We start from the raw sequence: 57,671 nt of genomic DNA on the forward strand, positions 1-57,671 counted from the left end.
TAACGACGCGGCAAACGCCGCCTATGCCTTTGTCTGGGGCAAGGTCTGCGACTGGTATCTGGAACTATCCAAACCTTTGCTGCAGGACGCGGAAAATACTGATTTCGCTGAAGAAACCCGCGAAACCATGGCCTGGGTGCTGGATCAGTGCATGATCCTGCTTCACCCTGTGATGCCATTCATTACAGAAGAGCTCTGGTCGGCGACGGGCGCGCGCGACGGCATGCTGGTTCACGCCGAATGGCCTGACTATACGGCGGCAGATCTTGTTGATGCGGAGGCAGACCGCGAAATGAACTGGGTTGTCTCTCTCATCGAGGCGATCCGCTCTGCGCGCGCTCAGATGCATGTGCCGGCGGGTCTTTATGTCCCTCTGATTGTTACAGAAATTGACGCAGCTGGTCAGGCCGCATGGGACCGGAACGAGGTGATGATCAAACGTCTGGCGCGCGTTGAGGCATTGGAGACCGCGTCTGACTTCCCGAAAGGCACAGTATCGCTGGCCGTTCCCGGTGCCTCCTTTGGCCTGCCGCTTGCAGATATCATTGATATTGCAGAGGAAAAGGCGCGGCTTGAGAAGTCTCTGGGCAAGCTGGCCAAGGAGTTGGGTGGCCTGCGCGGGCGCCTGAACAACCCGAAGTTTGCAGCATCAGCCCCGGCGGAAGTTGTAGAAGAGACTCGCGCCAATCTGGCGTTGCGCGAGGAAGAAGAAGCGCAGCTCAACGAAGCACTCGCGCGCCTGGCCGAACTGGGATAAACTGCCTGCATGCGCAGCTTTCGATCACTTGTTGAAAAGCAGATCGCCAGGACTCGCGCGGCTGGCGGTCTGAGCGGCCTGCAAGGAGAAGGAGCGCCCCTGCCTGACCGTCCCGTTGAGACGGGCGAGCAGGCAGCGCTGTCGACAGGCATGCGCATAATGGCGGAAGCCGGCGTGCTGCCGGAAGAATTCGCACTGAAAAAGCAATTGGATGCGGCCCGCAAATCTTATGCATCATGCACACAGGACGCAGAACGCAGCAAACTGATGCGTCAGATTGCCGACCTTGAACTCAGGTACGGGATAGCCCGCGAAGCCCGGCAAAAATTTATGTCCTGAAAGGCTTTAGTAGATTTGCAAACAGTCCGCCCAACATTTGCAAATGACGTTTTCCTTATTTGAATACTGGCGCCCGCTTGGCAAACCGGGCTGAAATCACCTCCATCTGCTCAGGCGTCCCCAGCAAACCTGCCTGTGCTTCAGCCTCGGCGACAAGAACCGCTTGGGGTGGATTGTCAGCAGCAAAGGCCATCAGCTTTTTCGCCGTGCGGACGGCTGCCGGGCTCTGCCCCGCAATGCGTTCCGCCAAAGCGCTGGCATCAGCCAGTGGATCATCGGCCAGACTGGTGACCAGCCCCCATTCCTCGGCCTGAACTGCGTCGATTTCTTCGGCGGTGTAAACCAGGCGGCGCATCACATCGTCCCGCACGAGCTTTGGCAACAGAACCATCCCGCCCATGTCCGGCACGATACCCCATTTCATTTCCATAACCGCCAGCCTTGTGTCAGGGGCTGCAATGCGAATGTCGGCCCCAAGTGCCAGCTGCATACCCGCTCCGAAAACCACGCCTTCGAGCGCGGCAATGACTGGAATGTCCAGCCGGTGCCAGGCCATCACAACTTCCTGCCATTGATTGGTTGTGCCATTGCCGTGCGTGCGAGGGACAATCAGCCCTTTGATATCCTGCCCGATCATGCCGCCCAGGCTGCTCAGATCAAGCCCGGCACAGAAGGATCCGCCTTCCCCGCTCAGAACCACGACGCGGGCGTCAGATGCGGCAACCTTTGCAGCGGCAGCTATAATGCCGTCTATCATCTCCTGATCCATTGCATTTTTCTTGTCTGACCGTGTCAGAACAACCTGCGCAATGTGATCACTTATGCTTACCCGGACGCGTGCCATCTCTGTCTCCCTCGCTTTGAGAGCAGTTGACAGAAGCCTGTCGCTTTTTGCCAGCAAAACGTCGGGGCACAAGAGAGGCTTGCCCAAACCCGGTTGCTCGTTTTAATAGAACCAATGACCTACTTTCGCCTTACCCCGCTTGCCGATGCCTTGCCTGATACCGTGCCTTTTGTCGGCCCTGAAACGCAGGAGCGCGCCCGGGGCAACCTTTTCGATGCGCGGCTCGGGGCGAATGAAAACGTCTTTGGCCCCTCTCCCGCCGCGATCCGCGCGATGGCCGAGACCCCGCTGTGGATGTACGGCGATCCGGAAAACCACGATCTGCGCCACGCACTGGCCCAGCACTATACGATTCCAGCCGATACGATCATGGTTGGCGAGGGCATAGACGGTCTGCTGGGGTATCTGGTGCGCCTTATGGTCGGACCAGGCGACTCGGTCGTCACCTCGGACGGTGCATATCCGACGTTCAACTATCATGTCGCGGGCTTTGGCGGGACGCTGCACAAAGTGCCCTATAGAAAAGATCACGAAGATCCGGTGGCGCTGTTCAAAAAGGCGCAGGAAACCAAAGCAAAGCTGGTCTACATTTCCAATCCGGACAACCCGATGGGCAGCTTTCTGAAAGGCGATGACCTGCTTGCAGCGATGGAGCATCTGCCCGAAGGCACGCTTCTGGTTCTGGACGAGGCCTATATTGAATGTGCGCCGGATACCGCAGAGCTCGCCCTGCCGTGGGACGACCCTCGCGTCGTGAGACTGCGCACTTTTTCAAAGGCTTATGGTCTGGCGGGTGCCCGCGTTGGTTATGCAATCGGCGCCCCGGAACTGATCGCCGCCTTCAACCGTGTGCGCAATCATTTTGGTATGAACCGTGCTTCCCAGGAAGGCGCGCTGGCCGCCCTGCAGGATCAGACCTGGCTCCGGTCCGTGCTGGCCCGGATCGTGGCGTCCCGCTTTCGTATTATGGAGACCGCCCGAAACTGCGGTCTTAAACCGCTCCCATCGGCCGCCAATTTTGTCTGCATCGACTGCGGTCATGACGGCGCGTTTGCCGCAAAAGTGCTGGAACACATGGTCACAGATGGCGTTTTCGTACGCATGCCTTTTGTCGCGCCGCAGAACCGGTGCATCCGTGTCAGCTGTGCGACGCCTGCGCAGATCGACATCCTCGCCGACGCCCTGCCGCGCGCGCTGCGGTTTGCAGAAAGTAGCTGACGCAGGCGCGGAACCGATTATACTCGCCGGGGTAAACAGGTGACGAGGCGTCGATGCGCGACCAGACCCCCGGACGGGCTCCGAATTTCACAGGTGCATGCATCGTGATGTTTGGCGTGAACCTTGGCTGGATATTGCTGCTCTTCTTTGCGCTCTACGGGCTCGCTGCTGCCGTATTCATCTGTCTGGCCGTCAATCACTGGATGAACTGGCTGGAGACACGTCGGCGCCTTGCGGAGCGCCGGTACGATACCATCAGACCAGACACAGGATCATCCGGCGGCAATCACTGTTGAGGCGGCTTCCGGTGCGCCCGCGCCGTGCGGAATGCCCAGTGCCTTGAAACCTGCATCCATGCCCCCCAGCATCCCCATGATCATCTGACCGTTGACATGCCCCATATGGCCCAGCCGGAAGAACCCGTGCCAGGCCGGATCGCCCGGAGGTGCCATGCCAAGGCCGATGCCAAGGGTCAGGCCCAGGTTCTGCTCGGTCCAGTCTCGAAGCGCCGTGGCCTGCGGGCTTTCCAGCCTCAAAGAGGTGACCGCATGGCTCCTGTGTGCGGGGTCCGGCACGTTCATCTCAAGCAGCCCGCCCTGCCCCCAGGCATCGCACGCCGCCCAGATCGCACGGGCCAGGACCGTGTGGCGATGCCAGACCGCCTCCATCCCTTCCTGCATCAGCATGTCGAGTGCCACGCGCAGGCCATAGAGATGGTGTGTCGGTGCGGTACCATTCCAGTATTGCCAGAACCCATCCGGGTCAGCGCGCGGTGTCCAGTCCCAGTAGCGGCTGACCCTGGGCATTTTCGCTCGAACGGCGGCCGCACGTTCGTTGAAAAAGACAAAGGCCATGCCAGGGGGCACCATCAGTCCTTTCTGGCAGCCGGCCACCATCACATCAGCGCCCCAGGCGTCCATCTCAAACTTATCGCAGGCGAGCGAGGCGATACAATCCACCATCAGGAGCGCCGGGTGATTGCAGTCGTCCAGAGCTGCGCGGATCTGCGCGATATCGCACCGCAGAGACGTTGACGTGTCCACATGCACGGCCAGGACGGCTCTGATGCGGTGTTCGGTATCTGCCCGAAGCGCTTCAGCAATTTTTTCCGGTGGCAGCGGTGACCGGTTCGGAGCGCTGATGGTCTGCGCCTGCGCGCCCAACCCTTCGGCCATGTCGGCCCAGCCCTCCGAGAAATGGCCGGTCCCGGGCACGAGGACAAGCTCACCCGGTGCGATGACATTGGACAGCGCTGCCTCCCAAGCGGCATGTCCGTTGCCAATATACAGTGCAACGTTCCCCTTTGTGCGGGCCACGTTTTTAAGATCTGTGACAATACCAGGCAGCATTTCCGGCAACTGACCTGCGTAGATGTTGGGTGATGGCCGGTGCATCGCCTGTAAAACGGCCTCCGGAATGACCGACGGGCCTGGTATGGCCAGGTATCCGCGTCCCGATGCTGAAGCCGGTATTTGTGGCATAGTTGCTGTCCTTTTTCACCTGCGCTTACACTAGCCCTGGAGCGGGCAGCGTCAATCACCGGTTTCAGGCAGCGATGGTCAAAATCCGCGGGTGTCCGGACGGTGCGTACGGAGTCATATGTCCAAAGGGCATCAGCGCCGGTAGCGCCGGGCCAGAGCAGAGATATCCGCGCCGGTAAAATAGCGGACCAGTGTCCACAGATTTCGCGCGCCACGATGCACCCAGCCCTGAGACGCATACCGTTCTGCCGAGGTTTGTGCGACGGCATCGATCGGGGTGAGACGTCCCCGGAGCGCCCGCGCGAGGGCAACATCCTCCATCAGCGGCTGATCAGGGTATCCGCCCACCGACTGATAAAGCGGTTGCGGGATCAGCAGACCCTGATCGCCATAAGGCAACCCCATATGGCTGCGCAGATTGGCCCAGCCAGCCACAATTCGCCCGGCCATGCCACCATTGGCAAAGGCCAGCCGGAACCAGCCGGCGTTGTCCGTTTCGAGATGTCGTATCGCCGGACCGACCCATCCGGCCTCCAGAACAGTGTCCGCATGCAGCACCAGCAGCCATGAACCGTCAGCGGCCGCACAGCCGCGCGCCATCTGACCGCCGCGCGACGGCGGGCCGGTTACAATCTCGGCCCCCCAGGCGCGCGCAACCGCGACAGTGGCATCAGACGATCCACCGTCACTGATGATCAGTTCGCGGATCAGACCAGCTTCCAACCCGGGCATCAGCGCAGCAAGGCAATTGCCCAGATGCGGCTCAGCATTCAGAGTCGGCACAATTACCGATATCGGTGCACGCATGCGATCCCGCCCCTTCCGTTTGGCGCTGCCCGGTTTATATGACAGACAACAGGCAAATAGGAGCCCCCCATGTCCAATCGTCGCATCCTTCAACTCACAGGCGAAGATGTTCTGGATTTTCTGCAGGGGCTGATCACCAACGACATCTCTGGGTTGAAAACCGGGCTGGTCTATGCAGCCATGCTGACCCCGCAGGGCAAATATCTGTCTGATTTCTTTGTGGTCCCGCATGCTGACGGGGTTCTGATCGACGTTGATTCCGCCCAGGGCGATATGCTGACGCAGCGCCTCAACATGTACCGGCTGCGTGCCGATGTCAGCATCGCGGAGGCACCGCTGCATCTGCACAGGGGAACCGGTGAGGCACCGCAGGACGGCTTTGCCGACCCGCGTCACACCGCCCTTGGCTGGCGCGCCTACAGGCCTGCGCCACAGACGGACGACACGACCGATTGGACAGCTTTGCGGGTTGCGCACATGATACCCCAGAGCGGTGTCGAACTGACACAGGATACATTCATTCTGGAAGTGGGGTTTGAGCGTCTGTCCGGCGTCGATTTCCGTAAAGGATGCTATGTGGGCCAGGAGGTGACCGCCCGGATGAAGCATAAAACAGAACTGCGCAAAGGTCTGGCCCGGGTCAGCGTCGAAGGTCCGGCAGAGACTGGCTGCGAAATTACAGCCAGTGGCAAAACGGCCGGTACACTGCTCAGCCGCAGCGGGGACCGTGCGATTGCCTATCTGCGCTATGATCGCGCGCAAGGGGACATGCAGGCGGGCGAGGCCGTGGTACGCAGACTTGATGGCTGACAAAAACGCCCCGCGCATTTCTGCCGGGGCGTTTCATCAAAAAACTGCAGCGATCAGGCCCTTTCGGAGTATTCCATCGTTTCAGTGTTCACGACGATATCCTCGTCCTGCCCGATGAATGGCGGCACCATGACCTTGACGCCATTGTCCAGGATCGCGGGCTTGAAGGAATTGGCCGCAGTCTGGCCTTTGACGACCGGCTCGGTCTCGACAATCTTGCAGGTTACCTTTTGCGGCAGCGTCGCGTTCAGCGCTTCCTCTTCATAAAACTCCACCACGATGGTCATGCCGTCCTGCAGAAACGGGCGGCGCTCGCCCAGCAGATCCGCGGACAGTTGCACCTGCTCATAGGTTTCGGTGTCCATCACGATCAGCATTCCGTCATCCTCATACAGGAATTGCTGATCTTTCTGCTCAAGGCGGACGCGCTCGACTTTGTCGGCGCTGCGAAAACGTTCGTTCAGTTTGGAACCATTGCGCAGGTTACGGAGTTCCACCTGTGCAAAAGCACCACCTTTACCGGGTTTGACATGATCGACTTTCACAGCCGCCCAGAGACCACCGTTATGCTCCAGAACATTTCCGGGGCGGATCTCGTTGCCATTGATTTTTGCCATGTGACCTATCCGTGTCAAAAGGTTGATGAAAAGTTGATGAACCCTATATCTGGGAGGAGAATGGGTGACAAGACAACGATATCTCGTGCTGCACGTGCAGAAAGCTATGCAAATTGTGCATATAAGGCATGCAGTTATGGGGTATCCGAATCGGCCAAAACCCGTCATAACGGGCGTCACGCCGAAAAGACAAGAGCAAGAATAATGGAAAGGACGACGGATGAAAGACTTCGTTGACGGCACGGCCTTTAACAACGAGCAAGGCAACCGTGCACGTAAACTTTTTGCAGCTGTGGTACTGGCTGCGCTTGACGACGCAATCGCGGACGACAAGAAATATGGCAATGGCCCCGAGCAGATTGCCCGCTGGGCACGCTCGCGCGATGGCCGCGAGGTCCTGAGCTGTGCCGGGATCGACCCAAACGAACGCGTCGTTATGGGCCTTATGGAATTTGTGGGCAAAGGTGTTCGGACGTCCGTCGCCCTGTCCCGGGAAGAATCAGAGCGCCGCAACGCGGCACAGCAGGCAGAAGCCGCCTGATATCCTTCTGAATTTTATCAAGAGAAACGCGCCTGCATTGCAGGCGCGTTTTTTTTTGCCCTTATGCAATGTTAAAGACAAAGAGCCATTGCCGCACGACCCAAAGTTCGGCAGCGAGCAAAACCAGCACAAACACTGACAATCCGCGTCCGATCCCCCGGCGCCACAGCACGAACGCAGCCGTGACAGCGGCGAAGGCCTCAATGGGGGCCACAAGAGCAGCGCCCTGCGCCCGGTCCCAGTAACTCAGCGGGCTCTCAAATATCCAGCCTGTCAGTGGCCAGAAATGCGCGCGGCCATCATCGTGGTGCAACGGAAAATCCAGACACAGATGCAGCAACGCCGCCCCGGTCAGCGCAACAGCCCAGGGCGTTCTGCGCCACAGTGCAAGGGCGAGCAAAAGGCCCCAGACGACAAATGAGTTGTCGACCGCGAAAACTGTCTGCCAGGCATCCGAAAAATACAGCTCGTTAAAGACGCGCTGCGATGGAATAGCAAAGACATACATCGCTCCACCCGCCAGCAGATAAAGCGACAGATCCGGCAGGAGCGCGCCAATGAAAGCAGCCGCAACAATCCATCGGTCTCCGCTGCGGGCCATTGCTGCCGCCCCAAGCAACAGATGTGCCGGTGTATTCATCTTTGCTCCTTTTCTTTGGAGTGATCATGCTTCAGTTTGCGCGCGGAAAGAAGGGGCATTGCATGCGCGGTAAAGCAATCATGATACAGGGCACCGGTACGAATACCGGCAAGTCCATGCTCGTTGCCGGACTGGCCCGTGCTTTTGCAAATCGTGGCCTGCAGGTACGCCCGTTCAAGCCACAGAACATGTCCAACAATGCTGCCGTGACACCGGACGGCGGGGAGATCGGGCGGGCCCAGGCGCTGCAGGCGCTCGCCGCGCGGGTTCCTCCGCATGTTGATATGAACCCCATCCTGCTCAAGCCGCAGACCAGCACCGGCGCGCAGGTGATCATTCAGGGCCAGGTGGCAGGCACACAAGAGGCGCGGGAGTTTGGCCGCAACCGAGACGCTCTGATGCCCCGCGTTCTCGAAAGCTTTGAGCGCATGCGCGCAGAAGCCGATCTGGTGCTGGTGGAAGGCGCTGGCAGCCCGGCAGAGACCAATCTGCGTGCGCGGGACATCGCAAACATGGGGTTTGCGCGCGCCGCTGATGTGCCTGTGATCCTGGCGGGGGACATCGACAGGGGTGGCGTTATTGCGCAGATTGTCGGCACCAAAACAGTTCTTGAACCTGCCGACAACGCGATGATTGCAGGGTTTGCCGTAAACAAATTCCGGGGTGATGTCACACTGTTCGATGAGGGGCGCGATGATATTGCCGCGCGTACCGGCTGGCCCTGTCTCGGGGTGGTTCCCTGGTTTGACGGAGCCGGTAAACTGCCCGCCGAAGATGTGATGGACCTGCCTGCACGTGCGGCCTCAGGGGGGCGTGGTCTGAAAGTTGTGGTGCCCCGCCTGCCCCGCATCTCAAATTTTGACGATCTGGACCCGCTGGCAGCGGAACCGGGCATTGAGCTTTGTATCGCCGGGCCTGGCAATCCTTTGCCTCTCGACGCTGACGTCATTCTGCTGACCGGCAGCAAGGCAACCCTCGCAGATCTGGCGGCCCTGCGTGCCGAAGGCTGGGATCAGGATATCCTGTCGCATGTGCGCTACGGCGGTCAGGTACTCGGTCTGTGCGGCGGTTATCAGATCCTGGGCCGTCAGATTTCCGACCCCGGGGGGATAGAAGGCCCCCCTGCCTCTGCACCTGGACTTGGGCTTCTGGATGTGGAAACTGTTCTGGTGCCTGTCAAGGAACTCGCGTTGCGCGAGGGTGTCAGCACAGGCGACAACATCCCGCTGACGGGCTACGAAATTCACATGGGCCGGACAACTGGTCCGGATTGCGCCCGGGGCTGGCTGGATTTTGGCAAAGGGCCTGAAGGCGCTGTTTCCGCGGACGGCCTGGTCAGGGGCTGTTACCAGCATGGAATTTTCTCATCCGATGCTTTCCGGGCGTCCTGGATGAAAGGGTTTGGTCAGCAGTCGCAGGCCAGTTACGCAGCCGGTGTCGAAGAGACACTGGACGCGCTTGCAACGCATCTGGAGCAATGCATGGATCTGGATCTTCTCTGGCGTCTGGCGCGCTGACCCTCAGCTCTGGTCGAGATCCCGGGTCGCAAGTGCGCGCATGACTTCACGTCGCACCAGTTTGCGCACATTCCGGGTAATGCGCTCACCCAGATCGCCCTGCAGTTCCCGCCGGACAATGTTCGCAACAAGCTCGGTCAACGCAGCCTCATCGAGGATGTGTTCTTCGGGCCGTGGCACCGGATCAGCATCCGCGTCCGGCTGAACGCCGGCTCCGGCCTCAGCACGCACCGTCGCGACGGGCTCAAGCGGCTCACCATCTTCGCCGATCGGGGCGCCGGTGCCATCCAGGTCAACCGTATTCTGCAGCGAAATCGCAGGCGCACGCGTTCCCGAATAGGCATCCCGGCCGTCACCATCCGGTTCCCACTGGTCAGAGCGGGCTGCAATAGCCGTTTCCAGGGCCGCTACCTTGTCTGCAAGGCTGCCGCCACGGGCGGCGTCCCCGTTTGTTGCAGAGTGGTCACCGCTGCGGGCAGGCATCGTTTCAGATACGCCATCATCAACAGGCCCGTCCTGGCGGACAGCATCCTCTGGCATCAGGGTCAGAACCGCTCTCGAGGCCGGGGCGGCTGGGGCGTCAGACGTCTCACCGGTTTGACTGGCGACGCGCTGTTGCGGCGACAGAACAAGCCGGTCAGCCTCATCGGCATCCCGATCAGGCGTACCCGCGCGCTTGTTGTCGCTTACGAGACGACGGATGGAGGACAACACGTCCTCTACCTGAGAATTGGTCACTGGATTCGACATTTCACACCACTCTTACCGCCGTCAAGCTTAACCCGGCGTTCACAGTGGTACAATGGCCCCGGTCAAACCGTCAGTTTTTTTGCAGCGACTTGAGAACCCGGTCGAGCTTGGCACCCTGCGCAGACCGGGCCACCGGCGCGTCCTTCACAAGGTTGTAATAGGCTGCAGGATCATATTGCTGAACACCCAGTCCCAGGTCTTTCGCCGTCAGCCGGCCGGTTGCCTGCAAAACAGAATATGCGGCAACATAGACATTTGCCTGAGCGGAAATACGGGATGTTTCCGCATCCAGCAGTTCCTGTTCGGCATCGAGAACATCGAGTGTGGTCCGGGCTCCGAGCTGCGCTTCCTCGCGCACACCGTTAAATGCGATACGCGCGGCCCGGATGCGTTCCTCTGACGCGGCCAGACTGGCGCGTTGTGCCGAAAGCTGTGCATAGGTCGAGCCGACATTCTGGGATATGGTCTTCTGCACCTCGAAAAGGTTGCCGCGCTGCGCATCACGCGACGCAATGGCACGGCGGATAGATGAATCAATCAGGCCGCCCTGGTAGATCGGGCCCGACAGCGTCAGACCCACACTGCCGGAGTTGGTATACGAACTGCTTCCGAGGTTTTCCTGCACATTCAGGGAGCCATTTGCACTCAGTGTCGGCTTGATCGCCGCCTCGGCACGCAGGATATTCAGCTCTGCAGCAGCGACCGCATGTTGTGCCGCGCGCAGATCCGGATGCACACGCAGCGCCTGGGAGCGTGCGGCCTCGACGTTGCTGCCGAAGGAGGGCAGCGATGGCGGTGTCACCAGCGCGCCCGGCGTCCGCCCGACCACGTTGCGGTATTCCTCGATCGCCTGCTGCAGATCGCCCTGTGCGGTCGCAAGTCCACTGCGGGCTTCGGCAAGCTGGCTTTCTGCCTGGGCCACATCTGTTCGGGTCACCTCGCCCACTTCGAAACGGTCCTGCGCCGCTCTCAGTTCCTGTTCCAGCAGGTTGAGGTTGTTGCGCCGCAGCGCAACAAATTCTGTCAGTGAGCGCACGTTGAGAAAGGCGGTAACGGCCCGCAACAGCACCTGCTGTTCAAGGCTGATCAGCTGTTGTCTGGTGGCCAGTACCGTTTCCTTGGCGGCTTCAACGCCCAGCTGCGTTGCGCCAAAATCATAGAGCAAAAGCTCGGCAATCAGCCCGGCAGATGCATTCGTCGATTCAAGGTTGTTTGTGCTCGCCAGACCACTGAAAGTGGAAATACTGCGCGTATCGCCGAAATTCCGGGTCAGGTTCGCCGTGTAATTGAGCACAGGTTTAAGGGCCGCTGCTGCACCGGCGACATCCTCGTCAGCGGCGCGGAGCAATGCCCGGTTCTGGTCAAGAAGCCCGCTGGTGTTATAGGCGCCAACCAGCGCGTCGGCCAGTGTCTCCGACTGTGCAACGCCGGCAGGCGCGCTCAGACAAAGACCAATGGCCGCGATCTGCAGCCCTTTTCGATATGTTTCTGCTACGATATTGCCTGCCATTTTTTTACCTCTGCGGTTTTTTCGGGTCGTTGCCCACCTGATTATTCAGAATTCAAAAGCTGCCTCACGCTCAAAGCCCGGCAGAACCGGCGCGCCGGCATTGAAAGCCATACGCCAGGATACCGTTCCGTCGCTTTTCCGTCCGATACGCACTTCACCAAGCGCGCCTTCCATAAACAGACAGGCAATCCGCCCGCCGTCCTTAACCTGTGCCACCAGCGCCTCGGGCAAATGGCGCACCCCGCCCTGCACGATCACAACGTCATAGGGGCCATGTTCCGGCGCACCGCCAATCAGCGGTCCTTCGTGCATGATGACATTGTCCGCGCCGGCCTCAGAAAGGGCATCCTGTCCGTCACGGACCATATCCGAATCTTCTTCAACCGCGACAACTGCTTCGGCCATATGCGCAATGACGGCCGATGAATAGCCAAGCCCGGCACCCACATCGAGCACAAGTTCTGAATTGGTGATATCCAGCGCATCCAGCATCTTGGCCAGGGTTCGCGGTTCCAGCATTACCCGGTCGCGTGCAACCGTCAGGTTTTCGCCCATATAGGCGGCTTCCCGGTGGCTGGCGGGCACAAAGTTCTCGCGCTGTACGGTCAGCATTGCGTCAATGATCGGGAATTTGGTGACGTCGGAAGGGCGGACCTGAGTATCCACCATCATCGTACGCCGCGTTGCAAAGTCAGTCATATGTCTAAACTCATACGTTCAGAATTGTTTCAACCAGATGTGGCACAGTTGCGGCGCTGCGGCAACGCCCGTCAGTTCGGTTTTTGACAATCTGTGGCACTTGCGACCGCCCGCGTAATCGGTTAGCTCTGCCCGCACACCATTGGCGGCGAGTTGGCGGAGTGGTGACGCAGCGGATTGCAAATCCGTGTACACCGGTTCGATTCCGGTACTCGCCTCCACTTTTCTGCAAAAATCGCGTGTGTGGTTCAGCCGCAGGTATCATGGACAAACCCGCTCGAAATGTATGCCATCCTAAGGTTCCGACAGGGCAATTTCCATCACGATGAGCCGCGTCGGAAAGTACCCGAACCGATGGCCGGTTTCGGTTCAGTTCAGTTAAACCTGCTACGCAGCATCCTCATCCGCACGGTTTTGGGCAATCTCGCTGACCCGCGGCAGGTCTTTTCCGGCCAGTGTCGCGAAAAACCTGGCCTGTTGCGGGTAGACAATGCTCTCTGCATCGTAATGTGACACAACATGTTCCCTGGCAGCGCGCCCAAGTCGTCGTCCCAGACCGCTGTCATCCAGCAGTTTTTCAATTGCGTCCGTTACCTCACCCGTGTTGCAGGGATCGACCAGCAGCGCGCTTTTCCGGTCTGAGACAAACTCTTCCACCGGTGCGGACCGGCTGGCAACAATCGGTGCGGCACAGGCCATTGTATCGACGAATGACCAGGACAGGACAAAGGGTGCCGACAAGTAAAGATGCGCATCTGAAGCCTGAAGATATCTGATCATTGTCGCGCGCGGCACGAGGCCGGTGAAGTGTAACCGGTCGGTGTCCAGATCAAGCGCGTTGAGCATGCGCTCTTTCCATGACTGACCCGGTGATTTAGGGCCGTAAGCGACCCGGTCTTCTGCGATTATGACGGCATGTACATCGCTGCGTCGTCTTTGCAGCTGTTCGATGGCTTTCATGACTTCCGGAAAGCCACGCGTCGGCTCCATCCCTCTGGCGACATGGGTGACAAGCGGAGCGTCCGGCGGAATGCCCTGCGCGCTGAGAAACTCTCTGTCGCGTGGGCCAGGACAGTGCAATTCTGTGTCAAACCCATCATTCAATACGGAGATATGTTCTGAAATCTTTTCCGGAAATCGGGACGCCTGATACTGTGTCGGACAAACCGTCGCGTCAGCAGCACTGAAATCGAGCCAGAACGGCGCGTTTCTGATGCGCGTTCTGGCACTTTCCTCTGTTTCGTTGCCGACCTTGGAGTAAGGCGTCTGATCTGCGTAAGGAAAGTTGTAGTACCATTCCGCGTACTGCACGTATTTTGTGTCGGGCCAGATATCGCGCACAAAAAAGCCAACACCCCATCCCGAGTGCGCCACAACCACGTCCGGCTCATAGCCCTCTTTCCTGAGGGCCAGCGCTGTGCGGGCCAGCCCCTGCCCGGCAATCACTGCACGTTCTGTTCCGGTCAGATAGTGATGCGTTGCGGGCGATGGTTCACGGTGCTCTTTGAAACGGACAATGCGCAGTTTGTCCGAGCGCACGTCATGTCGCGTTGTTGCAAAGGTCACATCCCAGCCATGCTCTGCCAGCCAGATTGCAACCCGTCCGAACTGGGCCGGATAATTCTTGTGGATAAAGAGTATCTTCACTGCTACCTGCGCTCCGTCGAGATGCTGAGCCTTTGTCTAGCCCAGAAGTCTTACCTGCACGTTATCGGCCGCCCCCATGGTGATGCAGCACACCAGAACAGAGCGGCAAACCACGCGAGCGGACACTTCGGAAACGCAAGAGCGCCAGGCGCGCCGCCGCTGAAATTGCGGATTTTACCACCTGTTAGGATTTTTCGCCTTTAATAGCACCCTGGTTCCGATTGCCGGGGCCAGGGGTGAATGGTGTTTGGTAATGAGTAACGAGTCGGAGAACCGCGGCGCGGGCCGAAAGGGTGGCGCACGCGATCAGTTTAAATCCGGGAGCAATTCCGAAGAGGGTAAGTTCCGCGACACGCGTGCGACCGGTGGCGCAGACGCGCAGGTCGGCGTGGGCCTCGCCGGTTTTCTCGGCACGCTCCCGACACTTGCCGGCGGTACGGACGCAACCAAAGAACAGTCTGAAACCGGCAATGCCTTTGGCACGACGGCACCTGACGCAGCCCCTGCCCCGGGCGGCGAGGCAGAGCGCTCTTTTTCGCCTGCCCCCCAGAACGCCGGCACGCCGAACACCCAGGACACAGACGACACCGAACCCGGCGCGTCTGCCGGGTTTGAGCCCTTAAGCGTTTCCAGCCCCGAAAGCCCCGTGCCTTTGCAGCAGGCCCCTTCTGAAGCGACGCGGGAAGACAATAGCGGGACACAGCCGCCCCCTGCCCCTCAGGGCGCAGCACCAGATGCCGGTGTCCCCAGGGCGGAACAGGCACCGACGGACAGAACCGTTGAGACGGCGACCACCCAGCCTTCAGGTGTTACGGACGAAGAACCGGCTGATGAAACGGAACCTTCAGCACCAGACGGCGGCGATCCTGGCGACAACATTTTTGTACTGGAGGATGGCTTCGACGAGGATCCCATTCTGGGCGGCGAACGGCCCGGTGATCTGGACATCATAGATACATCCGCTCTGTCCGGCCCTGTCACCGTGACCTACACAGGTGATGAGGCGGGAACGATTACAGACGGCACCCGTACGGTCGCTTTCTCTGAGATTGAAAAGCTCATCCTGACGGATTTCGACGATGTTGTATTCGGCGCTCTCGACGGCGCAGGCATCCAGATTGATGCAGGTGCAGGAAATGACACTGTTGAGGGCGGCACGGCAAGCGACACCATTCTGGGCGAAGCCGGTGACGACAGCATCTCGGGCGACAGCGGCGACGACATTCTCTGGGGCGGGATTGGCCGCGATTCTATAGACGGCGGGACTGGTGCCGATACGATCGCCGGTGGCAGTGGCCTGGACAGTATCCGGGGTGGCGAAGGCGCAGATTTAATCGACGGCGGCGACGACGCTGACCGGATTTACATCGAAGACAGCTTTGGCAATGACACCATCGACGGTGGTGATGGCTATGACTGGCTATCGTTCGAAGATATGACTTCGGGTGTATCCCTTACTATGACGGGTAGTGACGGCGGCACGCTGACCGACGGTGCGGATACCATCAGTTTTTCCGACATAGAATACATCCAGTTCACCAATCACGACGACTTCGTCGATGCAACGGGTTTCACCGATGAACCATATTTCCATATGGGGGGCGGCACAGACACATTTCTTGGTGGAGCGGCGGGCGACGAGGTCTGGTTTTACAATTCCACCGTCGGCGGGTCTTACTTCGACGGCGGCGGCGGGGACGATTATGTCGACGGAAGCCAGGTTGGCGGCGACACTCTGCTGGGCGGTTCGGGCAACGACCAGATATTCAGCTATGGGACAACCGCGAATTACATCGACGGCGGCGATGGCGATGATCGCGTCTTTGGTGGCTTTGGTGCCGACACCGTTATCGGCGGCGCGGGAAATGACGAGTTGGAAGGCACCGGCGGCGACGACCGGATCATCGGTGGTGCTGGAAACGATACCATCGACGGCGACAATCAGTTCAACATCGAACCCGGCTCTGATGATACCGTGGTCTATGACGGCGATCTGAGCGATTTCACCATCAGCTACGACAGCGGCACCGAAACCTTTACCATCACGGACAATAACGCGGGGGACGGGCTTGACGAAGGCACCGACGAAGTGATCCGCGTTGAGACCTTTGAGTTTAACGGCGTTACCTACTCCGCGGACCAGATCCAGGCCTACGCCGACGGCTCGGCGCCCACAGGCATCAGCTTTGCGTCGGGCGGCAGCGTCAACGAAACGGTTGTCGACGGTGGTTCAATCGGGTCCGCCTATGACCCGTCAGGCGACACCGTAGGAACACTGCAAACGGCAGATCCCAGCGGTTCGGGCGACACCCACAGTTATGCACTGATTTCCGATCCGTCAGGCAAATTCGAGCTCGTCGGGGACGAGATCCGCGTGCGCTCCGGGCAGAGCATCGATTACGAAACCGACCCCAGCTTTGACATCACGGTGCGTGTCACAGACATCAGCGGCAACACCTATGACGAAGTCATCACGATCAACGTAACGGACTACGAAGGAAGCTACACCGCCGGCAACGGTGGTGAGACCATGGAAGGTACCTCTGAGGAAGACAACATCACCGGCGGCAGCGGGAATGATGTCTTTTTCAGCAGCGAGGGCGCGGACACGCTTTCGGGGGGCGACGGCAACGACAACTTCCTGATCTACGAAGATGATGGCCCTGTGACCATTGATGGCGGTTCGGGCACCGACGATCTCGAACTGAACGGTTCAACCAGCGGATATACAGCGACCTTTACCGGCGACGACAGCGGCACCTTTGCCTCCGATACGGGCGCGGTCAGCGGTACTTTCACGGACATAGAGGAAGTCTGGGGATCATCCTTTGACGACACCATCAACGCTTCGGCTGATACGAACGGCGCAGTTGTTTATGGCGTGGACGGTAACGATGACATCACCGGCGGCAGCGGTGGTGACCGGCTTTTCGGTGACAGGGGAGATGACACCCTGTCCGGTGGTGCAGGCGATGACAGTCTTGTCGGCGGCAACGACGCAGACACTTTCCTGATTGAAGACGGCTTTGGCAACGATACGATTGTCGGCGGGAACGGCGGCACAGATGACGATGTGATCGACCTCTCCGGGGTTACCGGCCCGGTTACCGTCACGTACACCGGCGACAAAGAGGGGACGATCACCGACGGCACCGATACGATCACCTTTTCGCAGATCGAACGGCTGATCCTGACGGATCAGGCGGATGTGGTCGATGCGACCGCAGACAGCGCGGGCGTGGACATCCAGACCGGTGCCGGCGACGATACGGCCCAGGGCGGCAGCGGCAACGACACGCTGACAGGTGCCGATGGCAACGACAGTTTCAACGGCGGTGACGGAGACGACGTTCTGCTCGGTGGTGACGGTGCGGATGTACTCGACGGCTGGAGCGGCAGAGACAGCGTCGAGGGTGGCGCAGGCGATGATACTGTCGCAGGCGGTGGCGGTGATGATACTGTATCCGGCGGCGACGGCGACGACCTGATCGAGGAATGGGCAGGCGATGACCTGATTTCCGGCGGCGATGGCGCAGACACCATCCAATACAACAATGCAGCCCTTGGCAATGACACGATCACCGGCGGCGAAGGCGGCACCGATACCGACGTCATCGACTTGTCCGAAACGGATAACGCAGTGACCGTCACCTATACCGGCGACGAGGCCGGTACCATCACCGATGGCACCGATACGGTCACCTTCTCGGAGATCGAACAGCAGACCCTGACGGACCAGGCCGACGTTGTGGACGCGACGGCTGACAGTGTCGGTGTCAGTGTTGATGCCGGTGCGGGCGATGACACCGCAACAGGTGGCAGTGGTGATGATACGATCGATGCAGGCTCCGGTGACAACAGCGTTTCGGGCGGGGACGGTGCTGACAGTCTGACGGCGGGTTCTGGCAGTGATACCCTGCACGGCGGGAGCGGCAATGACACACTGCAGGCCGGTGACGGTGCAGACAGCCTGACAGGTGGGTCGGGCGCCGACAGCCTTGTTGGTGACAGCGGTGCCGATACGCTGCAAGGTGGCGAGGGGGATGACACGCTTGATGGTGGCACAGGCGACGACAGCATCGACGGCGGCGCGGGCGCAGATACCATCGACGGCGGTTCGGGCAACGACTCCCTCCTCGGAGGCGACGGAGACGACCGTATCACCGACTTTAACGGCGATGACACGATCGACGGCGGGGACGGCGACGACTACATCTCAGATACATTTGGCTCTGACAGCATCTCCGGTGGCAGTGGCAACGACACGATTTTCTCCAGCGCGGGCAACGACACAGTTGATGGCGGCGACGGCGACGACAGCATTCACGGTGGCAACAACGATGATCTCCTGAGCGGCGGCGCGGGCAACGATTCCATCGACGGCGGCAACGACAACGACACGCTTGAGGGCGGTGCCGGAAATGACACCCTCATGGGCAGCAGCGGGGATGATGAACTGTCGGGCGGTGCGGGCGACGACAGTCTGCTCGGCGGCAGCGGTGCAGACACCTTCATCGCCGAAGATGGTTTCGGCAATGACACGATCATCGGTGGCGAGACCGGAAGCGACGACGATGTCATTGATCTTACAGGCCTCTCCGGGCCGGTAACGGTGACCTACACCGGCGACGAGGCCGGCACGATCACCGATGGCACCGATACGATCACCTTCTCTGAAATCGAGCATCTTGTCCTGACCGATCAGGCCGACGTTGTTGATGCGACCGCCGACAGTGCCGGGATCGACGTGGACGCAGGCGATGGCAACGATACTGTGATCGGCGGCAGCGGTAATGATGCAGTCTTTGGCAACGCCGGTGATGACGTTTTGTATGGCAATGCGGGCAACGACACACTGACCGGCTGGGAAGGTGATGACAACCTGAGCGGGGGCAGCGGGGAGGACTCGCTGCAGGGTGATGATGGCAACGACACCCTGTCCGGTGGCGATGACAACGATGTTCTTTTCGGCGACGCGGGCAACGACAGTGTCGCAGGCGACGCGGGCGATGATACGCTGGAGGGTGGCGACGGTGCGGATACTCTGGACGGCGGCGATGGCGCGGACGAACTTTATGGCGAAACCGGCGCGGACAGCATCTCAGGCGGTGCAGGCAATGACCTCGCAGAAGGCGGTGACGGCGATGATTACATTGATGGCGGCAGCGGCCTCGACACGCTGAGCGGCGGCACCGGCAATGATACGCTCTCCGGCGGAAGCGGCGACGACCAGCTGAGCGGCTGGGACGGTGATGACAGTCTTTTGGGTGGTGACGGCAACGATACTCTCCTCGGCGAAGACGGCAACGACACACTGGAAGGCGGCACGGGCAACGACGAGCTGCTCGATGATGATGGCAATGACAGCATGTCGGGCGGTGTTGGAAATGACACACTGGATGGTGGTGCCGGTTCAGATACGCTGCAGGGCGGCGATGACGATGATGAGCTCTATGGCGGCGATGGTGCAGACACGCTTTCGGGCGATGACGGCAATGATCTGGTCGACGGTGGCTCTGGCAATGACACCATCCAGGGCGGACGCGGCGCAGATACCATCTATGGCGGTGATGGTGATGATGAAATCGAAGGGCAAAACGGCGGCAGTGGCAGTGACGGCGGCGACCTGATCGACGGGGGAGCCGGATCCGACACAATTTCGGGCGACGTCGGAGAGGACACAATTTACGGCGGCTCTGGCAATGATGCAATTGAAGGGTCGGAAGACGCGGATTCAATTTCCGGTGGCGACGGGGATGATTATCTCGCAGGCTTTGATGTAAGCGGCCTGGGTACCAATGCCGCTGCAGGAAATGCAAGTGCAGTAGATACGGGCGATGACGGCGCCAGCGACACCATCGACGGCGGTGCCGGTGACGACACGATCATGGGCGGCGGCGGTGCCGACAGCCTGTCGGGTGGCGACGACGCGGACGTATTCGGCATAACGGACGGCTTCGGCAACGACACGATTACCGGCGGCGAAGGCGGGACCGACGACGACGTGATCGACCTTTCCGCGCTGACAGGCCCGGTCACCGTGACCTACACCGGTGACGAGGCCGGGACGATCACCGATGGTACCGACACGATCACCTTCTCAGAGGTCGAACGGCTTATCCTGACCGATCAGGCAGACAGCGTTGATGCAACGGCTGACAGCGCAGGGGTAAGTATTGACGCAGGCGCTGGCGATGATCGTATCGTTGACGGTCAGGGAGACGACACGTTTAACGGTGGCGACGGCTATGATCGGGCGACGCTCCAGGGCGGTTACGGCGACGACGTCCTGGTGGATGTAGACGTTGTGTATGTTGCAGGGGATGCCGGCAACGACAGCCTCTCGATGACGACTGGCAGGGGGTATGTCGGCCTCGATGAAAACTGGGACCTGAGCTTTGTCGATGGGGAACGTGCGGTTTCCAGCGACGGCACGTACACTCTGACGCTCGACCGCTTCTACCAGTTTGATGGTTACGGCTCGAACAATGTGCTTGATGCGTCCAATGCGGGTGAGTTCATCCAGTACAATACATGGGGTGGCCAGAACACTGTCACAGGATCCGATTTTGACGATTTTCTTTACAACCTCGGGACATCCGGCACGGTCGACTTCCGGGGCGGTCTCGGCAACGACTGGATCGAAGGCGGATACGGCGATGACACCCTTTCCGGCGGCGATGGCAACGACACGATAATTTCCAGCCGCGGCGACGATCAGATCGATGGTGGTGACGGAAACGATTCCATCGACGGCTGGTGGGGCAGCGAAACCATCCGGGGCGGTGCCGGCGATGACATACTGAACGGTGCGCATGATGCCGATACCTTTGTTATAGAGGACGGTTTCGGCAACGACACGATTACAGGCGGCGAGCTGACATCGACGGGCACCGACGACGACGTGATCGACCTGTCCGCGCTGACCGGTCCGGTTACCGTCACATATACCGGCGATGAGGCTGGTACGATCACCGATGGCACCGACACAATCACCTTCTCCGAAATTGAGCGCCTGATCCTGACTGATCAGGCCGACAGTGTCGATGGGACGGCCAACAGCCGCGGGACCGAATTCTCCCTTGGCGGAGGGGATGACACGATCCTCGGGGGAACGGGACAGGACACGATCTTTGGTGGCAGCGGCAATGACAGTATTGTTGCAGGCGATGGTCTGAACGATCTCTTCGGCGGCACCGGGAACGATACGATCCTGGGCGGTGTGAACTCTGACTACATCGAAGGTGGCGATGGCGACGACAGCATCGATGGTGGCAATGCAAGCGACACCATTGATGGCGGCGCGGGCAATGACAGCATCGATGGAGGTGCAGGTACCGACCAGTTAGCGGGCGGGAGCGGCGATGACACTCTCGATGGCGGGGGTGGCGATGACACCCTTGACGGCGGCGCCGGCAATGACAGCCTCGACGGCAGCGCCGGGGCCGACCAGATCGATGGCGGGGATGGTGATGATATCATCAGCGGGGGCAGCCGAGACGACACGCTGATTGGTGGCGCCGGCAACGACACCATCAGCGGTAACAACGACAATGACAGCCTTCTCGGCGGTGACGGCAACGACGAGCTGACCGGCAACAGCGGCGATGATACGCTGCAGGGCGGCTCGGGCGACGACCTGCTGATCGGTGAAGATGGCGCTGACAGCCTGTCAGGCGGATCCGGCAGCGACACTCTGCGGGGTGGAATTGGCGACGACATCATCATCGGTGGCGACGATGCCGACAGTATCGAGATCGAAGATGGCTTTGGCAACGATACGATCACCGGCGGCGAAGGCGGCACGGACGACGACGTGATCGACCTTTCCGCGCTGACGGGCCCGGTCACCGTCACCTATACCGGCGACGAGGCCGGCACGATTACCGATGGCACGGACACGATCACCTTCTCAGAGGTCGAGCGGCTGATCCTGACAGACCAGGCCGATGTGGTGGATGCCACGGCCGACAGCGTGGGCGTCGATATCGCTGCGGGTGACGGCGATGACACGATTGACGGCGGCAGCGGCAACGACACGATCCTTGGCGGGGTTGGCGGCGATATCATTGATGGTGGCACCGGGGACGATTCTATCGACGGCGGCGATGGCACGGACCAGATTACCGTGGGTGAAGATGGCGGCACGGACACGCTGGACGGCGGGGCGGGCTCCGCCGACCGCGTGATTTTCGAAGATGACGCCACCGGCAATGGTGTGACGGTCACACTCACCGGTGTCAACTCAGGCACGGGAACCTACAGTTTTGACGGCACCGCTTCCTCGGGCACGATCACCGGGTTCGAAGATGTCGAAGGCACATCGAATGACGATCTTCTGGATGCCTCGGCAAGCAGCGGGAACACCCGACTTTTCGGCGGCGACGGTGATGACACCTTGCTTGGCGGCGACGGTTGGGAAGCGCTCCGCGGTGGTGCCGGCAACGACTCGCTGTCCGGCGGCGCGGGGAGCGACGATCTGCGCGGCGGCACCGGTGACGATACGCTGCGCGGCGGTACCGGCGATGACAATATTTTCGGTGAAAGCGATGCGGACACCTTCATCGTAGAAGACGGCTTTGGCGTCGACACTATCACCGGCGGCGAAGATGGCACGGACGACGACGTGATCGACCTGTCAGCTCTGACCGGGCCCGTTAGTGTGACCTACACCGGCGACGAAGCGGGCACGATTACCGACGGTGCAGACACCATCACCTTCTCAGAAGTCGAGCGCCTGATCCTGACCGACCAGGCAGACGTGGTCAACGCGGGCACAGGTGCGGCACCGATGAACGTCGATGCAGGCGCGGGCGATGACACTCTGGCCGCCGGCAGCGGGAATGATACGCTGAGCGGCGGCTCCGGAGACGATACCTTTGTGATCGATGCAGGTGATGTCGAAGGGCCCGGCACCATCACGATCAACGGTGGCAGCGAAACCGGAGCAGATACCCTTGATGGAAACGGGCTGACAAGTATCAACTGGGTTTCCGGCCCGACAGATGACGGCAGTGGCAGTTTCAGCGGCTCTTTCACCTTTGAGAACACCGCGGGTGACACAATCACCGTCAATTTCACTGAAGTCGAAACCTTGGGCGCTGGTATTCCCATACCCGACGGCGTTATCGATGGGACAGCTTCTGCGGATACCATCTCATTGGGATACACTGATACCGATGGCGATGAACTGACAGCAGGGGACAACACCGTCGTTGCTGGTGACGGTGACGACCAGATCACGACCTATGCCGGGAATGACAGCATCGATGGCGGCAGCGGTTGGGATACAATCGACGCGGGCGGAGGTCAGAACACGGTTTCGTCTGGTGCCGGTAACGATTCCATTGCCGCCGGGGACGGTGGAAACGTAATAGATGCAGGCGCTGACGACAATTTTGTCTCCTCGGGCGCAGGTGATGATTCAATTACGGCAGATGGCGGATGGGACACAATCCACGCTGGCAATGGCCAGAACACCATATCCTCCGGCGCAGGCAATGACTCAATCTCCTCCGGCATCGGCAACGACAGCATCGATGCCGGCGAAGGCAGCAACACCGTGTCTTCCGGAGACGGAAACGATACAGTTCTTTCTGGAAGCGGCTGGGACCAGATCAACGCAGGCAACGGCGACAACACTGTGTCCTCCGGCGATGGCAACGACCAGATCATCACAGGTACAGGCGCGGATACGATTGACGCTGGCAATGGCGACAACACTGTCAGTGCGGGCGATGGCAGCGACAGTGTCGTCACAGGCAGCGGCTGGGATAACATCAATGCAGGCAACGGCGACAACACGGTGTCTTCGGGCGATGGCAATGATCAGATAACTACCGGAGATGGCCAGGATACCATCCACGCAGGCAACGGCGACAATACTATCAGCGCGGGCCAGGGCGACGACTCCATCATTGCCGGCACCGGCTGGGACAGCATCACTGCCGGAGCTGGTGACGATACTCTGCGCGGCGGTACAGGCAATGACCGTCTGGACGGCGGCGACGATGCGGACACGTTCCTGGTCGAGGACGGGTTTGACGACGACACCATTATAGGTGGTGAAGGTGGAACCGATGATGACGTCATCGACCTGACGGCCGTTACCGGTCCGGTCACTGTCACCTACACTGGCGATGAAGCCGGCACGATTACAGATGGCACCGACACGATCACTTTCTCAGAAGTCGAGCGGCTGATCCTGACAGACCAGGCGGATGTCGTGGATGCGACAGCCGACAGCGTGGGAACGAATGTCATGGCCGGCGCGGGCGACGATTCAATCGCTGGCGGATCCGGCAATGACACATTCGAAGGCGGCGCTGGTAACGATACAATCGAAGGCGGCGACGGCAACGATGTCATCGACGACGAAGCCGGGGCCGGCGCGGGCCAGGGAAATGACGTGTTTGACGGTGGCGCCGGGGACGACAGTATCTACGCCGGGGACGGTGACGATACGGTAACCGGAGGCACAGGTTCCGACTATCTCACAGGCGAAAACGGAAACGACAGTGTGTCGGGCGGTGATGGCCAGGACACCCTTTACGGCGACGATGGAAACGACACCCTGTCGGGCGACGGCGGGAATGACACGGTGTGGTCCGGGGCTGGAAATGACAGTGCGAACGGTGGTGATGGCGACGACCTGATCGGCGGCGACGAAGGTGACGACACGCTCGCCGGCGGCGCCGGTAACGACACGATTTACGGCGGCGACGGCAGCGATACTTTCATCGCAGAGGACGGTTTTGGAAATGACACGATTGAAGGCGGCGAGGGTGGCACCGACGACGACGTGATCGACCTGTCCGGCCTGAGTGGCCCCGTTACCGTCTCCTATACCGCTGACGAGGCGGGCACGATCACCGACGGCACAGATACGATCGAATTCTCAGAGACTGAAGGATTGATCCTTTCTGATCACTCGGATGTTGTGGACGGCAGCGCCACCACGAACGGTATCGACGTGGCGGGCGGAGGAGGCTCCGATACGATAACGGGCGGCTCCGGTGATGACACGATCCTTGGCGATGGTGCCTCGGGAAGCGCAGAGCCGGTTATTCTGATGAACTTCGAGGATGGTGCCTCCGGAACAGCGGCGGACACCAGCGGTAACAACCGTGATGGCATCTATCAGGGCAACGCTGCAGCGGGCGGTTCCGGCTGGGATGGTGGCGGCACAGCCGTGCAACTGGACGGCAATGGCGACTATGTAGAGATACCTGATTCCACAGGCTTTGACCTGACAGAGGGTACGATTTCCATACGAATGAACGCCAATGATCTCGGTGCGTCCGGCGACGACGCACTGTTTTCGCGCGACAGTACCGGCTTTGATGCTGGCGGACACATTCTCGCACATGCTTCGGGCGACGGCTCCATTTCGGTGCGCATTCAGAGTGACAGCGAAAGCTACTGGATCAGTTCAGGACCCGGCGTCGTTGGCGACGGGGTATGGCACCATATTGCGCTGTCTTTCGGCGCCGACGGCGTACGTCTCTATGTTGATGGCGCCGAAGTTGCAAGTGACAGTTATACAGGCGGCATCAGCGGCGCGGCCAATCCGTGGACACTTGGTGCGGATCAACAGACATCCGACGACGGTGTTGCAAATGATCTGCGCGACTTCTTTGATGGTCAGCTGGACGAGTTTGCTGTTTTCGACTCTCAGCTCAGCGCTGCAGAGATCGCTGTTCTTGCTCCGCTCGGCGTCGAGGGACTTGCAGACGCAGACAGCCTCGACGGTGGCGCTGGCAATGACATCATTTCAGGCGGCGCCGGCAACGACACTCTGTCTGGCGAAACCGGAGACGATGCGTTGTCCGGTGGCGCGGACGCGGACACGTTCGTTTTTGAAGACGGCTTTGGAAACGATACCATTACCGGTGGCGAAGACGGCACCGACGACGATGTGATCGATCTCTCTGCCCTTACCGGTCCGGTCACTGTCACGTACACGGGCGACGAAGCGGGCACGATCACCGATGGTACCGATACGATCACCTTCTCGGAAGTCGAGCAACTGATCCTGACCGATCAGGCGGACAGCGTCGATGCAAGGGCCGACAGCGTGGGCGTAAGCATTGACGCCGGCGCCGGCAATGATCGCATCTTTGACGGTCAGGGAGATGACACAATCATCGGTGGCGATGGCGCTGACGACTTTTTCAATGGCGCCGGGGATGACAGCATCGTCGGAGGAAGCGGCAGCGATGACTACTACGATGGTGCCGGTAGCGATACCTTCATTGGCGGCGACGGTGCTGACTGGGTTTTCCTCTATGACGGAACCGATGGTTTTGACGGTGACAGCTATGATGGCGGCACCGATGGGTCCAACGATTTCCTGCTTGTAAACAACGTTGCCACAACTGTGGATGTCATCTTTACGTCCGGCACCGGGGGCACAATCAGTGACGGCGTAGTGACCGCCACGTTTGATAATTTTGAAGGCTTCCAATTCAATGACGCTTCGGACTCTGCGGTTGGAACTTTTGATGCGCGTTTGTCATCTTATGGTGTGACGGTCGAAGACTATGGGAACACGACTGTCTACGGGTCCGAATTTGACGATGACGTTCGCCACTATGACGCAAATGGCGTCGGCAGTTACTGGGACCTGGGCTCGGGCGACGATATCGCCAGAGGCGGCGCAGATGATGAAACCATTCTTGGCGGCGCGGGCAGTGATACTATTCTTGGCCACGGCGGTTCTGACGAAATCCATGGTGGTACAGGCGCTGACAGCCTCGATGGCGGCGACGACGCCGACACCTTTGTCGTTGAGGACGGGTTTGGTGCCGATACCATCATCGGTGGCGAAGGTGGCACGGACGACGACGTGATCGACCTTTCCGCGCTTACGGGCCCGGTCACCGTCACCTACACCGGCGACGAGGCAGGCTCGATCACCGATGGCACAGATACGATTACCTTCTCAGAAGTCGAGCGGCTGATCCTGACCGATCAGGCAGATGTGGTGGATGGGACGGCCGACAGTGCCGGGATCACAATCGACGGGCGGGACGGCGATGACACGATCATCGGCGGGTCCGGGGACGACTCAATCGACGGGGGCGACGGCAACGACAGCCTCGACGCGACGGGTGGAAATGATACGCTCAACGGCGGGCTGGGCGATGATTACTTCGACGTGGATGCAACCGACGGAACCGCCGCGATTATCGGAGGTGACGGCACCGACACGCTGGATGCCGACAGCGGTACCGTCACGGTGACATTCACCGGTGACAATGCTGGCACGATGGACTTTGGCAGTGATCCGGCAAGGGCCACATTCACCGGGATAGACGTCCTGCGTGGTTCCGGGTGGAGTGAGCTTTATGACGCGCGTCTTGATACCGACGGCGTGGACATAGATGCCCTTGGGGGCGACGATACGGTCTATGGCGGCAGTGGCAATGACACGCTGGCCGGCGAATTTGGCGATCATGTGATGTACGGCGGCGCGGGCGACGATGTGCTTTCCGGCGGCGGCGACGCTGATACATTCATTGTCGAAGACGGCTTTGGGAACGATACCATTACCGGTGGCGAAGACGGCACCGATACCGACGTCATCGATCTCTCTGCCCTGACCGGCCCGGTCACCGTCACGTACACAGGCGACGAAGCGGGCACGATCACCGATGGTACCGATACGATCACATTCTCCGAAGTCGAACGGCTGATCCTGACAGACCAGGCGGATTCCGTAGATGCAACGGCAGACAGCGCAGGCGCCCACATTCAAGGCGGCGGTGGCAACGACTTCATCGAAGGCGGGGACGGCAAGGACACCCTTGATGGCGGCGATGGTAACGATACGATCCTGGCTGGTTTTGACGATGGCACGGGCGATGTGTTCATCGGAGGAGACGGTTTGGACACCTTCTCGATCGAAGGGTCGAACGTCAGCTTTGCCAGTTTCGATATAGATCTTGCGGCTGGAACGGATCAGTATGGAAACACCTATTCCGGGTTCGAGACGGTCATCGGCGGAAGCGGCGCTGATACTCTCACGGGCGACGGCCAGGCAAACTACCTCTATGGCGGTGCCGGCGGCGCGGATCTGCTCGAAGGTGGTGGTGGGAACGACACGCTTATTTATCGCGACAATGATACTGTCTATGGCGGTGCGGACGACGACAGTATCACGTACTTTGACGGATCCGAGGATAACGTCCTGATTTACGGCGAGGGCGGCAATGACCTGATCGAAGGCGGAAACCAGCGTCAGGAAATCTACGGCGGTGAGGGCAACGACACGATCACCGGCGGCAACGAGCTCGACACCACCGACAGCGACACACTGGACGGCGGCGCGGGGGACGACAGCATCGTCTCTGGCGCGACAACCACACCGCAGAATGCGACCTGGCAGGCCAACGGCGACAGCATGATCGGCGGCGCGGGCTTTGACACCCTTATTGGCGGGGTGGGCGACGATACGCTCGCAGGCGGTGCGGATGCTGATTCAATGGAAGGCGGCGCGGGCGCGGACACGTTCATAATTGAGGATGGTTTTGGCGCAGATACGATTATCGGGGGAGAAGACACGACATCTCCCGGCGGGAACGACGACGTCATCGATCTCTCCGCCCTTACCGGCCCGGTCACCGTTACCTATACCGGCGACGAGGCGGGCACGATCACAGACGGTACCGACACAATCACCTTCTCGGAGGTCGAGCGGCTGATCCTGACCGATCACGCGGACAGCGTCGATGGCAGCGCGAGCGCAGCACCCATGGTTCTGGAAGCGGGTGCGGGGAACGACACGATTATCAGCGGTACGGGCGACGACACGATCCTCGGTGGCGATGGCGACGACTTTGTCGATCTTGAGGGTGGCGACAATTCCGTGGATGCAGGCACGGGCAACGATACGATCGACCTTGGAGGTGGTTCGGATACGGTCGAGGGCGGCGACGGCAATGACAGCATCGAATTCGATACGAACGACGGCGCAGGTAACGTCATCTCCGGTGGTGACGGGGTCGACACACTGGACATGGTCGGCCGTGGTGCCGATGGCGCTACCGTCACTTTCACAGGTGACGACGCGGGAATAGTCTCGACCGACGGTATATCATCCGGTACTTTTGATGGCTTCGAACGCGTGGAAGGAACCAGTAACGCCGACCTCATAGATGCACGGCTCGATACCGACGGCCAGGAAATCTATTCCGACGGCGGCAATGACACGATCCTGGGTGGCTCAGGCAACGATACGATTGATGCAGGCAGCGGGCACGATTCAATTGATGGCGGTGGCGGGGATGACCGCATCGAGGCGGAAAGCGGTGGCGACACGATTGATGGCGGCGAAGGGTCGGACAATATCCATATCGACGATGTCTCGGATGGCGTCGACAACGTCATTCAGGATACCGGCACCACGGGCACGGACACGCTGCATCTCGACGATGGCAGTGGAAGCTACGAGGTTCAGTCGAACTTCTCCTACGCAAACAGCGGCATCGAGGTCATCGACGGATCCGCGCAAAGCGGCGACACGCTCACATCGAATGCAGCGGCGGTCAATTTCGACTTCACGGGCATAACGCTTACCGGCGTCGATGAAATAGGTGGTACGTCAGGCAATGACACCATTGTCGGTTCCGCGGGCGCGGACAGCATCACGGGCGCAGAGGGCAACGACGCCATTTCTGGTGGCGCTGGCAACGACTCGCTGTTCGGGGAAGACGGCAATGACACGCTGACAGGCGGCACCGGCAACGACAACATCGTTGGCGGTGATGACGCGGACACATTCATTGTCGAAGACGGTTTTGGGAACGACACTCTTGTTGGTGGCGAGGGCGGAACCGACGACGACGTGATCGATCTCTCGGCGCTGACGGGCCCGGTCACCGTCACCTATACCGGCGACGAAGCGGGCACGATCACCGACGGTACCGATACGATCACCTTCTCAGAAGTCGAGCGGCTGATCCTGACCGACCAGGATGACAGTGTTGATGCCTCGGCAACACACAGCGGCCTTAACGGAGACGCGCCGGGTGTGATCATCGACGGCGGGAACGGCAATGATACGGTCGTGGGCGGCAGAGGTGCCGATACGATCGACGGCGGATCCGGCGATGACAGTATCGATGGCGGATACGGGGACGATTCACTCAGTGGCGGAGCCGGTAACGACACCATCGTTGCGACCGATAATGGAAATGACACCATCGGCGGAGGCTCTGGAAACGACAGCCTTGACGGAGGCACGCAGGCGGACACCATCTCCGGTGGGACCGGTGACGACACCGTTCTTGGCGGTACCGGCAGCGACAGCCTGGACGGCGGCGATGATGCGGACACTTTCGTGATGGCCGATGGATTCGGCAACGACACCATCATCGGCGGCGAAGGCGGCACCGACGCCGACGTGATCGATCTTTCCGGGCTGAGCGGCCCGGTCACCGTCACCTATACCGGCGACGAGGCCGGCACGATCACCGACGGCACCGACGCGATAACCTTCTCGCAAATCGAACGGCTGATCCTGACCGATCAGGACGATTCGGCCTTTCCACTCGCCGCAACAAGCGCACCGCAGTGGATTGATGCCCGGGGCGGCGATGACACGATTATCGCCGCTAACGGCGACGACACGATTTTTGGAGGTGATGGAAACGACACGATCTCTGGAAACATTGGCAATGACAGCATTGACGGTGGTGCCGGTGCTGACACCATCGACGGCGGAACGGGCGCAGACAACATTGATGGTGGCGACGGCAATGACATCGTGTACGGTGGCAGCGGCAACGATACAATCGATGGCGGCGCGGACAATGACACTCTGATTCTGACCGGCGACCGCAGCGATTACACCATAACCGACAGCGACGGCACACTGACGATCACGGACAACAGATCCGGGTCGCCCAGCGGCACTGATACCGCGACCAATATAGAAACCTTCCGCTTCGACGATGGCGACTATTCGATATCGGACCTTACCGGGGATGCTCCTTCCGGCATCGTCTTTGAAGCCGTCAGCGCCGAACCCGACAATTCGCTGAGCGGTGTATCGCATCGCTATGACCTTGAGGGCAACGCAACGGACAGTATCGCGGGCAACAACGGTACCGTGCATGGTGCCACCGAGGTCGCGGGTCGCGACGGCAACGCCCTGCAATTCGACGAAGTTGACGATTACGTACGCATCCCCGATGTTACGATGAACCCGGAATTCACTGTTACGATCCAGTTCAAGGTCGATGACAACTCGGGCTCGATGTTCCAGTATCTCTACAGCCACGGAAATCCGGATTTCGCCAACAGCCTGAACATTTTTATCAACGAGGCCAGCCACGGCTCCGACCCGAACATGCTTCGGACCGTTATTCGGGATACTGACGACACGCTGGACAATTTCGCGCTGCAATTCGACGTCAGCGGCATCATTGGTGACGGGCAATGGCACACCTATACACTGACGGTTCAGGACGGCGTTGGCTCGCGCGTCTATCTGGACGGGGTCCTGCAGAACAGCGACACACGGGGCGGAGACGCCTTCAATCCGTCGGGCGATGTGTTCCTCGGCGCGCGAGAGAACCTTGATCCCGACCGTTTCTTCGGCGGCAGCATTGACACGGTAGAAATCTACGACCGCGCTCTGTCAGATGCCGAAGTTACCGAACACCATGCCGGTGTGGACTATGTCGCGGCAGGCACCACCCTCGTACAGATCCAGAACGTGGTCGATGCCGACGACCTGAGCGGCCACACCTTTGCGCTGACCGACGACGCGGGCGGTCTGTTTCAGATCGACCCGGCAACCGGCGACGTCTCGCCGGTCAGCAATCTCGACGTAAGCACGCCTTTCAGTGACAGCATCACTATCGAAGTGACGGACCCTCAGGGCAACACCTACAGCGAAACGGTCGACATACAGATCGGCACCATGGATGCCGGCGAAAGCCTGAGCGCAGGCGCGACCCAGTCCGTTATCTACGGGCTCAGCGGGAACGACACGCTCACTGGTGGCAGTGGCGATGACATTCTGTACGGCGGGCGCGGCCACGACGAACTCGTCGGCGGGAGTGGTGCGGATACGCTGGTCGGTGGCCAGGGCGACGATCAGATGCAGGGTGGTGCGGACGCGGACACATTCGTTGTCCGGGACGGTTTCGGTGCAGATACCATCAGCGGCGGCGAAACCGGTACTGATGACGACGTAATCGATCTGTCTGCTCTCACCGGCCCGGTCACGGTGACCTATACCGGCGACGAGGCCGGGACGATCACCGATGGCACTGATACGATCACCTTCTCGGAAGTCGAGCGGCTGATCCTGACAGACCAGGCAGATGTATTTGACGCGACAGCCGACAGCGCGGGCGTTGGTCTGGATGCAGGCGGTGGAGCTGACACAATCACGGGTGGCTCTGGCGCAGACAGTATTGAAGCAGGTGCAGGCGATGATGAAGTTGACGGTGGCGACGGAAATGACACCGTGTTCGGCGGCGATGGCAACGACGTCATTGACGAATGGACCAGTGGCGCGACCGGAGACGATTACTTTGACGGCGGAGACGGCGACGACTATCTCGACGGTGGCCAGGGCAATGACAGCCTCGTCGGTGGGGCTGGCCAGGACACCATTTATGGGGACAGTGGAAATGACACTCTGGACGGCGGCGCTGGCAACGACACACTGTTTGGCAATGCCGGGGCCGACTCCATTCTTGGCGGCGACGGGGATGACCTCATCCAGGGTCAGCAGGGCGACGACACCATAGACGCCGGCGATGGCGCGGATCGTATTGAAGCGACGGACAACTCCGACAATGACGTTGTCACCGGCGGCGCTGGCGAGGATACGCTTGAACTCTTCGGTCCATCGGGTGTCGACGTCACGATGACCGGCGACGAAGCTGGCACTTACACCTACAGTGGCGGAGGCCTGGCCACGGGTACCTTCTCCGACATTGAAGCTTTCGAACTGACGGAAAGCGCTGACACGGTGGATGCAAGCGCTGACTCGACGGGTATGAACATCAGCGCCGCGGGCGGAGACGACAGGATCACCGGCGGGTCCGGCGATGATACGGTAGACGGTGGCACAGGATCAGACGACTACTACGCCAGCGCCGGGTCGGACACCTTTACCGGCGGTGACGGCGCGGACTGGGTTCATCTGCTGGATGGGACAGATAGTTTTGTCGGCGACAGCTATGATGGCGGCACAGACGGATCGCTGGACTGGCTTAACGTGCATGACATCGGATCAACTGCCAATGTCACCTTTACAAGTGCAACAGGTGGCACAATCACCAACGGATCCGGCACAGCGACCTTCACCAATTTTGACGGGTTCCAGTTCAATGATCACACCGACGACGCGGTTGCGGTCTTTGACGCGCGCCTCTCCGGAAGTGGTGTCACCGTCTATGACTACGGCAACACGACGGTCTACGGGTCGGATTTCGCAGATGATGTCTGGCAGTACTCCCCCAATGGCGTCGGCAGCTACTGGGATCTGGGCGGCGGCGATGACAGCGCCTATGCCTGGATGGACAACGAAACCATTCTTGGCGGCGCAGGTGATGATTACATCGACGGCAGCGGTGGCGATGATCTGATTTACGGTGGCATCGGCAATGACACCCTGGTCGGCAGCGGCGACGCCGACACTATTGTTCTCGAGGACGGCTTTGGCAACGACGTGATCATCGGCGGCGAGTGGGTCGATGCAGGAACAGATGACGACGTGATCGACCTGTCCGCCCTTACCGGCCCTGTCACCGTTACCTATACCGGCGACGAGGCCGGCACGATCACAGATGGCACGGATACGATCACCTTCTCGGAAGTCGAGCGGCTGATCCTGACGGACCACGATGATGTGGTGAACGGGGCCGCCGACAGCGTTGGTCTCGACATCGAAGCCGGCGATGGTAACGACAGTATCACCGGCGGAAGTGGCGATGACTGGATCAATGCCGGTCTGGGTAACGATACCGTTGTCGCGGGCGACGGTAACGACAGTGTCGACGGCAAAGACGGCAACGATTCTATCTCCGGCGGCCTTGGAAACGACTCTCTGCGGGGCAATTCAGGCGACGATTACCTGGACGGCGGCGACGGTAACGATACGCTCGAAGGACGTCAGGACAACGACACAATCACCGGTGGTGCGGGCGATGACTGGATCGAGGGCGATGACGGAGATGACAGTCTGGAGGGTGGCGACGGCGCTGATACCTTCAGCATGGAGGATGCCTTTGGCAATGACACCGTTGTCGGAGGTGAAGGTGGCACAGACAGTGACGAGATCGACTTGTCGCGCCTGTCCGGCCCTGTCACCGTGGACTACTCAGGCAGTGAAAGTGGCACCGTTACCGATGGGACCGACACGATCACTTTCTCCGGGATTGAACGGTTCACCCTCACGGACCAGGCGGATTTGTTTGATGCTAAGCTTACATCGGGCAGCGCTTACGTCGACGGGCGCGGTGGTGACGACACAATTGAAGGCAGCGACGTCGACGATACGCTGATCGGCGGCGACGGCAATGACAACGTCGATGGCAATCAGGGAGACGACTATCTCTTTGGCGGTGCCGGGGACGATACAATCGAAGCGCAAAGCGGCGCCGATACAGTGGATGGTGGCGAAGGATCGGATTTCATTGATCTGGGCGATTTCAGCGGATCAGGCGGGTCCAATGTAATAACCGACACCGGCGTCACCGGCACTGATACGCTTTATTTCGGCACCGGTTCGGGTACCTATGACGTGCAGGGCGATTTCTCGGCTGCTACAAGCGGGATCGAGATCATCGATGGTTCGGGAGCGACCGGCGATACGTTGCAGACAGACGACGCATTCGCCGATTTTGACTTTACCGACATTACGATGATCGGCGTGGACCAGATTAACGGGACAGGCAACGACGACACGATCATCGGTTCTGCGCAGGACGACAGAATCTTTGGCGGCGGCGGCAACGACTCGCTTGCAGGCGGGGACGGTGACGATGTCTTTATGATCGCGGCACTGCAGGGTGATGATACGGTCGAGGGCGGTGCAGGTGCATGGACCGACGAGATCGCTTTGTCCGGTATGGGCGCCGGCGCGGCGGTTCAGTCGGGCGACACCGTTGACGGTGACGGATGGACACTGGTTCTTGACGGCGGACACTCAGTCACATCACTCAACAGCGGCATTCTGGAACTTTCCAGTGATGCCTCGGGCGTGGTCACTTTCGACGATGGCGGCACGATCAACTTTGCCGATATTGAGCGGGTTACATGGTGAACTTGCTGAATTATCTCAATATTAAACGTTACTGACTACAAAGACCGCTCAATGGAGTGGTTTGATGCATGAACTGAGAGCGCTCAGATCAGTAACGCGTGACCCGGCGGTGCTTGCTGCATCGCTGGTTGCGAACCTGCTCGCTCTCGCTGTTCCCCTCGCAATGCTGCAGATTTACGACCGCGTAATTCCCAACGCGGCGCACGAAACTCTTATTGTCCTGACGGCCATGGTAGCCTTCGCGCTTCTGACTGACTGTGCTCTGCGATTATCCCGTTCCAGATTGCTGGCATTCTTTGCTGCCCGGTTTGAGAGCCAGGCCTACTCGCGCGCCCTCTGGTCCGTCATCATGCAGGACCCCACACAGCGAAAACGCGTCGACGGCGGCACTCTGGTGACGCGGCTCTCCTCTGTCGACCGGCTGCGCAGCCAGCGCGCAGATGGTGCTGCAGGCGCCCTGCTCGACCTGCCATTTGCAGTGCTTTTTCTGGTGGTTATCGCATTTTTATCCCCGACTGTGGCGATCGCAGTCGCCCTGATGCTGACGGTGACATTTTTCGTCCTGCGCGGTTTGCGCAGACGCATTGATGCCGCGCGCCGAGAACGTTTCGGGATCGAAGCCCGGCGCTACAGCTTCGTGCGCGAAGTTCTGGGCGGTATCCGGTCCATTCGCGCAATCCAGATCGGCTCACTGATGAGTCGCCGCCAGGAGAGACTGCTGGGACAGTCTGCCGTGCACACAACGGAAATGACACGCCGCGTCCAGCAGGCACAGGGTATCACTGCCGCGATCAGCAATCTGACCCCCCTGCTGACCGCTTCAACTGCGGGCTGGCTGGTGCTGACCGGCGAGGCCAGTATCGGTGTGCTCGCCGCCGTCGTCGTCCTCAGCGGACGCATCGTACAGCCTGTCCTGCGTATGGAAGGCTTTCTGTCCAGCCTGGAAAGCACGCGTGAGGCCGAAGCCGATTTCAGAGCACTGACGGATGTGCCATTGCAGCAGACCGGCGAACAGACGCTTGAATGTATCGACACGCTGGAAATCTGCCAGGTCACAACCGATCCTGATCCGGAATTTGGCATCGCTCTGAAGAACATCAACCTGACACTCAGGAAAGGAGACTGCCTGCTTCTTCAAAGCGACGATCCGGTCGGGCTGGACGTTGCCGCACAGCTCTTTACCGGGCGGATCGCTCTTGCCAAAGGCTGGATCACGGCAAATGGCCGTGCCTTGTCGGCTTTCAGCCTCGAAGACCGTCAGACCCGAATAAGGCTTCTGCCCAAAGATGCGCAGCTTCTCGAAGGTACGCTTTTCGACAATGCCTGCGCGCTCCGACCCGAGCGTAACGGTCAGACGGCATTGACACTTGCGCGCGAATTGGGCCTTCAAAAGGTCATGCGTCAGAACCCGATGGGATTGCAGGCGCGTGTTGGTCCGGAGGACGACGGGCTGCCACAATCCGCCAAACGCATTACCGCAAATATCGCCGGCCTCGCCACGAAGCCGGATGTAATCGTTTTTCTGGCGGCGAACTCTGGTCTGGATCAGGAAACCGATCAGCAGTTGCTGAACTGGCTGAAGCGCCACGCAGCTGAACACATTCTGATCCTCGCGACCAACCGACCTTCTTATGCAGCACTTGCGACACAGACGCTGGACCTGTCGCTTCACTGCACGACACCGCAAGAGGTCTGAAGGCATGACGCAGTCCCAGACCATAAAAGCAGATCCGCCCGTGTCCACCGGGCCCTCTGAATGGGCTTATGACGCAATTCTGGAGGGTCTGGTATCCGGCAAAATCTCAGGTGTTCCGATGGAACCGCAGGATGCCCGGCTTTTGCTGATGCTGCTTGAAGGTATCGGCTGGATGCCGGACGCAAGCCACCTTGCAGGTGCCATGCCCTACCTGGCGTCGAAACTGGACACAAATACCCTGCGTGCCCTGATGCGAAACCTTGGTTTCACCTGCCGGCTCCGGCAGTTACCAGGCCACGCACTGGCAAAGCAAAAAAACGCACTCGTTGTAACGGGAGGCGGTCAACGCCTCTGGGCGGTCGTGTCGCCGGACGAGGCGCCCGCCGCTCTTGTCCGTCCGGCAGGCCACGGAATACCAGATCAACAGCTGCCCCTGTCCGGAAACCGGGCATACACCGTTGTCGATTTCAGCCCCGCCGCCCCAATAGGAGGCACGACCCCGAACCAGACCGGGGAGAATTATACGGCCGATACATTTGCCCGCTTTGCACCAGGCCTGCGGCTGGCATTTCTTCTCACGATCTTCAGCGGGCTGCTGACGGTGGTATTCTCCCTTGCTGTGATTTTTCTGTTTGATCTCGTTGTCAGCGGACAAGAACCCGGCGTTATTGTTGCCGTACTTGTGGCGGCAGGAGCCCTTTTTCTTTTCGACTTGATGTTCCGCTTTATAAGGGCCCGGGTTTTGGGCAGGATTTCCGGCCGGTTCGAATATCTTCTGGGCACAGCCCTGTTCGACAAGCTTCTGAAATTGCCCGGAAAAATGATTGAACGGGCCCCTATAGCGGATCAGGCAGTCCGGCTGAGAGATCTTGAAGGCCTGCGGGATCTGTTTGCAGGTCCCTTTGCCATTCTGGCTCTCGAATTGCCGGTAACCCTTATTCTGTTCGCCGCGATTGCTGTGTTTTCTCCGACACTGGCAATAACGATTGCAGCCGTGATTTTCGGATTTCTCCTCGCGGCTGCCTTTATCGTTCCAATGATTGTCAGACGTGCCAGTGTTCTCGCCCGCGCGCGTTCCGCGCTGTCGCGTCTTCAGATGGAGGCCATCGAAAAACGAGATCTGATTGCTCAGAACGGCCTCGCATGGCCCTGGGCCGAAAAAGCCGAACGCACAATTGATACGGCCGTCGCAGCACGCTTCAAACTTGCGCGCGCATCAGCGGCACTGGAAGCGCTCTCCTACCTTTGTCTGCCGACAGCAGCCGCGAGCATTATCTTTTCCGGAGCCGCGCTGGTTATTGCGGGCGATCTGAGCGGTGGCGAACTGGTGGCAGCGACCATGCTGACCTGGCGCGCTGTAGCACCCGCCCAGCAAGGGTTGCTCATCCTGCCAAAAACCGGTGATCTGCTGCGGCTTTTTCGTCAGGTGAACGCGATGATGCAATTCCCGGAAGAAGCCGAACTGCAGGACATGGAAAAATCAGCCCCGGTACTCACCCAATTGAGCGCTTCTAACGTCTACCTGCGCGGGCCCAACGCCCATCTTCCAACCCTCGCAGGCGTTTCGCTGGACATTCCCCATGGACAGCTTGTATCGGTAACGGGCGCTTCCGGTTCCGGAAAATCTGTTCTCCTCGGCGTTCTGGCCGGCCAGATCCGCCCGCAGGCCGGAAGCGTGCGCCTTGGAGGTGTCAGCCTCAGTGAGCTCTCCGGCTCGGCGCTCGGCCGACAGATTGTCCTCGTTCCCCAGCGCCCGCACCTGCTTTATGGGACGCTTGCGCAGAACCTGCGCTTTGTGGACCCGCTGATATCGGATGACCAGATCGAAACTGTGCTGCACGCCGTGGGTCTGGACAGACTTATCGAACGGTTGCCACAGGGCATCCACAGCCGCATTGACCCCAGTCTGGACGGGACGCTGCTTTCCGGAGGTGTGCGCACGGCACTGGCAGTGGCGCAGGCACTTCTCATCAAACCGTCTGTTCTCCTCCTCGATGAAGCTTCCGAAAATGTCGATCCCGCAATCGATGCCGCCATTTTTGCCGCACTGGAGCGGCGCAGAGGCAGCATGACCAGCCTGATAGTCACCCACCGGCCCAGCATCGTCAGGGCCTGTGATGCTCTGATCCATGTCGATTCAGCCAAGGTGGGTTTCAGGTCGCTGAATGATAAAAAGGAGGTGGCCGTATGATCCGCCGCAGACCTTCCAAAAAATCCAGGACACCGGACACCGGCAAACAAAACGCCGGCTCCGAGGTGAGTACAGAGCCCGTTGGTATTCCGGCGCATATGGTACACGCGTCTTTGGAAGAAATCAGGGACAGCCATGCCGCCCGCCTGACTGTTGCAGTCTGTTCTGCCATCGTCGTCTTTACGCTCTTCTGGGCGGCTCATGTTGAGGTTGAGGAAAAAGTAACCGGCGCAGGCACCATTGAACCGACCGGGCGAATGGAGCGCATAGAGCATCCGGACGGCGGCGTTGTCCGTGATCTCATGGCTCAGGACAACGCCGTGCTGCCAGCAGGCGGGATCATTCTCCAACTCGACACAGATCAGGTTGAACGCGAGGCGCGAACCCTCGCTTCCAGGATCAGTACACTGGAAAATGAAGCCCTCCGGGTCCGCTTTCTCATTCAGGCTGATGGAAGCGCAATGCGTGTCGAAAGCAATTCAGGTGATGCCGCCTCTGTCGCTTTCTGGAGCGAACAGATGTTTCTGATTGCCCAGCTCGAGCGGATCGCCGCAGAGAACACAACACTCGTCTCGCAGGTGCAAAACGCACGTGCCCTGTCCGGTATCATCATGGACGAGCAAAGCATCGTCGAGGAACAGCTTGCCCGATATGCCCGGTTTACAGAAAGCGGCACAGTGCGGCTGATCGACCGCGAAAGACTTGAACGCGAAGCCCTGCAGCTGAACCGCACCCTGGAAGAGATTATTGGTCGCAGGACTGAGCTGGAAACTGCACAGCAGGAAAACCTAAGACAGAGAGATGAGTTGCTGGCCAAAAGACGCAGGGATGCCGCGGTCCGTCTGACAAAAATAGAGGATGAACTGACCACTCTGCGACAGGCGCTTGCCGACGCGGCAGCGCGCATTGAACGCGCAAGCGTGCGGACCGCAAACGGCGGCCAGGTTCACCGTCTGGACGTGAGACACGCAAATGAAGTCGTCGCCCCGGGTGATGTCATTGCTGAAATTGTGCCGCCTGGCACCTCTTTTCGCGCGGTGGTGAATATATCTGCCGGTCGTATCGGATCGGTCGAAGAGGGCATGGACGTAAAGCTCAAGATTGAAAGTTATGATTTCACAAGGTTTGGATTCATCAATGCCCAGGTAAGCGAGGTATCACCAACAAGCTTTGTCAATGAAACGGGCGAGGTCGTTTACCGCGTAACCGTGAACCTGCCCGAAGACATATCCGGAGGCGGTGAAGACATGTCCATCAGACCGGGCATGACCGTTACCGCTGACATACTGACAGACGTTCGCACAATTCTGAGCTACCTGCTGCATCCTGTCCGCCGCATTCAGGACCAGTCTCTGTCTGAAGTCTGACCAGGGCGCCCCTGCCCCAGCGGTTTTTTTTAGGACACAGCGTGCTGACATGAAAAATGTGTGCGCAAACTGCGCTGTCCTTTCTATTCCCTCGGACTGCGGCTGCGGGCGGCAGGAACAGTCGCTGCGGGCCAAATACCGCGTTTCAGCGATCGACAGACCGCGGCGGTGGAAGCCCGGCCCCTGTGCGGAAAGGACCTATCCTTTTTCGCAAGGCATCCCGTCGGTTGTAGGAACATCTTCCGCGGCGTACAAAGGCTTGCTTTTCGGCAGTAATTTCTCCTCATTGGAGAAATTGAACTGAGAGGCCCGCCATGTCCGGCGAGACAATACCAGACAGAACTGCAATCCCGGATCAATCCAGGATATGTCCGGCGAAAGAAACGCTCGACCGCATCCGGCCATTGATGAAAACTTTTGGCATCACCCGTCTGGCTGACATCACCGGACTGGACAGGATTGGGCTGCCGGTCATGCTTGCCGTCAGACCCAATGCCAGATCGATTTCTGTCTCCCAGGGAAAGGGGATCACTCAGGAACATGCAAGTGCTTCTGCGCTTATGGAAGCCATAGAAATCTGGCACGCTGAAAACGTCACGAAACCGGTTCTCTATGCCAGTGTCGCCGATCTGAAATCATCAGGTTTTAGTTTTGCAGAGCTTGATCGCCTGCCCGCGACGCCGGCGGGTCAGGTGCCAGCGAACATGCGGCTGCACTGGATAATGGCAAAGGATCTGATGGACGGCCAGGAAAAACTTGTACCCTTCGAAATGGTCCATGCAGACTATACCCATCCGGTCGCAAGCGATGCTGGTCTGTTTCCCGCGTCCACAAATGGTCTGGCGTCCGGCAATCACATCCTCGAAGCCATCGCGCATGCGATTTGTGAGGTTATTGAACGCGATGCACTTTCGGTCTGGCACCACCAGCCGGATCAGTTAAAGGCCGCGACACAAACGGATCCGGACACTATAGCGGACACCGGAATAAGGGGATCAATTGCCAGGTTTGAACAGGCGGGAATGGAGGTTCGTCTGTGGGACATCACCTCGGACATCCGGGTACCCTCATGGATGTGCCTGATCCTTGACCGAAATGATCCCGGCGCGCATCCCGGTCTGGGCTCCGGAACGCACTGTGATCCCATCACAGCGCTGCACCGCGCGCTGAACGAAGCGGCGCAGACACGGCTGAACTACATATCAGGTGCCCGCGAAGATCTCACCGAAGATGAGTTTTCAGACAATGGCCGTGCCGCACGTTGGATGGCTTTCAAAGGGTTGCCTGCAAGCACCGGGGCAATGCGTATCTTCGATGCCGCCATGGGGTTTCGTGCAGACGCCTTGGAGGCGACAGTAAACTGGCTGAAACAGCAATTGGGTGTTGCAGGCATCCGCGAAATTGCCGTGGTTGACCTGTCACGCAAGGAATATGGAATTCCGGTGGTCCGGGTGATCATACCGGGGCTTGAAGCGCCGCATGATGACGATCTGTATGTTCCGGGCGAGCGCGCGCTGTCTGCCCGAGGTGCCGCATGATCGTGTTTGCCGGGCCATCTGTAGCCAGATTGGACACTGACAAGTGGCCGGATCTGGAATTCAAGCCCCCGGTCCGGCAGGGTGATCTTTATCTTGCGGCGCGCACAGGGCCCAGGGCCATTGCGGTCATTGACGGATACTTCGACGGTGTACCCGCTGTCTGGCACAAGGAAATCCTCTGGGCGATCGGTCAGGGTATCGCTGTTCTGGGTGCCGCGAGCATGGGAGCACTGCGCGCCGCGGAACTGGATCAGTTTGGCATGCAGGGGGTCGGCAGGATTTACGCGGCTTACAGCAGCGGCGAATACACGGACGATGACGAGGTGGCTCTTCTGCACGGCCCTGCTGAGCTGGGCTACCCGGTTCTCAGTCTGGCAATGGTCAATGCACGCGCGACCTTTGAAGCCGCCCGTGAGAATGGAGTGATCACAGACAAACAGGCAGAACAGGCTGCATCCATCGCCAAAGGCCTGCACTACAAATCCCGCACCTGGGACAGCGTACTGGCAGCACTGCGAGGCGACCTGCCTCAGGCAGTGCTGGACAGATTACAGCACTGGGTGCGCACAAATGAGACCGATCAGAAAAGCCTGGATGCGAATGAGTTATTGGAACTGCTGGCCAGAGGCGATTTTGATCAGCCCACACCTGACTTTCATTTTGAACAGACTGATCTGTGGGTTCAGGCGACGGCCACCTGGCAGGCACGGGAAAGAGCCGAAAGCGGATCCGGTGGTGGATATAACATGTTTAAAGACAAGAGCTTTCCGTCCGGATAAGATCAGCCGGAGACAGATGCCAATGGGGGGCCTGACGCGTGTCTGACAGTGAGGTTTTCGACGGAACGCGGTTCCGCCTGTTTCCGCAACCGGGTTTTCTCGACAGTTTTGCGGAACCAGAAACGGTTATGGTTTCCTCCCCTCCCGGAACTGTCGGTCCCGGTCCGTCAGACGACCGGATGTACACGATTTTTCCTGTCGGCAAGCAGGATCCGTACGGCATTGCGCCGGATGGTCAGGCCGCAGCAGCGCCGCCCTGGAAAGGTGAGATCGAAGAACCTGCTATGCCCGATGAAAACGGGAATTTTGACTATCTTGAACCGGGCACGCCACAGTTCGAGACTGCACATCTTTTCGGGTCAACGCGATTTGTTCTCGATATCTGGGAAGACTACTTTGGGCGACGCATTCCGTTTCACAGCGAGAAAACCTATGACCGGCTGGAACTTACGATTCTGCCGTCTCTTGAAAATGCTTACTCCGGTTACGGGTTTCTCGAAATGGGTGGCGACAAGTCGACCGGAAAGTATCGCCCGTTCAGCCTGAACTTTGATGTCATTGCGCATGAAGTCGGCCATGCGATCATCTACTCGGAAGTGGGCGTGCCAGACCCTGAGAACGTCACTGGCGAATACTTTGGGTTTCATGAAAGCGCGGCCGACCTGGTCGCGTTGATTTCGTCGCTGCATTTCAATTCGCTTGTGGATCTGCTGCTGGAGAATACACGCGGCAATCTTTACATGCTCAACGCGGTGAACCGGATTGCTGAACTGTCAGACAACAAACAGATCCGCATTGCCGCAAATGACAGGCGGCTCGGCGAATTTGCGACGGGCTGGGTCAAGGAACACCATCTGTCGCAACCGCTGACAGGCGCTTTTTTTGATATTCTTGTCGATATTTTCCACGAAATGCTGCTGGACTACGGTGCAATCAGCGCCGAAATGGAGGACCTGTCAGACCAGCTTCTGGCAACCGCTGACTATGCTCCGGTGATGCAGGAGATGTTTGACGAGGCCTATGCGGATCACCCGGAAAAATTCAAACAGGCACTGCTGGATGCGCGCGACATTCTCGGGACCTATCTGGCGGACACCTGGGACAGGATCAGCCGGCAGGACCTGAACTTTGTCGATGTGGCGGACGTTTTTCTGGAAGTGGATCAGGATCACACCAACGGTCGGTTTGCCAGTATCATCCGCGGGAACTTTCGCCTGCGCGACATTGGCTTTGTCGAAGTGGGACCGCAGCTGGCCCCGCTGGACAAGGACAGCCACGCAAACTCTGTCCGGACCATGCTTCCGATGGACTGACACCGCATTATAAGTTAACCATTTCAGAAAGACGTTTTCGGGATACCCGTCTCCTCAGAAGGACACAAACACTATGACGAACAAAACAGTTTCCGCACATAAGTCAAAAGACAACAAAGCGTTCCCGGAAAAACTGGGGCGGGAAACGCTTGCGAGTTCCGCGTCGATTGTGCTCTTCGGCCGTCTGGTGGACGATCTTTCGGTTGTCAAAACGCACAATGACAAGCGCGAGGAAGACACGGATCAGAACCAGCCCGCACGTATTTATGGCGCTACATACGATGGCGTGTTCGTCGAAATGATGACACCGGTTCTGTTCATGGTCGATGCTGAAAAAGCCTATGACCCGAAAACCGTTCCGGTTCCGGGACCCAGCACAAAGAACCACGCATTCTACAATGATCTGTCTGCCTGGGTCGTTCAGCGTACGGACAAAACCGTGCGTCTCGACGTAGACGAGGGCAAGTTTGAAGATCTGCTGCTCGAGCTCGGCGGTGAGGATCTGGCGGGTATTTCCGGCGCGCGGGTCTCGGGTGCACGCGTATCAGGTGCCCGGGTTTCCGGCGCACGGGTCTCCGGCGCGCGCGTCTCCGGCGCACGTGTGTCCGGTGCACGCATCAGCGGTGCACGCGGCGACGCATCCGACTGAGGCGGTCAGAGACCGGCGCGCTTCATTCCATCGAGAAAATGCTGCACGTCGTCCTCGAATTTGTCCGGCTGAACGGCGGCCCATCTGTCCACTGAGAAATTCGGATGGGCCTCGCGCACAAGCCGCGCCTGCGCGCGCGCTTCGTCCAGACGTCCCAGATGGCCATAACTGGCGGCAAGAATACGGCGGCCCTCTGTGGGGTTCTGCATCTTCTGAATGGCTTCAATCGCTTCTTCGTAGCGCTTGAGATTGAAAAAAGCGCCCCCCAGATGCCAGATATACTGGTCTGGATAAAACGGGTTAAGACGCATCGCTTTGTGCAAAAGCTCAATAGCCTCTTCTGACCGACCTGTGTGTGCAAGCGCATCTGCCATGTCAGACATCAGGTCTGCATCATTCGGATTCAGTTTCAACGCCCTGTCGTAGGCGTTGATCGCAGGTTCATGCTCTTTCCGGTACAGATGCGCAAAGCCCAGCTCGCCAAATCCGCGCGCGTCAGATTCGTCCAGATCAATGGCCTCGCGCGCGAAATTCAGCGCGTCATCCAGTGCAATATCCGGCTTTTCCGCCCAGTCGTAGCGCCAGTCGAGGTTGAACGTCCGTGACTTGGCGGCATAGGCACGCGCATACCGGGCATCGCTGCCTATCGCGCTTTCATACAATGTACGGGCCTGGCGAACCTCCGGCTGGGTGTATTTAAGAACGTGCCGGTGACCTTTCAGCACAAACCCGTAAGCCATCAGATTGGCCGGCGGCAACAGGCGCATGCGGTCACGTTCTGTTGCCTCGATACGGGCGGCGGTTGCCGACACAATGATCTGCGTGATCTCATCCTGCAGGTCGAAAATGTCTTCGACGTCACGGTTATACTGCTCGCCCCAGATTGTTCTGTCCTGCAGCGCATCCAGCAGCTGCAGTGTGATCCGGATACGCGATCCTGCCTTGCGCACTGACCCGTCCACCGCGTACCGCACACCTAGCTCCCGCGCGGCCTGGGCCGGCCCTTTGACACGGTCCGCATACATGTTGGCAGACCCGCGGGCGATCACGAAAAACTCCTGGAACCGCGAGAGGTTTGTCGTCACGTCCTCCGTCAGACCGTCGGCAAACCAGCGGTCATCCTGATCACTGCCCTGAAACCCAAAGGGAAGGACAACTATCGACTGGCTGGCGATAGGGCGCTCTTTGAACTCTGCCGAGTTTTCCAGATTGCGACGCAACCCTGGTGTCATGGCTGCTGATGTCGGATTTTCGTGTACCTGAAACACATCGATGGTGCGTCCGATGTTCTTGAAATCCTGCCCGCCAAGATATTCGTAACCGAATTTCAGTTTGTTACAGACGTGGTCGTACGCAGCACCGGAAATACACACCTGACCCGGCGCGGCAAAAGCCTCGATCCTGGCTGCAATATTGATGCTCTCGCCGGTGATCTCGTCACCGCTCACCAGAACTTCGCCGAGATTGATCCCAAAGCGGAACCAGATCTGTTCCGTCTCTGGCAGGCCTTCGTTTTCTTCGGCCAGCGCTTTTTGCATTTCAACGGCAAAGGTTACTGCGGCCACAGCGCTTTCAAAAACCATGAAGGCGCTGTCGCCCGCAGAGCCTTTGAATTCACCGGAATATGCACTGATCTTCTCGCGGAATTTTTCCAGACGGCTGGCAACCGACAAGGTGGTTCCGACTTCGTCCTGGCTCATCATAGAACTGAAATTGGCCACGTCAGCAAACACGATCGCAACCAGCCTGCGACGCAGGTTGTCTTTGGATCCGGGTGTTACTTCAGTGCTATGCGCCACGTTCCGCTTTCCAGCATGTAGGGGTAAACTTCAGGTGGCAGGTCGCTTTCACAGAGTCAATAACGCGTTCCCGTTCCGCCAGCCAATCGGAACCAAGAATGCCGGAGATGACAATATCTTTGCGTTCGCCGTTTGCAAACCACGCTTCACGGAAACAGCCCTCGTCGCGAAACCCCAGTTTTCCGAGAGCCTTTGCAGACGCCACGTTGTCAGCGCGATAGAATGTTGTCAGCCGGTGCAGGCGCAGCCTGTTGAATGCCAGATCCAGCATCGACACTGACATCGCGGTAGCAAGGCCCCTGTTCCGGAAATGCCCGGCCACAAAAAAAGGCAGCACACCGTCGCCCTGGATATAGCTGATCTTTTCCAGACCGCAGATGCCAAGAGGTGTGCCGTCTGATGCTTCTGCTAAAAACCAGTAACCTGCCGGGGGCGAGGTCTGCTCCAGCGAGCGCCTCCAGCTCTCGCGCATGCCGTCCACGCTCACGGGGACAGGCAAGGCACGGTCAAAAAGCGCCGCGTCATCAAAATTCCAGAACCAGCCAGCGATGCGGGGGATATCGTCCAGCGCCATCGGGCGCCACGTAATCACTTCTGCGTTCTGTTCAGCCATATCAAACTTCCCACGAGCCAGGTTTCGGAAAACGCGGACGCTTTCTGCCCAAAACTCCGGCTGCCCGCACCCCTCAGACTATGGAGGTGTGATTAACAACAGTTTCCGGCACCGTACGTATCAATGGCCGAAATATCATCGTTTGTGAAGCTTGGACATCGCGCGGGTCGCATAACAGGTTGTCCTGAATACAGGATTTGTGGCGACGCCTCCTCTGCAAGGCCAGAACTTGACGCAGATTCAGACCTGATCGGGTGTCCTCAACCGTGTCGGGATTGGGTTATTGCAGGGCCTGCGGCAGGAATAGCGCGATGGATGGAAACGCAATCAGCGCCACAACCATCAGCAGCATTGCAATCACATAAGGTATCGATCCCAGCATAACCTCAGACAGTGTTCCGGACTTTCGCGCGCCCTGCACCACATAGAGGTTGAGGCCAACGGGCGGCGTAATCAGCGCCATTTCGATCAGCACGATCATCAGGATGCCGAACCAGATCGGATCAAATCCCTGCGCAACCACCAGCGGAACAATGATCGGGATCGTTACGACCATCAGCGAAAGCGTTTCGATGAAAAATCCCAGGACGATATAGAGCACCACGACCACCATAATGGTTCCCAGCGGTGTCAGGCCAAGGCCATTCATAAAGGCTGTGAGCTCCCGTCCGAGACCAGCGGAGGCCAGGGTGAAATTCAAAAACGACGCGCCAATAACAATCAGCATGATCATGGAGGTGATCTTGACCGTGCCCAGGGCGCTTTGCCTGAGCATATCCAGCGATACGCCGCCAAAGAACAGGGCGATCAGCAACGCCCCCGCCACACCGACAGACGCGGCCTCAGTAGGTGTCGCCCAGCCTTTGTAAATGGACCCGACAATCAGCCCGAAGAGCAGCAGGATCGGCACCAGATCAATCAGCGCACGCAGCATCTGCGCCAGGGGAAAGGTACGACGGACGCCGCCAAGGCCCGGGCGCAGCAGGCACAAGAGCACAGTGATGACCATAAAGGCGAGCGCCAGACCAAGTCCCGGCAACAGACCCGCAAGGAAAAGCTGCGGAATAGAAGACTGCGTCAGGAAACCGTAAACAATCAGGTTGATAGACGGCGGGATCATGATACCCAGCGTGCCACCCGCGGCAATGGCTCCGGAAAAAAGCTTGGGGTCGTAGCCCAGTTTCTCTGCCTGTGGCATAGCCACCGTGGCAACGGTCGCAGCGGTAGCGACTGAAGAACCGGAGGTCGCAGAAAACATTGTTGCAGTGGCAATGTTTGCATGAACAAGGCCGCCCGGCAGCCAGCTGACCCAGCGATCAAGGGCGGCATACGTGCGTGTCGCGACCCCGCTGCGGACCAGGATTTCACCCAGCAGCACAAAGAACGGGATCGCGATCAGGGTCGCGGAATTCGACGCCGACCAGACCATATTCCCCAGACCCCGCGTCAGCGGGAACGAAGAGAAGAATGTATCAACCCCAAAACCCAGCAGGAACAGAACGATCCCAACTGGAATTGAAAGTGTCAGCAGGCCCAGCAGCCCGGCAGCAACAGATCCGATCATTGCAACATATCCTGTTCCGCGAATGCGCCAACGGACGCTTCGACCTCGTCATGCCGGCCTTTCAGTGTCAGTGACAAAGCGGCCAGCGTCATGATGCAGGAAACCACAGCAAACCAGACCCACCCGGCGAACCACGGTGTCTGCACCCAGGCAAGCGGTGTTTCCAAAGGGGTATTTGCCCGCGACCCGTTACTCAGGGATCGTTCCAGAACCGGCCAGGCTTTGATCGCGATCATCACGATAACGCCACTCATGACCGTCATAGAGAATACATCAAACAGCGAGCGTACAGTGTCGCCTGCCCGGCTGCGCAGCAGATCAATCCGGACATGTCCGAGTTCCAGAAGCGTGAATGCCATGCCCCACGAGGTGGCAATGGCCATAACATAGCCACTGATCTCGTCGGTACCACCCAGAGAGCCCCCGAAACGACGCAGAATAATATCTAGCAGCACAACGCCGGCACAGGCAAAGAGCATCAGCCCGACCAGCATCGCGATGCCCCGGTTAATGCGGCGCAGCTGCGCAATGATATTCTGTTCCATCTCAGGGGTTCCCGGTGTTCAGGGTTACTTGATTTCGACGCCGACGACCTTGCCGACAGAGGCATTCCACCGCTCGGCCCAGTCTCCGCCCGCGCGCTCGGCCCAGTCGGGCAGCACTTCGCTTGTCAGGATATCGCGTGCTCTGGTAAAGTCGGCATCCGATGCCTCGACCAGAACCATCGAGCGGCTTTCACCGGCCGGGCAGTCACCATTCCCCGTCAGGCAAGCGATATCATTGACCAGCGCGTCCTGCGCAGAGGCCCACGCCGGGTCCTCAAAGCCTGCTTTGGCCTCAGCAGTAATCAGAGTCTGTGTATCTGCATCCATCCCGTTCCACTTGTCCAGGTTCACAGCTGTCACAACGGAGTCCCAGCCACCCAGCGGGAGCGGCATCAGGTGTGTGGAAACCTCCCACCATCCCGCACTGTAGCCCGAACCCGCACCTGTTACGGCGCAGTCAACGACGCCGTTCTGCAGCGCACCGGGAACCTCAGAGAAAGACACGTTGACGCCTTCCGCGCCCAGGGCCTCAAGCAGCTTTGCGGTCATGCGGCCGGATGCGCGCACCTTAAGGCCTTGCAGATCATCCAGACCGGCGATGTCGTGATTGCAGAAAACGACCTGCGGCGGATAGGGCGCAATGGCCAGCACATGAGAGTTAAACCGGTCACGGTAAATGTCGGCCACCATCGGGCGGGCGGCATCGACCATGGCGCGCGCCTCGTCAGCGGTCAGCGCCAGCAACGGCACGTCCAGACCTTCCAGTTCCGGGGCATCGGCCACGGCGTAGTCTGCGACTGTCATCGCCACATCGTAGACGCCCTGCCCCAGCAGCGGGTAGATGTCCCCAAGGCCAAGGCCCATCTGGTTGTGGGTTGTCAGCTCAACGGTCAGTTTGCCGTCCGAAGCCGCGGGCAGTTTTTCATTCCAGAACGGTGCTTCATATTCCTTGTGCAGCGGAAGGCTGGACCAGCTGCCGACAACCGAAAGGTTTTCTGCAATTGCCGGTGTAGCAAGAGCGGTAGTGGCCGCCAGAAGCGTGAGTGTCTTACGCATGTGATGTCTCCTCGTTGGATTTTTTTCAGTTTTGGTGTGCGTTGAATGCGGGAATGTCTGCATCTTCTGCCACGTCAGCCACCAGCATGTGGCCGGGTGCATGGGTAATGCAGAATGGTATTTTTGCTTTCATCAGAACGTTTTGCGGGGTGACGCCACAGGCCCAGTAGACCGGAACCTCGCCCTCTTCGACGTCAACCGGGTCGCCCCAGTCCGGCTGTTGAAGGTCTGCGATGCCAATGTCCTGCGGTGCGCCTTTCGCAATGGGCGCGCCGTGCGCCTGCGGGTAACGGCTGCTGATTTCCCAGGCCTGCCCGACACGCGACGCTGGGATGGGTCGCATCGTCACAACCATTTCACCGCCAAAGGGTCCGGCGCTGCTCAGCCCGATGTTGCTGCGATACATCGGCACCGTCTGATCAAGGTCTATGTGTTTTACGGCAATGCCATGGGCCATCAGCGCATTTTCAAAAGTAAACGAGCACCCGAGTGCAACAGTGACGAAATCAGACCGCCAGTGATCTGTGATGTCTGTCACCTCTTCGTCAAACACCCCGTCCCGGAAAAGCCGGTAACGCGGGACGTCGGTGCGGATATCAATGTCCTGTCCAAGTTCGGGCAGCGACGGGTCACCGGGGTTGCCGATTGCGACAATCGGGCAGGGTTTCGGGTTCAGTTCGCAAAACCGGATAAAGTCTGTCGCATACTCTTCCGGCAGGATAGCAAGGTTGCACTGCAACCTGCCTGCAGCAAGTCCGGCGGTATGGCGCGTATATCCACCCGCGCGGATCAGACGGCGCAGGTCCCGGACATCGAGGCCCGCAAGATCTTTGTGTTCCGGCATTTCAAACACCCCCTGATGGGGCCGAATGGGCCCCGTCGCTTCAGCGCAGTCTCGAGTGTAAGACCTCAACAGTCAAATTGATATTTTTTGGCGTTTATAATAGAAATTTTTTATGATAACCACAGGCTATGCAGATCCGAAACCTCGACACCTTTTATTGGATTGCAACGTTGCGCAGTTTTCGTGGTGCTGCAGAAAAACTCAACCTGACACAGCCAGCCATCTCCGCGCGAATTCAGATGCTGGAGCAGGATCTGGGAACGCCGGTATTTCTGCGCCAGACACGCAACGCCGAGCTGACACCCGCAGGGCGACAGTTGCTGCCGTTTGCAGAAAAATACATGCGTCTCGAACAGGATATTCTTGCAGCCTTCAGCGGACATGCGCGGATAGAACAGACCATAAGACTGGGCGCCTCTGAGACGATTGTTGCAAGCTGGTTGCCTGTTTTTCTCAGCCAGCTCAGCCAGTCACATCCCGGCCTCTCCTTTGATCTGATGGTGGATTCGACCGACAATCTGCGCAATGCATTGGTTGCAAGGGAACTCGACCTTGCCTTTCTCATGGGGCCGGTCGCGGAAGTCAGCGTCACGAACACTGATCTTTGTGCCTTCGAGATGATATTCGCCGCAGCGCCACAGGTCGCATCCCTGCACAAAAGCTGGAGCCTGCGGGACATTGGTGCTCAGACGGTTCTGACCTTCGCACAGAACACCAAGCCCAGCCGCCAGATCCGCGAGATGCTTGCGCCGCAAAGCCGCCGCGCACCGGCAATGACAACGTCTTCCTCTCTGGGGGCCCTGATCCGCCTGGCGGGAACCGGTTTTGGGATCTGTGCCGTGCCACGTGCCGTGATCGAAAGCGAGCTGGCATCGGGCGGGCTGGTGGAACTTGACACAGAGGTCAGGTTGCCGCCCATCGCTTTCACTGCCTCTTTCGTGTCGGGCAGTCCGATCAGCTCTCTGATGAATACGCTCGCTCAGGAGGCCACCAGGTTTCTGTCACGAAACCCTATCGGCGGGCACGTTGAACGGGCGCTAGGCCCGGTTCCTCTCAGCCCTGACGGCTCAGCCATTCCATGATTGCCGGGCGTACCGACATCTCGCCTCTGTGACGCGCGTCGGTGATGACTTTGCGCACTTCGCTGAGATCTGAACGGCGCAACAGGCTTTTTACCGGCCCGACAGAGGCAGGACGCATCGACAGAGCCCGCAGGCCAATCGCCGCAAGACAGAGCGCTTCGACCGGCCGCCCGGCATCCTCGCCACAGAAAGACAGCGGGGTGCCACTCACCTCACACCGCTCAACGATTTTTTCGAGAAAACTCAGGAATGAAACGTTCAGAGTGTCATAGCGCCGTCGCACACGTTCGTTTTCCCGGTCCGCAGCAAAGAAAAACTGTTTGAGGTCGTTCCCGCCGATCGACAGGAAATCAACTTCCTCAAAGAACTTCATCGGCGCAAATCCCAGACTGGGCGTTTCCAGCATCGCACCAATGCTGATGGCCTCTGGCAGCCTGTGTCCCAGACGTTCTTCTGCCGCGAGCGTTTTGTCCATAAGGCGGCGCGCTTCGCGGTACTCTTCCAGCTGCGCTACAAAAGGGAACATCACCGTCAGTGGTCTGCCATTTGCAGCACGGATAAGAGCCTGCAACTGCATGCGCATGATGCCGGGTTTGTCCAGGCCCACGCGGATCGCGCGCCACCCGAGCGCGGGGTTCGGCTCGTCGTTGGGCTTCATGTAAGGCAGCACTTTGTCAGAGCCGATATCCAGCGTGCGGAACACGACGCGTTTGCCCCCGGCAGCATCCAGAACCCGGGCATAAAGCGCCACCAGTTCTGCGCGCCGCGGCATCTGGTTGCGCACCAGAAACTGCAGCTCGGTGCGGAACAGCCCAACCCCCTCGGCACCGGAATTGGGCAAAGAGGGCAGATCGGCCATCAGGCCCGCGTTCATCTGCAGGCTGACGACATTGCCGCACAGTGTCCTCGCCGGTTTGTCGCGGATCGATGCATAGCGTTCCTGCGCCTCTGCCAGCATGGCGATCTTGTCGCGAAAGGCCGTGACAACGGTTTCATCCGGACGCAGATGTACAATCCCCTGCTCGCCGTCGACCATGATGTGATCGCCGTTCAGCGCCTCTGTGGTGACCCGCGATGCATGGACCACCAGCGGAATGGCCAGCGCACGGGCGACGATAGCCGCATGGCTGCCAACAGAGCCCTGCTCCAGCACGATGCCGCGCAGACTGCGCCCGTATTCCAGCAACTCGGCAGGGCCGATGTTGCGTGCAATCAGGATCGGATCGGCCGGCATTTCCGCCCCGGTATCCGCGCCCTGCCCTGTCAGAATACGCAACAGCCGGTTGCTCAGATCATCCAGATCGCTCAGGCGTTCGCGCAGATAATTGTCCGTCGCCTGCCCCATCCGCGCCCGCGCCACGGACTGCTCTTTTTCAACGGCTGCCTCTGCGGACAGACCATTGGATATGTCCTCCTCCATCCGGCGCATCCAGCCTTTGGAGTTCGCAAACATCCTGTAGGTCTCAAGTACCTGTGCCTGGTCCTTGTCCTGGGTCCCTGCGATTTCCAGCATCTTGTCGACACCGACCCGCAGCTGCTCAACCGCTTCTTTCAGGCGCTCCGTTTCCCGCACAGGATCATCAGCGATCGGGTTGGTGACCACAACCCGCGGCTCGTGCAGCCAGACATGCCCTTCGGCGGCACCTTCCTGCCCCACTGTGCCACGGAACATCGCAGGCTGGGAATGCCGCGCAGACATTGCCGCCCCCTCGCCCACGAAAACACCCAGTTCGGTCATTTCCGCCAGGACCATGGCCACCACTTCGAGCGCGTAGACCTCGTCGGCCGAATAGACCCGCGCCGCGCGTGACTGAACGACCAGAACCCCCAGTGCCTCGCCAAGACGCTGCACGGGCACACCCAGAAAGCTTGAGTAAATCTCTTCGCCCGTCTCGGGCATATACCGAAAGCCCCGCGCCTGCGGCGCGTCGGGCTCGTTGACCACCGCCCGCCTGCGCGCAACCAGTCCCACCAGGCCTTCGCCCACTTTCATGCGTGTCTGGTGAACCGCGTCCTGTTTCAGGCCTTCGGTCGCACAAAGCTCAAGCGTATTTTCATCACGGAACAGATAGATGGAGCAGACTTCACAGCCCATACTGTCCGCAATAAGTTGTGTGATCCGGTTCAGGCGCGCCTGACCCTCAAGATCACCCGCCATCGCGTCGCGCAGTCGGCCCAGCAGCCTGCGGGACCCGGTTTCAGGACGTTCTGCCACTGTCGCACCCCTCCCAGGTCAGCGAGGTGCGGCCTGCCTTACGAATGGATCAGGCCGCTTTATCCAGATCGAACGCATCATGCAGCGCCTGCACGGCAAGTTCCATGTATTTCCTGTCGATCAGAACAGAAATCTTGATCTCTGATGTCGTGATGACCTTGATGTTGATACCCTCGGCACTCATCACCTGAAACATCTTTGCGGCAACACCTGTATGGCTGCGCATTCCGATGCCCACGACGCTGACTTTGGCCACATCTGTGTCGGCAATCACTTCCTGATAATTGATTGTGCCATCCGCTTTTGCTGTTTCCACAGCTTTCTGCGCGCGCATCACCTGATCGGTCGGGCACGACCAGGTCATATCAGTGCGCCCCTCCTCCGAGATGTTCTGGACAATCATATCCACATTGACCCCGCCATCGCTGAGCGCCGTGAAAATACTGGCCGCAATACCGGGCCGGTCCGCGACGCTGATCAGTGTCATCTTGGCTTCATCGCGGCTGAACGCGACACCTGCAACTACATTGCTTTCCATGATTTCCTCCTCGTCGCACACCAGGGTGCCGGCCTCATCAGACTGTTCCTCGAAACTGCTCAGAACCCGCAGTTTGACCTTGTAGCGCATCGCAAGCTCGACGGAACGGGTTTGCAGAACCTTGGCTCCCAGCGAGGCAAGCTCAAGCATTTCCTCAAACGCGATCCGGTCCAGTTTGCGGGCCTTGGCTTCTACTCGTGGGTCAGTGGTATAAACCCCGTCCACATCCGTGTAGATATCGCAGCGTTCCGCACCAAAGGCCGCAGCAAAGGCCACGGCAGTCGTGTCCGAACCACCGCGACCCAGCGTGGTAATACGCCCTTCGGGGCTCACGCCCTGAAAACCGGCAACGACGGCGACTTTCATGCCTTCGGCGAATTTGGCGGTGATGTTATCTGTCGGGATCTCTTCAATCCGGGCCTGACTGTGCGCCGACGTTGTTTTGACCGGCACCTGCCAGCCCTGCCAGCTGCGCGCCGGGACGTCCATCTCCTGGAGTGTCAGCGCCATCAGCCCAGCGGTGACATTCTCTCCACTGGAAACAACCGCGTCGTATTCCCGCGCATCATAGAGCGGAGATGTCTCGCCCACCCAGCCCACAAGCTCGTTGGTTTTACCGGACATGGCCGAGACAATGACGATCACGTCATAGCCTTTGGCCACCTCGACGCCGACACGCTTGGCCGCCCGCCGGATCCGGTCCAGTGTGGCAACGGATGTGCCACCGAATTTCATTACCAGAACAGGCATTTCCCCGTGCCCCTTATCTCGTCCGACGCGGGTTTACGCGCAAGGGCTGCGGATCACAAGAGATGCAAAGCCGGCTCCGATGAAATTTGCGCATACCGCAGCGGGATGCGCGCGATCTGGCGTCTTCAGAACGGGTGCGATCGCCCGTCCCAAGTCTCAAAACAGCCGGTTTTGTCGATGTTCAGGTCCGCAAACCGCGCTGTCAGCCCGGCCACAGCGTCCTCAACAGAAATGTCCGCAGCACTGCTGCCCATGTCCGTGCGCACCCAACCGGGGTGATAAATGCCGACGGCGATACCGTCATCTCTCAGATCCTGGGCAAGGTTTCGCCCCAGATTCAGGACCGCAGCCTTGGAAGCACGATAGATGTAGCTGCCCCCGGGAGCCCTGTCGCTGGACGCCATCTGCGAGGAAATCACCGCAATCTTCGCGTTCTTTGCCGCCCTGAGGTTCGGCAACAGACCCTGAATGGTCAGAAACACGCCAGTGACGTTGGCCGCAAAACTCTGCGCCCAGAGTTCCGGCTGATATCCCGCCTCAAGGCTGTGCCCCTTGTCCAGATATACGCCTGCGTTGCACACCAGAAGCTCAACAGGCCTGTTCCGCAGACTTTCAGCGAAAGCAGCCTGCGAACCCGGGTCAGTCACTTCCAGCGGCCACTCTCCGTTCCGCGTGGTTCCGATGACCTGCGCACCGCGCGCGGTATATGCGGCACAAAGGCCTGCGCCGATGCCACGGCTGGCACCTGTAATCACAACTGTCATCTGATCAGTTTGCCTTTCTTCCCGGCAAAAACGGCAAGGGTGCCACGGGTATGCCGTCCTCAATGAGTTTCCTGGCGTCTTCGCCATTGGCCTCACCATAAATTGCGCGCTCGGGCGTCGCACCGAGGTACATAGAGCGCGCTTCCTCGGCGAATTTTCCACCGACATAATCGGCGTTTTCCTCAACATGGCGGCGCAGTTCGGCCAGTTTCTGCTCTGCTTCGGTCTGCGGGGTCTGTAAAGACCGGGGTTCTGCCACATCGGACGTGGCAACACGCGGGGCCATGATCGCTTTGGACACCGCGGCACTGCCACATTCAGCACAGCTCAGATGACCGGAAGACACGAGCTTCTCAAATGCATCCGCTGACTGAAACCAGCTGTCAAAACGATGCCCGTTGTCGCACTTCAGGGTGTAACTGATCATTCAGGCACCTTTTTACATTGTCCACTGCTGAGATGGTGCAGCAGACAGCAGCCGTCAAGCCTGTCAGCTGTCCTGACGCGGATCAAAATCCAGTAAAATGCGGGATAATTCAGGCTCGTCCACCAGTTTGGCAGCCTTTTTTCGTGACATCCAGACACGCTCACGCTGACCTGCTTCCGGGAAGTCATCTGCGATGGCTGTCACCTCTACAGGGAATATCATACCCAGACATGGCAGGTCGCCGTTGTTCTCTGTTTCCTTGCTGTAGGAGTAGATGCCAAGACAGCGCCCGTCTGAACGTCCCCGCACACCCGCCTCTTCCCAGGCCTCCTGGGCAGCTGTTTCCGCAGGTGTCTGACCATCTACAGGCCAGCCCTTTGGAACAATCCAGCGTCTGGTCCCCCGCGACGTGATCAGCAGGATACGGATTTTCTTTTTGTGGATGCGATAGCACAGCGCCGCGAACTGCGTACGG

General features: G+C 59.2%; 36 protein-coding genes and 1 tRNA gene (2 of these 37 running past the window's edge). 17 read left to right on the plus strand and 20 right to left on the minus strand.

What is annotated here, in order from left to right; all coding sequences use genetic code 11:
• Window positions 1-757, plus strand: the 3' end of a protein-coding gene (locus tag Q1A34_RS05565; RefSeq protein WP_300031836.1) for a valine--tRNA ligase. It extends 2,330 nt beyond the left edge of the window; only the last 757 of its 3,087 coding nucleotides appear in the window; the start codon falls outside the window, past its left edge; it ends in the stop codon at window positions 755-757.
• 9 nt (window positions 758-766) lie between these two features.
• Window positions 767-1,096, plus strand: a complete 330-nt coding sequence (locus Q1A34_RS05570) for a DnaJ family domain-containing protein (protein ID WP_300031838.1) — start codon at window positions 767-769, stop codon at window positions 1,094-1,096.
• Window positions 1,097-1,151: 55 nt separating this feature from the next.
• Here Q1A34_RS05570 and Q1A34_RS05575 read toward each other — a convergent pair whose 3' ends face one another.
• Entirely contained in the window at window positions 1,152-1,940 is a 789-nt protein-coding gene (locus Q1A34_RS05575) for a crotonase/enoyl-CoA hydratase family protein (protein ID WP_300031840.1), read from the minus strand.
• Between the two features lie 114 nt (window positions 1,941-2,054).
• On the opposite strand from Q1A34_RS05575, the gene Q1A34_RS05580 reads away from it, so the two are divergent.
• Window positions 2,055-3,158 carry a pyridoxal phosphate-dependent aminotransferase gene (locus Q1A34_RS05580; RefSeq protein ID WP_300031842.1) on the plus strand — a complete coding sequence of 368 codons (1,104 nt, stop codon included), beginning with the start codon at window positions 2,055-2,057 and terminating at the stop codon, window positions 3,156-3,158.
• A 53-nt stretch (window positions 3,159-3,211) separates the two neighbouring features.
• On the plus strand, window positions 3,212-3,454 hold the full coding sequence (locus Q1A34_RS05585) for a hypothetical protein (RefSeq protein WP_300031844.1): 243 nt from the start codon (window positions 3,212-3,214) through the stop codon (window positions 3,452-3,454).
• Here the strand turns inward: Q1A34_RS05585 and Q1A34_RS05590 are convergent.
• Window positions 3,431-4,639, minus strand: a complete 1,209-nt coding sequence (locus Q1A34_RS05590; RefSeq protein ID WP_300031846.1) for an aminotransferase class V-fold PLP-dependent enzyme — start codon at window positions 4,637-4,639, stop codon at window positions 3,431-3,433. The genes Q1A34_RS05585 and Q1A34_RS05590 overlap by 24 nt on opposite strands.
• 132 nt (window positions 4,640-4,771) lie before the next feature.
• Complete coding sequence (locus Q1A34_RS05595) at window positions 4,772-5,446, minus strand: TIGR04283 family arsenosugar biosynthesis glycosyltransferase (protein WP_300031848.1); 675 nt, start codon at window positions 5,444-5,446, stop codon at window positions 4,772-4,774.
• A gap of 69 nt (window positions 5,447-5,515) precedes the next feature.
• Between Q1A34_RS05595 and Q1A34_RS05600 the strand changes: the two genes are divergently transcribed.
• Window positions 5,516-6,256, plus strand: a complete 741-nt coding sequence (locus Q1A34_RS05600; protein ID WP_300031850.1) for a folate-binding protein — start codon at window positions 5,516-5,518, stop codon at window positions 6,254-6,256.
• A 53-nt stretch (window positions 6,257-6,309) separates the two neighbouring features.
• On the opposite strand, the gene efp is transcribed toward Q1A34_RS05600, so the two are convergent.
• Window positions 6,310-6,873, minus strand: coding sequence for an elongation factor P (efp, locus tag Q1A34_RS05605; protein WP_300031852.1), 564 nt, complete (start codon window positions 6,871-6,873; stop codon window positions 6,310-6,312).
• 220 nt (window positions 6,874-7,093) lie between these two features.
• On the opposite strand from efp, the gene Q1A34_RS05610 reads away from it, so the two are divergent.
• On the plus strand, window positions 7,094-7,414 hold the full coding sequence (locus Q1A34_RS05610; RefSeq protein WP_300031854.1) for a DUF6280 family protein: 321 nt from the start codon (window positions 7,094-7,096) through the stop codon (window positions 7,412-7,414).
• Between the two features lie 61 nt (window positions 7,415-7,475).
• Here Q1A34_RS05610 and Q1A34_RS05615 read toward each other — a convergent pair whose 3' ends face one another.
• Complete coding sequence (locus Q1A34_RS05615; protein WP_300031856.1) at window positions 7,476-8,054, minus strand: cobalamin biosynthesis protein CobQ; 579 nt, start codon at window positions 8,052-8,054, stop codon at window positions 7,476-7,478.
• A gap of 62 nt (window positions 8,055-8,116) precedes the next feature.
• Between Q1A34_RS05615 and Q1A34_RS05620 the strand changes: the two genes are divergently transcribed.
• Entirely contained in the window at window positions 8,117-9,571 is a 1,455-nt protein-coding gene (locus Q1A34_RS05620) for a cobyric acid synthase (protein ID WP_300031858.1), read from the plus strand.
• A 3-nt stretch (window positions 9,572-9,574) separates the two neighbouring features.
• Here the strand turns inward: Q1A34_RS05620 and Q1A34_RS05625 are convergent, their stop codons facing one another.
• The 3 genes from Q1A34_RS05625 to Q1A34_RS05635 all read right to left on the minus strand — a co-directional run bounded on the left by Q1A34_RS05625 (window position 9,575) and on the right by Q1A34_RS05635 (window position 12,530).
• Window positions 9,575-10,321 carry a hypothetical protein gene (locus Q1A34_RS05625; RefSeq protein ID WP_300031860.1) on the minus strand — a complete coding sequence of 249 codons (747 nt, stop codon included), beginning with the start codon at window positions 10,319-10,321 and terminating at the stop codon, window positions 9,575-9,577.
• A gap of 70 nt (window positions 10,322-10,391) precedes the next feature.
• Window positions 10,392-11,831 (minus strand): TolC family outer membrane protein, encoded by a 1,440-nt coding sequence (locus Q1A34_RS05630; protein ID WP_300031862.1) that lies wholly within the window; start codon window positions 11,829-11,831, stop codon window positions 10,392-10,394.
• A 45-nt stretch (window positions 11,832-11,876) separates the two neighbouring features.
• A complete protein-coding gene (locus tag Q1A34_RS05635) occupies window positions 11,877-12,530 on the minus strand; it encodes a protein-L-isoaspartate O-methyltransferase (protein WP_300031864.1) in 654 nt (217 codons plus the stop codon).
• A 147-nt stretch (window positions 12,531-12,677) separates the two neighbouring features.
• On the opposite strand from Q1A34_RS05635, the gene Q1A34_RS05640 reads away from it, so the two are divergent.
• Window positions 12,678-12,751: transfer RNA gene (locus tag Q1A34_RS05640), tRNA-Cys, on the plus strand.
• A gap of 166 nt (window positions 12,752-12,917) precedes the next feature.
• Here the strand turns inward: Q1A34_RS05640 and Q1A34_RS05645 are convergent.
• Complete coding sequence (locus tag Q1A34_RS05645) at window positions 12,918-14,177, minus strand: glycosyltransferase (protein ID WP_300031866.1); 1,260 nt, start codon at window positions 14,175-14,177, stop codon at window positions 12,918-12,920.
• Window positions 14,178-14,430: 253 nt separating this feature from the next.
• Between Q1A34_RS05645 and Q1A34_RS05650 the strand changes: the two genes are divergently transcribed.
• From Q1A34_RS05650 to Q1A34_RS05685, 8 genes are all read left to right on the plus strand, one after another.
• A complete protein-coding gene (locus tag Q1A34_RS05650) occupies window positions 14,431-35,466 on the plus strand; it encodes a hypothetical protein (RefSeq protein WP_300031868.1) in 21,036 nt (7,011 codons plus the stop codon).
• Window positions 35,467-35,530: 64 nt separating this feature from the next.
• Window positions 35,531-37,162, plus strand: coding sequence for an ABC transporter transmembrane domain-containing protein (locus tag Q1A34_RS05655; RefSeq protein WP_300031870.1), 1,632 nt, complete (start codon window positions 35,531-35,533; stop codon window positions 37,160-37,162).
• Between the two features lie 4 nt (window positions 37,163-37,166).
• Complete coding sequence (locus Q1A34_RS05660) at window positions 37,167-39,353, plus strand: ATP-binding cassette domain-containing protein (protein ID WP_300031872.1); 2,187 nt, start codon at window positions 37,167-37,169, stop codon at window positions 39,351-39,353.
• Window positions 39,350-40,720, plus strand: a complete 1,371-nt coding sequence (locus Q1A34_RS05665; RefSeq protein ID WP_300031874.1) for an HlyD family efflux transporter periplasmic adaptor subunit — start codon at window positions 39,350-39,352, stop codon at window positions 40,718-40,720. Before Q1A34_RS05660 ends, Q1A34_RS05665 begins: the two co-directional genes overlap by 4 nt.
• Before the next feature lie 314 nt (window positions 40,721-41,034).
• Complete coding sequence (locus Q1A34_RS05670) at window positions 41,035-42,258, plus strand: YcaO-like family protein (protein ID WP_300031876.1); 1,224 nt, start codon at window positions 41,035-41,037, stop codon at window positions 42,256-42,258.
• Window positions 42,255-43,037, plus strand: coding sequence for a TfuA-like protein (locus Q1A34_RS05675; protein WP_300031878.1), 783 nt, complete (start codon window positions 42,255-42,257; stop codon window positions 43,035-43,037). Before Q1A34_RS05670 ends, Q1A34_RS05675 begins: the two co-directional genes overlap by 4 nt.
• Window positions 43,038-43,075: 38 nt before the next feature.
• Window positions 43,076-44,350: a hypothetical protein gene (locus tag Q1A34_RS05680; protein ID WP_300031880.1), complete on the plus strand. Its 1,275-nt coding sequence runs from the start codon at window positions 43,076-43,078 to the stop codon at window positions 44,348-44,350.
• Window positions 44,351-44,423: 73 nt separating this feature from the next.
• Window positions 44,424-44,999: a pentapeptide repeat-containing protein gene (locus Q1A34_RS05685; protein WP_300031882.1), complete on the plus strand. Its 576-nt coding sequence runs from the start codon at window positions 44,424-44,426 to the stop codon at window positions 44,997-44,999.
• A gap of 5 nt (window positions 45,000-45,004) precedes the next feature.
• Here Q1A34_RS05685 and Q1A34_RS05690 read toward each other — a convergent pair whose 3' ends face one another.
• From Q1A34_RS05690 to Q1A34_RS05715, 6 genes are all read right to left on the minus strand, one after another.
• Entirely contained in the window at window positions 45,005-46,798 is a 1,794-nt protein-coding gene (locus Q1A34_RS05690) for a tetratricopeptide repeat protein (protein ID WP_300031884.1), read from the minus strand.
• Window positions 46,788-47,411: a GNAT family protein gene (locus Q1A34_RS05695; RefSeq protein ID WP_300031886.1), complete on the minus strand. Its 624-nt coding sequence runs from the start codon at window positions 47,409-47,411 to the stop codon at window positions 46,788-46,790. Before Q1A34_RS05695 ends, Q1A34_RS05690 begins: the two co-directional genes overlap by 11 nt.
• A 280-nt stretch (window positions 47,412-47,691) precedes the next feature.
• Complete coding sequence (locus Q1A34_RS05700) at window positions 47,692-48,975, minus strand: TRAP transporter large permease (protein WP_300031888.1); 1,284 nt, start codon at window positions 48,973-48,975, stop codon at window positions 47,692-47,694.
• Complete coding sequence (locus Q1A34_RS05705; protein WP_300031890.1) at window positions 48,972-49,520, minus strand: TRAP transporter small permease subunit; 549 nt, start codon at window positions 49,518-49,520, stop codon at window positions 48,972-48,974. The genes Q1A34_RS05700 and Q1A34_RS05705 overlap by 4 nt, the downstream gene beginning before the upstream one ends.
• A 24-nt stretch (window positions 49,521-49,544) precedes the next feature.
• Entirely contained in the window at window positions 49,545-50,576 is a 1,032-nt protein-coding gene (locus tag Q1A34_RS05710; protein ID WP_300031892.1) for a TRAP transporter substrate-binding protein, read from the minus strand.
• 25 nt (window positions 50,577-50,601) lie between these two features.
• Complete coding sequence (locus Q1A34_RS05715) at window positions 50,602-51,420, minus strand: putative hydro-lyase (RefSeq protein ID WP_300031895.1); 819 nt, start codon at window positions 51,418-51,420, stop codon at window positions 50,602-50,604.
• A gap of 128 nt (window positions 51,421-51,548) precedes the next feature.
• Here Q1A34_RS05715 and Q1A34_RS05720 point away from each other — a divergent pair, with 128 nt between their 5' ends.
• Window positions 51,549-52,502, plus strand: a complete 954-nt coding sequence (locus Q1A34_RS05720) for a LysR family transcriptional regulator (RefSeq protein ID WP_300031896.1) — start codon at window positions 51,549-51,551, stop codon at window positions 52,500-52,502.
• On the opposite strand, the gene ptsP is transcribed toward Q1A34_RS05720, so the two are convergent.
• From ptsP to Q1A34_RS05745, 5 genes are all read right to left on the minus strand, one after another.
• Window positions 52,474-54,717, minus strand: a complete 2,244-nt coding sequence (gene ptsP / locus Q1A34_RS05725; RefSeq protein WP_300031897.1) for a phosphoenolpyruvate--protein phosphotransferase — start codon at window positions 54,715-54,717, stop codon at window positions 52,474-52,476. The two genes, Q1A34_RS05720 and ptsP, sit on opposite strands and share 29 nt — an antisense overlap.
• Before the next feature lie 49 nt (window positions 54,718-54,766).
• On the minus strand, window positions 54,767-56,005 hold the full coding sequence (locus Q1A34_RS05730) for an aspartate kinase (protein ID WP_300031899.1): 1,239 nt from the start codon (window positions 56,003-56,005) through the stop codon (window positions 54,767-54,769).
• A gap of 125 nt (window positions 56,006-56,130) precedes the next feature.
• Complete coding sequence (locus tag Q1A34_RS05735) at window positions 56,131-56,769, minus strand: SDR family oxidoreductase (protein ID WP_300031901.1); 639 nt, start codon at window positions 56,767-56,769, stop codon at window positions 56,131-56,133.
• A 4-nt stretch (window positions 56,770-56,773) separates the two neighbouring features.
• Window positions 56,774-57,196 (minus strand): DUF1178 family protein, encoded by a 423-nt coding sequence (locus Q1A34_RS05740; RefSeq protein WP_300031903.1) that lies wholly within the window; start codon window positions 57,194-57,196, stop codon window positions 56,774-56,776.
• 63 nt (window positions 57,197-57,259) lie between these two features.
• Window positions 57,260-57,671, minus strand: the 3' portion of a protein-coding gene (locus Q1A34_RS05745) for an NUDIX hydrolase (RefSeq protein ID WP_300031905.1). It continues 50 nt past the right edge of the window; 412 of the gene's 462 nt are visible here — the last part of the coding sequence; its start codon lies beyond the right edge, outside the window; its stop codon occupies window positions 57,260-57,262.

The sequence above is a fragment of the uncultured Roseobacter sp. genome (assembly GCF_947491795.1).
Lineage (GTDB): Bacteria > Pseudomonadota > Alphaproteobacteria > Rhodobacterales > Rhodobacteraceae > Roseobacter.

Bases quoted from the DNA above. Each gene is read 5' to 3' on its own strand.
- Q1A34_RS05570 (WP_300031838.1), top strand. From the start codon at position 767: ATGCGCAGCTTTCGATCACTTGTTGAAAAGCAGATCGCCAGGACTCGC.
- Q1A34_RS05575 (WP_300031840.1), bottom strand. From the start codon at position 1,940: ATGGCACGCGTCCGGGTAAGCATAAGTGATCACATTGCGCAGGTTGTT.
- Q1A34_RS05580 (WP_300031842.1), top strand. From the start codon at position 2,055: ATGACCTACTTTCGCCTTACCCCGCTTGCCGATGCCTTGCCTGATACC.
- Q1A34_RS05585 (WP_300031844.1), top strand. From the start codon at position 3,212: ATGCGCGACCAGACCCCCGGACGGGCTCCGAATTTCACAGGTGCATGC.
- Q1A34_RS05590 (WP_300031846.1), bottom strand. From the start codon at position 4,639: ATGCCACAAATACCGGCTTCAGCATCGGGACGCGGATACCTGGCCATA.
- Q1A34_RS05595 (WP_300031848.1), bottom strand. From the start codon at position 5,446: ATGCGTGCACCGATATCGGTAATTGTGCCGACTCTGAATGCTGAGCCG.
- Q1A34_RS05600 (WP_300031850.1), top strand. From the start codon at position 5,516: ATGTCCAATCGTCGCATCCTTCAACTCACAGGCGAAGATGTTCTGGAT.
- efp (WP_300031852.1), bottom strand. From the start codon at position 6,873: ATGGCAAAAATCAATGGCAACGAGATCCGCCCCGGAAATGTTCTGGAG.
- Q1A34_RS05610 (WP_300031854.1), top strand. From the start codon at position 7,094: ATGAAAGACTTCGTTGACGGCACGGCCTTTAACAACGAGCAAGGCAAC.
- Q1A34_RS05615 (WP_300031856.1), bottom strand. From the start codon at position 8,054: ATGAATACACCGGCACATCTGTTGCTTGGGGCGGCAGCAATGGCCCGC.
- Q1A34_RS05620 (WP_300031858.1), top strand. From the start codon at position 8,117: ATGCGCGGTAAAGCAATCATGATACAGGGCACCGGTACGAATACCGGC.
- Q1A34_RS05625 (WP_300031860.1), bottom strand. From the start codon at position 10,321: ATGTCGAATCCAGTGACCAATTCTCAGGTAGAGGACGTGTTGTCCTCC.
- Q1A34_RS05630 (WP_300031862.1), bottom strand. From the start codon at position 11,831: ATGGCAGGCAATATCGTAGCAGAAACATATCGAAAAGGGCTGCAGATC.
- Q1A34_RS05635 (WP_300031864.1), bottom strand. From the start codon at position 12,530: ATGACTGACTTTGCAACGCGGCGTACGATGATGGTGGATACTCAGGTC.
- Q1A34_RS05650 (WP_300031868.1), top strand. From the start codon at position 14,431: ATGAGTAACGAGTCGGAGAACCGCGGCGCGGGCCGAAAGGGTGGCGCA.
- Q1A34_RS05655 (WP_300031870.1), top strand. From the start codon at position 35,531: ATGCATGAACTGAGAGCGCTCAGATCAGTAACGCGTGACCCGGCGGTG.
- Q1A34_RS05660 (WP_300031872.1), top strand. From the start codon at position 37,167: ATGACGCAGTCCCAGACCATAAAAGCAGATCCGCCCGTGTCCACCGGG.
- Q1A34_RS05665 (WP_300031874.1), top strand. From the start codon at position 39,350: ATGATCCGCCGCAGACCTTCCAAAAAATCCAGGACACCGGACACCGGC.
- Q1A34_RS05670 (WP_300031876.1), top strand. From the start codon at position 41,035: ATGTCCGGCGAGACAATACCAGACAGAACTGCAATCCCGGATCAATCC.
- Q1A34_RS05675 (WP_300031878.1), top strand. From the start codon at position 42,255: ATGATCGTGTTTGCCGGGCCATCTGTAGCCAGATTGGACACTGACAAG.
- Q1A34_RS05685 (WP_300031882.1), top strand. From the start codon at position 44,424: ATGACGAACAAAACAGTTTCCGCACATAAGTCAAAAGACAACAAAGCG.
- Q1A34_RS05695 (WP_300031886.1), bottom strand. From the start codon at position 47,411: ATGGCTGAACAGAACGCAGAAGTGATTACGTGGCGCCCGATGGCGCTG.
- Q1A34_RS05700 (WP_300031888.1), bottom strand. From the start codon at position 48,975: ATGATCGGATCTGTTGCTGCCGGGCTGCTGGGCCTGCTGACACTTTCA.
- Q1A34_RS05705 (WP_300031890.1), bottom strand. From the start codon at position 49,520: ATGGAACAGAATATCATTGCGCAGCTGCGCCGCATTAACCGGGGCATC.
- Q1A34_RS05710 (WP_300031892.1), bottom strand. From the start codon at position 50,576: ATGCGTAAGACACTCACGCTTCTGGCGGCCACTACCGCTCTTGCTACA.
- Q1A34_RS05715 (WP_300031895.1), bottom strand. From the start codon at position 51,420: ATGCCGGAACACAAAGATCTTGCGGGCCTCGATGTCCGGGACCTGCGC.
- Q1A34_RS05720 (WP_300031896.1), top strand. From the start codon at position 51,549: ATGCAGATCCGAAACCTCGACACCTTTTATTGGATTGCAACGTTGCGC.
- Q1A34_RS05730 (WP_300031899.1), bottom strand. From the start codon at position 56,005: ATGCCTGTTCTGGTAATGAAATTCGGTGGCACATCCGTTGCCACACTG.
- Q1A34_RS05735 (WP_300031901.1), bottom strand. From the start codon at position 56,769: ATGACAGTTGTGATTACAGGTGCCAGCCGTGGCATCGGCGCAGGCCTT.
- Q1A34_RS05740 (WP_300031903.1), bottom strand. From the start codon at position 57,196: ATGATCAGTTACACCCTGAAGTGCGACAACGGGCATCGTTTTGACAGC.